The 56,016-nt window shown below is 64.4% G+C and carries 55 protein-coding genes and 1 pseudogene (1 of these 56 only partly in view); 34 read left to right on the top strand and 22 right to left on the bottom strand.

What is annotated here, in order from left to right:
- Window positions 1–284, bottom strand: partial view of a DUF3016 domain-containing protein gene (locus tag LN450_RS15195; RefSeq protein ID WP_011348685.1) — the beginning only. It extends 292 nt beyond the left edge of the window; the window shows 284 of its 576 coding nt (coding positions 1–284); the start codon lies at window positions 282–284; the stop codon falls past the left edge of the window.
- 249 nt (window positions 285–533) lie between these two features.
- Between LN450_RS15195 and LN450_RS15190 the strand changes: the two genes are divergently transcribed.
- The 5 genes from LN450_RS15190 to LN450_RS15170 all read left to right on the top strand — a co-directional run bounded on the left by LN450_RS15190 (window position 534) and on the right by LN450_RS15170 (window position 5,465).
- On the top strand, window positions 534–980 hold the full coding sequence (locus LN450_RS15190) for a hypothetical protein (RefSeq protein ID WP_029820354.1): 447 nt from the start codon (window positions 534–536) through the stop codon (window positions 978–980).
- Window positions 967–1,257: a hypothetical protein gene (locus LN450_RS15185; protein ID WP_008578030.1), complete on the top strand. Its 291-nt coding sequence runs from the start codon at window positions 967–969 to the stop codon at window positions 1,255–1,257. The genes LN450_RS15190 and LN450_RS15185 overlap by 14 nt, the downstream gene beginning before the upstream one ends.
- Before the next feature lie 105 nt (window positions 1,258–1,362).
- Window positions 1,363–3,399, top strand: coding sequence for a PAS domain-containing hybrid sensor histidine kinase/response regulator (locus LN450_RS15180; RefSeq protein ID WP_005911255.1), 2,037 nt, complete (start codon window positions 1,363–1,365; stop codon window positions 3,397–3,399).
- A gap of 331 nt (window positions 3,400–3,730) precedes the next feature.
- The gene (locus LN450_RS15175) at window positions 3,731–4,039 is read left to right on the top strand and encodes a DUF3247 family protein (protein WP_011348683.1); all 309 of its coding nucleotides are present in this window, start codon (window positions 3,731–3,733) and stop codon (window positions 4,037–4,039) included.
- 88 nt (window positions 4,040–4,127) lie between these two features.
- Window positions 4,128–5,465: a PQQ-dependent sugar dehydrogenase gene (locus LN450_RS15170; protein WP_057680366.1), complete on the top strand. Its 1,338-nt coding sequence runs from the start codon at window positions 4,128–4,130 to the stop codon at window positions 5,463–5,465.
- A gap of 38 nt (window positions 5,466–5,503) precedes the next feature.
- On the opposite strand, the gene LN450_RS15165 is transcribed toward LN450_RS15170, so the two are convergent.
- Window positions 5,504–5,767: a hypothetical protein gene (locus LN450_RS15165; RefSeq protein WP_011348681.1), complete on the bottom strand. Its 264-nt coding sequence runs from the start codon at window positions 5,765–5,767 to the stop codon at window positions 5,504–5,506.
- 284 nt (window positions 5,768–6,051) lie between these two features.
- Window positions 6,052–6,525, bottom strand: coding sequence for a hypothetical protein (locus tag LN450_RS15160; RefSeq protein ID WP_005911251.1), 474 nt, complete (start codon window positions 6,523–6,525; stop codon window positions 6,052–6,054).
- Window positions 6,526–6,855: 330 nt separating this feature from the next.
- Here LN450_RS15160 and LN450_RS15155 point away from each other — a divergent pair, with 330 nt between their 5' ends.
- Genes LN450_RS15155 through LN450_RS15145 form a run of 3 tightly spaced genes read left to right on the top strand, consistent with a single transcriptional unit; the run spans window position 6,856 to window position 9,310 of the window.
- On the top strand, window positions 6,856–7,923 hold the full coding sequence (locus LN450_RS15155) for a class I SAM-dependent methyltransferase (RefSeq protein WP_039418450.1): 1,068 nt from the start codon (window positions 6,856–6,858) through the stop codon (window positions 7,921–7,923).
- Window positions 7,920–8,633, top strand: coding sequence for a pseudouridine synthase (locus LN450_RS15150; protein WP_011348679.1), 714 nt, complete (start codon window positions 7,920–7,922; stop codon window positions 8,631–8,633). The genes LN450_RS15155 and LN450_RS15150 overlap by 4 nt, the downstream gene beginning before the upstream one ends.
- The gene (locus LN450_RS15145) at window positions 8,630–9,310 is read left to right on the top strand and encodes an HAD family hydrolase (protein ID WP_011348678.1); all 681 of its coding nucleotides are present in this window, start codon (window positions 8,630–8,632) and stop codon (window positions 9,308–9,310) included. Before LN450_RS15150 ends, LN450_RS15145 begins: the two co-directional genes overlap by 4 nt.
- Before the next feature lie 248 nt (window positions 9,311–9,558).
- On the opposite strand, the gene LN450_RS15140 is transcribed toward LN450_RS15145, so the two are convergent.
- From LN450_RS15140 to LN450_RS15115, 6 genes are all read right to left on the bottom strand, one after another.
- Entirely contained in the window at window positions 9,559–10,365 is an 807-nt protein-coding gene (locus tag LN450_RS15140) for an SDR family oxidoreductase (protein ID WP_011348677.1), read from the bottom strand.
- Between the two features lie 408 nt (window positions 10,366–10,773).
- Window positions 10,774–11,334 (bottom strand): DUF1415 domain-containing protein, encoded by a 561-nt coding sequence (locus LN450_RS15135; RefSeq protein WP_008578017.1) that lies wholly within the window; start codon window positions 11,332–11,334, stop codon window positions 10,774–10,776.
- Between the two features lie 156 nt (window positions 11,335–11,490).
- On the bottom strand, window positions 11,491–12,318 hold the full coding sequence (locus LN450_RS15130) for an alpha/beta hydrolase (RefSeq protein ID WP_039418448.1): 828 nt from the start codon (window positions 12,316–12,318) through the stop codon (window positions 11,491–11,493).
- A complete protein-coding gene (locus LN450_RS15125) occupies window positions 12,305–14,041 on the bottom strand; it encodes an ATP-binding response regulator (protein ID WP_039418446.1) in 1,737 nt (578 codons plus the stop codon). Before LN450_RS15125 ends, LN450_RS15130 begins: the two co-directional genes overlap by 14 nt.
- Window positions 14,034–14,495 (bottom strand): hypothetical protein, encoded by a 462-nt coding sequence (locus tag LN450_RS15120; protein WP_011348673.1) that lies wholly within the window; start codon window positions 14,493–14,495, stop codon window positions 14,034–14,036. The genes LN450_RS15125 and LN450_RS15120 overlap by 8 nt, the downstream gene beginning before the upstream one ends.
- 138 nt (window positions 14,496–14,633) lie before the next feature.
- A complete protein-coding gene (locus LN450_RS15115; RefSeq protein ID WP_008578012.1) occupies window positions 14,634–15,119 on the bottom strand; it encodes a YajQ family cyclic di-GMP-binding protein in 486 nt (161 codons plus the stop codon).
- Between the two features lie 107 nt (window positions 15,120–15,226).
- Between LN450_RS15115 and LN450_RS15110 the strand changes: the two genes are divergently transcribed.
- From LN450_RS15110 to LN450_RS15095, 4 genes are all read left to right on the top strand, one after another.
- Window positions 15,227–16,123: a DMT family transporter gene (locus LN450_RS15110; RefSeq protein WP_011348672.1), complete on the top strand. Its 897-nt coding sequence runs from the start codon at window positions 15,227–15,229 to the stop codon at window positions 16,121–16,123.
- Window positions 16,124–16,362: 239 nt separating this feature from the next.
- The gene (locus tag LN450_RS15105) at window positions 16,363–17,370 is read left to right on the top strand and encodes a methionine ABC transporter ATP-binding protein (protein ID WP_008578010.1); all 1,008 of its coding nucleotides are present in this window, start codon (window positions 16,363–16,365) and stop codon (window positions 17,368–17,370) included.
- Window positions 17,367–18,062, top strand: coding sequence for a methionine ABC transporter permease (locus tag LN450_RS15100; protein WP_011348671.1), 696 nt, complete (start codon window positions 17,367–17,369; stop codon window positions 18,060–18,062). Before LN450_RS15105 ends, LN450_RS15100 begins: the two co-directional genes overlap by 4 nt.
- Window positions 18,063–18,208: 146 nt before the next feature.
- Window positions 18,209–19,009 carry a MetQ/NlpA family ABC transporter substrate-binding protein gene (locus LN450_RS15095; protein ID WP_011348670.1) on the top strand — a complete coding sequence of 267 codons (801 nt, stop codon included), beginning with the start codon at window positions 18,209–18,211 and terminating at the stop codon, window positions 19,007–19,009.
- Window positions 19,010–19,043: 34 nt separating this feature from the next.
- On the opposite strand, the gene xopAK is transcribed toward LN450_RS15095, so the two are convergent.
- Complete coding sequence (xopAK, locus tag LN450_RS23290) at window positions 19,044–19,832, bottom strand: XopAK family type III secretion system effector (RefSeq protein ID WP_269466020.1); 789 nt, start codon at window positions 19,830–19,832, stop codon at window positions 19,044–19,046.
- Window positions 19,833–20,441: 609 nt separating this feature from the next.
- Between xopAK and LN450_RS15080 the strand changes: the two are divergent.
- The 3 genes and pseudogenes from LN450_RS15080 to LN450_RS15070 all read left to right on the top strand — a co-directional run.
- Window positions 20,442–20,662: pseudogene (locus tag LN450_RS15080) on the top strand (transposase); the annotation flags it as partial.
- A 558-nt stretch (window positions 20,663–21,220) separates the two neighbouring features.
- Window positions 21,221–23,287, top strand: coding sequence for a type III secretion system effector XopAA (gene xopAA, locus LN450_RS15075; RefSeq protein ID WP_041855088.1), 2,067 nt, complete (start codon window positions 21,221–21,223; stop codon window positions 23,285–23,287).
- A gap of 342 nt (window positions 23,288–23,629) precedes the next feature.
- Window positions 23,630–24,187 carry a CcdC protein domain-containing protein gene (locus LN450_RS15070; protein ID WP_011348667.1) on the top strand — a complete coding sequence of 186 codons (558 nt, stop codon included), beginning with the start codon at window positions 23,630–23,632 and terminating at the stop codon, window positions 24,185–24,187.
- Window positions 24,188–24,242: 55 nt separating this feature from the next.
- On the opposite strand, the gene LN450_RS15065 is transcribed toward LN450_RS15070, so the two are convergent.
- From LN450_RS15065 to LN450_RS15055, 3 genes are all read right to left on the bottom strand, one after another.
- On the bottom strand, window positions 24,243–24,818 hold the full coding sequence (locus LN450_RS15065; RefSeq protein ID WP_074038455.1) for a hypothetical protein: 576 nt from the start codon (window positions 24,816–24,818) through the stop codon (window positions 24,243–24,245).
- A complete protein-coding gene (locus LN450_RS15060; protein ID WP_011348666.1) occupies window positions 24,802–25,410 on the bottom strand; it encodes a hypothetical protein in 609 nt (202 codons plus the stop codon). The genes LN450_RS15065 and LN450_RS15060 overlap by 17 nt, the downstream gene beginning before the upstream one ends.
- A 162-nt stretch (window positions 25,411–25,572) precedes the next feature.
- Entirely contained in the window at window positions 25,573–26,259 is a 687-nt protein-coding gene (locus LN450_RS15055) for an OmpW/AlkL family protein (RefSeq protein ID WP_011348665.1), read from the bottom strand.
- Between the two features lie 140 nt (window positions 26,260–26,399).
- On the opposite strand from LN450_RS15055, the gene LN450_RS15050 reads away from it, so the two are divergent.
- The 6 genes from LN450_RS15050 (at window position 26,400) to LN450_RS15025 (ending at window position 32,642) form a co-directional block, all read left to right on the top strand.
- A complete protein-coding gene (locus tag LN450_RS15050) occupies window positions 26,400–26,960 on the top strand; it encodes a DNA-deoxyinosine glycosylase (RefSeq protein WP_011348664.1) in 561 nt (186 codons plus the stop codon).
- 223 nt (window positions 26,961–27,183) lie between these two features.
- Window positions 27,184–27,948, top strand: coding sequence for a DUF2884 family protein (locus LN450_RS15045; RefSeq protein WP_011348663.1), 765 nt, complete (start codon window positions 27,184–27,186; stop codon window positions 27,946–27,948).
- A 129-nt stretch (window positions 27,949–28,077) separates the two neighbouring features.
- A complete protein-coding gene (locus LN450_RS15040; protein ID WP_011348662.1) occupies window positions 28,078–29,841 on the top strand; it encodes a dihydrolipoyllysine-residue acetyltransferase in 1,764 nt (587 codons plus the stop codon).
- Window positions 29,838–30,485, top strand: a complete 648-nt coding sequence (locus LN450_RS15035) for a hypothetical protein (protein ID WP_011348661.1) — start codon at window positions 29,838–29,840, stop codon at window positions 30,483–30,485. Before LN450_RS15040 ends, LN450_RS15035 begins: the two co-directional genes overlap by 4 nt.
- Window positions 30,486–30,501: 16 nt before the next feature.
- A complete protein-coding gene (gene lpdA / locus LN450_RS15030) occupies window positions 30,502–32,325 on the top strand; it encodes a dihydrolipoyl dehydrogenase (RefSeq protein ID WP_011348660.1) in 1,824 nt (607 codons plus the stop codon).
- A 17-nt stretch (window positions 32,326–32,342) separates the two neighbouring features.
- Window positions 32,343–32,642, top strand: a complete 300-nt coding sequence (locus LN450_RS15025) for a hypothetical protein (RefSeq protein ID WP_039417656.1) — start codon at window positions 32,343–32,345, stop codon at window positions 32,640–32,642.
- Between the two features lie 138 nt (window positions 32,643–32,780).
- Here LN450_RS15025 and LN450_RS15020 read toward each other — a convergent pair whose 3' ends face one another.
- A complete protein-coding gene (locus LN450_RS15020; RefSeq protein ID WP_008571043.1) occupies window positions 32,781–33,593 on the bottom strand; it encodes a hypothetical protein in 813 nt (270 codons plus the stop codon).
- A 522-nt stretch (window positions 33,594–34,115) separates the two neighbouring features.
- On the opposite strand from LN450_RS15020, the gene LN450_RS15015 reads away from it, so the two are divergent.
- The 10 genes from LN450_RS15015 (at window position 34,116) to LN450_RS14970 (ending at window position 42,378) form a co-directional block, all read left to right on the top strand.
- A complete protein-coding gene (locus LN450_RS15015; RefSeq protein WP_005920882.1) occupies window positions 34,116–34,481 on the top strand; it encodes a hypothetical protein in 366 nt (121 codons plus the stop codon).
- A 25-nt stretch (window positions 34,482–34,506) separates the two neighbouring features.
- Window positions 34,507–35,307, top strand: coding sequence for a F0F1 ATP synthase subunit A (atpB, locus tag LN450_RS15010; RefSeq protein WP_005914709.1), 801 nt, complete (start codon window positions 34,507–34,509; stop codon window positions 35,305–35,307).
- Between the two features lie 72 nt (window positions 35,308–35,379).
- Window positions 35,380–35,682 (top strand): F0F1 ATP synthase subunit C, encoded by a 303-nt coding sequence (atpE, locus tag LN450_RS15005; protein ID WP_002814105.1) that lies wholly within the window; start codon window positions 35,380–35,382, stop codon window positions 35,680–35,682.
- A 114-nt stretch (window positions 35,683–35,796) separates the two neighbouring features.
- Window positions 35,797–36,267: a F0F1 ATP synthase subunit B gene (locus LN450_RS15000; protein ID WP_003483999.1), complete on the top strand. Its 471-nt coding sequence runs from the start codon at window positions 35,797–35,799 to the stop codon at window positions 36,265–36,267.
- 3 nt (window positions 36,268–36,270) lie between these two features.
- A complete protein-coding gene (locus LN450_RS14995) occupies window positions 36,271–36,798 on the top strand; it encodes a F0F1 ATP synthase subunit delta (protein ID WP_008571041.1) in 528 nt (175 codons plus the stop codon).
- 47 nt (window positions 36,799–36,845) lie between these two features.
- Window positions 36,846–38,393 (top strand): F0F1 ATP synthase subunit alpha, encoded by a 1,548-nt coding sequence (gene atpA / locus LN450_RS14990; RefSeq protein WP_003484004.1) that lies wholly within the window; start codon window positions 36,846–36,848, stop codon window positions 38,391–38,393.
- 197 nt (window positions 38,394–38,590) lie between these two features.
- Window positions 38,591–39,454 carry a F0F1 ATP synthase subunit gamma gene (gene atpG, locus LN450_RS14985; RefSeq protein WP_008571039.1) on the top strand — a complete coding sequence of 288 codons (864 nt, stop codon included), beginning with the start codon at window positions 38,591–38,593 and terminating at the stop codon, window positions 39,452–39,454.
- Window positions 39,455–39,596: 142 nt separating this feature from the next.
- The gene (gene atpD, locus LN450_RS14980; protein ID WP_011348658.1) at window positions 39,597–41,003 is read left to right on the top strand and encodes a F0F1 ATP synthase subunit beta; all 1,407 of its coding nucleotides are present in this window, start codon (window positions 39,597–39,599) and stop codon (window positions 41,001–41,003) included.
- A gap of 143 nt (window positions 41,004–41,146) precedes the next feature.
- Window positions 41,147–41,569 carry a F0F1 ATP synthase subunit epsilon gene (locus tag LN450_RS14975; protein ID WP_003484011.1) on the top strand — a complete coding sequence of 141 codons (423 nt, stop codon included), beginning with the start codon at window positions 41,147–41,149 and terminating at the stop codon, window positions 41,567–41,569.
- 239 nt (window positions 41,570–41,808) lie between these two features.
- A complete protein-coding gene (locus tag LN450_RS14970; RefSeq protein WP_011348657.1) occupies window positions 41,809–42,378 on the top strand; it encodes a chorismate mutase in 570 nt (189 codons plus the stop codon).
- Between the two features lie 516 nt (window positions 42,379–42,894).
- On the opposite strand, the gene LN450_RS14965 is transcribed toward LN450_RS14970, so the two are convergent.
- Window positions 42,895–43,278, bottom strand: coding sequence for a GtrA family protein (locus LN450_RS14965; RefSeq protein ID WP_008571035.1), 384 nt, complete (start codon window positions 43,276–43,278; stop codon window positions 42,895–42,897).
- Window positions 43,279–43,422: 144 nt separating this feature from the next.
- Here LN450_RS14965 and glmU point away from each other — a divergent pair, with 144 nt between their 5' ends.
- Window positions 43,423–44,787, top strand: coding sequence for a bifunctional UDP-N-acetylglucosamine diphosphorylase/glucosamine-1-phosphate N-acetyltransferase GlmU (glmU, locus tag LN450_RS14960; protein ID WP_011348654.1), 1,365 nt, complete (start codon window positions 43,423–43,425; stop codon window positions 44,785–44,787).
- A 301-nt stretch (window positions 44,788–45,088) separates the two neighbouring features.
- Here the strand turns inward: glmU and LN450_RS14955 are convergent, their stop codons facing one another.
- The 7 genes from LN450_RS14955 to LN450_RS14925 all read right to left on the bottom strand — a co-directional run bounded on the left by LN450_RS14955 (window position 45,089) and on the right by LN450_RS14925 (window position 53,113).
- Window positions 45,089–46,435: a sensor histidine kinase gene (locus tag LN450_RS14955; RefSeq protein ID WP_039417654.1), complete on the bottom strand. Its 1,347-nt coding sequence runs from the start codon at window positions 46,433–46,435 to the stop codon at window positions 45,089–45,091.
- A gap of 8 nt (window positions 46,436–46,443) precedes the next feature.
- Window positions 46,444–47,787 carry a sigma-54-dependent transcriptional regulator gene (locus LN450_RS14950; protein ID WP_011348652.1) on the bottom strand — a complete coding sequence of 448 codons (1,344 nt, stop codon included), beginning with the start codon at window positions 47,785–47,787 and terminating at the stop codon, window positions 46,444–46,446.
- A gap of 160 nt (window positions 47,788–47,947) precedes the next feature.
- Window positions 47,948–48,253, bottom strand: coding sequence for a hypothetical protein (locus tag LN450_RS14945; RefSeq protein WP_039417653.1), 306 nt, complete (start codon window positions 48,251–48,253; stop codon window positions 47,948–47,950).
- Window positions 48,254–48,478: 225 nt separating this feature from the next.
- Entirely contained in the window at window positions 48,479–49,705 is a 1,227-nt protein-coding gene (locus LN450_RS14940) for an ABC transporter permease (protein ID WP_011348650.1), read from the bottom strand.
- A 55-nt stretch (window positions 49,706–49,760) separates the two neighbouring features.
- Window positions 49,761–51,062 (bottom strand): ABC transporter permease, encoded by a 1,302-nt coding sequence (locus tag LN450_RS14935; RefSeq protein ID WP_011348649.1) that lies wholly within the window; start codon window positions 51,060–51,062, stop codon window positions 49,761–49,763.
- Between the two features lie 11 nt (window positions 51,063–51,073).
- Window positions 51,074–51,793, bottom strand: a complete 720-nt coding sequence (locus LN450_RS14930) for an ABC transporter ATP-binding protein (protein WP_011348648.1) — start codon at window positions 51,791–51,793, stop codon at window positions 51,074–51,076.
- Between the two features lie 48 nt (window positions 51,794–51,841).
- On the bottom strand, window positions 51,842–53,113 hold the full coding sequence (locus tag LN450_RS14925; RefSeq protein WP_011348647.1) for an efflux RND transporter periplasmic adaptor subunit: 1,272 nt from the start codon (window positions 53,111–53,113) through the stop codon (window positions 51,842–51,844).
- Between the two features lie 205 nt (window positions 53,114–53,318).
- On the opposite strand from LN450_RS14925, the gene glmS reads away from it, so the two are divergent.
- Together glmS and LN450_RS14915 are read left to right on the top strand one after the other, a co-directional pair.
- Window positions 53,319–55,148 (top strand): glutamine--fructose-6-phosphate transaminase (isomerizing), encoded by a 1,830-nt coding sequence (gene glmS / locus LN450_RS14920; RefSeq protein ID WP_011348646.1) that lies wholly within the window; start codon window positions 53,319–53,321, stop codon window positions 55,146–55,148.
- A gap of 350 nt (window positions 55,149–55,498) precedes the next feature.
- On the top strand, window positions 55,499–55,972 hold the full coding sequence (locus tag LN450_RS14915; protein WP_005914723.1) for a hypothetical protein: 474 nt from the start codon (window positions 55,499–55,501) through the stop codon (window positions 55,970–55,972).
- Window positions 55,973–56,016 lie beyond the last annotated feature (44 nt).

Below are 56,016 nucleotides of genomic sequence, written 5' to 3'. Positions count from 1 at the left end.
ACGCTCAGATGCTGGCCATCGGGCAACTGGCGCGCTGCGCTCTTCTGGAAGTGGGTGGCCAGCTGGGTCACCCAATCGCCGCGTTGCGCCTCCCAACGGTTGCCGCTGAAGCGCATCTCGGAGAACTGCGCAGGGTCGGTCCAGCGCACGTCTACCTTGCCGTCGCTGCCAAGCGCGCGCGGCGCATCGGGGTCGGTGACGTTGCGCACCCCGGCCTGCGCACCGGTCGCGGCAAGCACACCGGCCAGCAGCAGGCTGGCGCCGGAAAGATTGGAAAGTTTCATCGAAAGCCTCCAAGCGGAAGGTACGGTGTGTACCGGCTGTTTTCGCAGTGTGGGGGCGCCTCAGAACGCCCGCAACGCGCTGCACGCCTGGGTTCGTCACCACGTTGCCGCGCGGTTAATCCGCTTGCGGAACACCATGACGGCGGGTTCACTGCGCCTGCGCCCGCGCTTCACGGCACAGCCCGGAAGATCGCCAGCATGGACACCCACACTTTCCGCACAAAATCAGCGTCTTTGGCGCCGGCTCACATGCCGTCGGATGTGCGTTTGCAATTCATCGACTGGGCCAAGCAGCACGGGCACAACCCCGCCTCCGGCGCGGCCGCTTTCGTGGCACTGCAGAGCGAGGTCGACCTGGATCTGGCCACGCGCGCGCTGCAGCTGGAGCCCGGTGCCGATCCGCGCGCGGCGCTTCGCGAGCATCTGGCTGCACTGGCGCGCCAGGTGGATGTGGCCGTGCAGTTCCCGCCGGTCTACACCTATACCGCGGCCAATGGCCTGGATTACCGCTACTCGCTGATGCTGGTCATTGCCGAAGATTGCGTGGAGTGGACGGGCCGGGTCTGGCACGACCTGGACTACCAGGGAATGCTCACCGGCCGTGGACAGGGTCCGCGTGCTAACTACACCCAGCTGGCGCGCATGGCGCTGGAACATGAGCTTGATCAGGAGCGTCCCCGTTATGTCCAGGCATGAACTCGAACTGCAATTGCCGGTGGGCGCGCAGATTGCCGGTGGGGAAGACGGCTTCAGCCAGCGCTGCCGCGAGGAATGCGCGCAGATGGGGGTGGCCCGGGTCCGCCTGTTGCTGCTTGACTCCGATTACGCACGGTCCACCGCCTGGCGCGAGGAAGCGCAACGCTGGATGGACGAACAGCTGCGTCGCGAGGGCGAATGGGTGTTTCGCGGCGTGATCGCCGGCATCGTGGTGCTGGCAACCTGCATCGGATTCGCCGCCACCACCTTGTGGTGAACACGTGGCTGGGCGAGGAAAGCGTGAACTTGCCCAGCCCCACGTGCACCCGCTGACGACATCAGGCATGGTTTCATCTGCCCGTCATCCGCTCCGGCAGCATCCGTGGTTTCCGATTTGAGCACTCCTTCTTCCAGCCCTACGCTGGCTGCCGCACTGCCGGCCGCCATCGCCGAGCCGTTTCTGGACCCGGCGATGTATCACGAGATTTTCCACAACATCGATGCCGGGTTTTGCGTCATCGACATGGTATTCGACGGCGAGCAGGCGGTGGACTATGTGATCCGCACCACCAATGGTGCCTTCGAGCGCTACACCGGCCTGTCGCCCAACGCACTGAACGTCTCCATCCGCAACCTGCTCCCCGAGCACGAGCAGGAATGGTTCGACCGCTACGGCCACGTCGCGCGCACCGGCAACCGCATCCACTTCGAAATGCAGGCCAAGGCGCTCAAGCGCTGGTATTCGGTGGATGCGTTCCGGGTCGGGCAGCCGGAGCAGGCACGGGTGGCGATCCTGTTCATGGACATCACCGAGCGCAAACGCGTCGAGCGCGAGCTGGCCGAGAGCGAGGCGCGCTTCAGTGCGCTGGCCGACGGCTTGCCGATGCCGGTCTGGGTGCTGGACGCGCAAGGCGTGGTGCGCTTCGTCAACAGCGCGTATGGCGAATTTTTTGGCCTGGATATTTCCAGCGGTACGGTGTCGGCGTGGAGCGAACTGCTGCATCCGGACGACTTGCCGACGTTCCAGTTCGAGCTGGCCGCATCGCTGCAGGAACAGCGCGGCCTGCGCGCGCTGGTGCGCGCGCGCCGCCATGATGGGCAGTGGCGCTGGATCGAAATGACCGCAACGCCGCGCTATTCGGCCGACGGCCGCTTCATCGGGCTGGCCGGCAGCAGCCCGGACGTGACCGAGCAGCGCGAGATCGAACTGGCGCGCGAGCAATTGCTGGAATCCGAGCGCAGCGCGCGCAACGAGGCCGAAAGCATGGCGCGGTTGAAGGACGAGTTCCTGGCCACGCTGTCGCACGAATTGCGTACCCCGCTGACCACCATCCTGGGCTGGAGCGAGTTGCTGCTGCAGCGGGTCGAAGAAGGCCAGCCGTATTACAAGGGGCTGTCGGTGATCGCCAGCAGCGCACGTGCGCAGAAGCGGCTGATTTCCGACATGCTCGATCTCAGCAGCATGTTGCTGGGCAAGGTGCAGCTGGAAGTCGAATCGCTGGATCTGGTCGAGCAGGTGCGCGAAGCCTTGAACACCCAGGAACTGGCTGCCGAAGGCAAGGACCAGGTCCTGGAGCTGCACGTGCCGCCCACGCCCTGCCTGGTGCTTGGCGATGCCACGCGCCTTCAGCAGGTGTTGTGGAACCTGCTGTCCAACGCAATCAAGTTCACCCCGGCACATGGTCGTATCGACGTCAAAATCGAGCGCGACGATGGGCATCTGGTGGTCTCGGTCTGCGATTCCGGCGATGGCATTGCAGCCGAATTCCTGCCGCACCTGTTCGGTCGTTTCCGCCAGGCCGACGGCACCACCACGCGCCAGCATGGCGGGCTGGGTCTGGGCCTGGCGATCGTGCAGCAGCTGGTGGAAATGCACGGCGGACAGGTCGGCGCCACCAGTGGCGGCCGTGGCAAGGGCGCGACCTTCACCGTGCGGCTGCCGGAACATATTCCCGACCAGGCCAAGCGCCCACGCCGCGAGCTGCGGCGGCGTCTGATGTCCGAACAGATCGTCGAAGCGCGCGCGCTCAATGGCTTGCGCCTGCTGGCGGTCGAAGATCAACCGGACATGCTCGATTATCTGCGGCGTCTGCTCGAAGAGCAGGGCGCCGAAGTGGTGGTCGCCGGCAGCGCCACCGATGCGCTGGCATTGATCGATCATCGTGGCCACGCTCGCTTCGATCTGATGCTGACCGATATCGGCATGCCGGGCATGGACGGTTACGGCTTGATCCGTACCGTGCGCGAAAACCTCGGGCTGGATGCCACCGCGTTGCCGGCCGTGGCAGTCACCGCGCTGGCCCGCGAAGACGACCGCAAGCGCGCGCTGGAGTCCGGGTTTCAGGAACATCTGGCCAAGCCCTACAGCGTGGCGCAACTGGTCACGGCCGTGCGTGCCGCGCGCCAGGCGGTGGAGTAACCGGCGCGCAGCGCACAGCCGCGCAGCGGGTCACCGCAAGGTGGTGAGGCGACGCGTTGGATGCGCAGTAGCGTGTGTGTGGCTTGCGTACCTGGCGTCTTTCCATGAGGCGCCGATCTACCCCAGAACAACCGATCGTCATGCGACGCACAGGTGGTTTCGTGGATGAGCCTTTCACCACCGTTGCAGCGTGGCCGCGCTGGAAGACGGATGCGTGCGCATGCGTGGCGCCAATGCCGCGCCAATGCCGAGCACCGGCACACGACACGTTTTCTGCCTCTTTCACGCATGCTGGCCTAGCGTGGTGCGCTCAGCTCACGGAGATCGCGCAATGCCCAAGCATGCCCCGCACGTGTATTCCGAACAGGTCCAGATCGCCACGCTCGAACATTGGGTGTCCCTGCTCGATGGTCAGGAGCGTGTGCGCATCGAGCTCGACGACGGCAGCATGATCAGCGGCACGGTTGCCGTGCGCCCAAGCCTGCAGACCTATCTGGACGACCACGACAACGAGGGATTGAACGGTCAGCTGCGGCTGGACCAGCTGGATGCATCGCAAGAGCCGCAATGGATCTGGATGGACCGGATCGTGGCGGTGCACCCGTTGTTGCTGGGCGCCGATCCGCAAGTCATGCCGTGACGGTGGTGTGTTGACGGTGTGTTTACTTCTCGCCGTCGCGTTGGCGGCATGATCGCTGGCTGACGCAACCGTCCAGGATTTGCCCGCAATGAATGCATCCCGATTGAAGTTCGCTCGCTGGCCGCTGTCGTTGATGGCGCTGGCCGTCCTCGCCGCGTGCGGCGACACGGCAACATTGGCGATCGAACAGGGAACCGGGCCGGACCCGCAATTGCCCGAGCCGGTGAAGCGTCTGATTCCCACCGTCAAGGTGGCGCCGGTCAAACGCTGGGCAGCCAATGCCAAGCCCATCGCGGCCGACGATCTGCAGGTTGCTGCGTTTGCGCGCGATCTGGATCACCCGCGCTGGGTCTACGTGCTGCCCAATGGCGATGTGTTGGTGGCCGAAACGGCCGAGCCGCCCAAGCCCGAGGATGCCGAAGCGGGCGGTGGGCTGCGCAAGAAAGTGCAGGGCGCGATGATGAAAAAGGCCGGCGCGGCGGTGGCGAGCGCCAATCGCATCACCTTGCTGCGCGAGGCCGACGGCGACGGCGTGGCAGAAGTGCGCACGCAGTTCGTCAGCGGGCTGTTTTCGCCGTTCGGCATGGCGCTGATCGGCGACCGCTTCTATGTCGCCAACGCCGATGCGCTGGTGAGTTTTCCGTACAAGCCCGGCGACACGCATCTCACCGCCAAGCCGACTTTCGTGGCCAATCTGCCCGGCGGCATCAACCATCACTGGACCAAGTCGCTGCTGGCCAGCCCGGACGGCAGCAAGCTCTATGTCGGCGTCGGTTCCAACAGCAACGTGGCCGAAAACGGCATGGAAGCCGAGCTCAATCGTGCGGCGATCCTGGAAATCGACCCGGCCACCGGCAGCAGCCGCGTCTTCGCCGGCTGCTTGCGCAACCCGGTGGGCACCGCATGGGAGCCGCAGAGCAAATCGCTGTGGGTGGTGGTCAACGAGCGCGACGAGATCGGCAGCGACCTGGTGCCGGACTACCTCACCTCGGTGCGCGACGGCGGTTTCTACGGCTGGCCGTACAGCTACTACGGCCAGCATGTGGACGAGCGGGTCAAACCGCAGAATGCCGAACTGGTGGCCAAGGCGATCAAGCCCGATTACGCGCTCGGCCCGCATACCGCATCGCTCGGCCTGAGCTTCGCCAGCGGTACCTTGTTGCCCGAGCGTTTCCGCCAGGGCGCCTTCATCGGCCAGCACGGCTCGTGGAATCGCGACCCGCCCAGCGGCTACAAGGTGTTGTTTGTCCCGTTCGCCGATGGCAAGCCCAACGGCCCGCCGATCACGGTGCTGGATGGATTCCTGGATGCCGAAGGCAATGCGCAGGGCCGCCCGGTGGGTGTGGCATCTGACAGTCGCGGCGCACTGCTGGTGGCCGACGATGTGGGCAATGTGATCTGGCAGGTGACGCCGAAGGCGCGTTGAGCCGACAGCGGGCCGCGTGGCCAAGTGGACTAGCCCCTTCAGCGAGGCACCTCCGGCGAGGCGCAGAAGCGACGCGCATATCCCCTTTCTTCGGCAACGCGCTGGATTTCCTCGTCGGCCAATTCTGGTGCGCCATAGACTGCGTAGGCCACGCTGCCATCGGCGCGCTCGCCGATCTGGTGCAGGCGGTATCGGGGGCGACCTGCGCCGGTATTGGCGGGGTAGTGCATGGGCGGGGGCATGTCGTCCAAGTCCATTTCGCTGTTATCGACCACTCCACCTACGAATAAGGCGCGCGTCATAATGCTTTCTCCGGTGTGTGCCTGACCTCAGCCTAGGTGGAGGAATGTTGCGTGCGCATCAATGGCCTGTGCAGGCGCGGCAACACAGTGGGCGGTGTAACTCCATCGATCCCCTGCAATAGCCGGCCCGCAAGACGGTCTATTGCCAAGTGCTGCGCAAAGTTGACTGAAAGCGCTGACTCTGACGCGATGCTGGGCCTCGCCGGAACTTCTGCAAATATCCCATGCTCCTCTTCCCAAACAAGCGAGAGGAGCTGGCCGACAATTATGCGGAGGAAAAGAAATCAGAAAGGCTGACGCGGGTTGTCGTTGTCGCCTTTACTTGTCGGGGCACTGAATTGATAGCCTGTCAGTTGCCATGATCCACCTGACTGACCAGCCCATTCGTAATCCCATTGTTCAAATGCCCCGCCAGGAAATTCGTTACGGATTGTAATTTTCTCGCCAGGGACGCCGCTGGCGGGCAAAGGAACCGGTGGACCATCCGGCCCGGACTGAATACTAATCAATCCGGTCGAGACTATGCTGCGGGAGACACTCAGGCTACTCGTCGGTAACAGCGGCGGATACTTTGGTGAGTGCTGCTTGATCCAAGCGACGATGGATTGCGATTCGTTAGATCCGGCGCGATATAAACTTTTCTGCGTTGTTACCAGCGAGCTGGATGGCGTCGTCGCCGCACGATAATTCTGACCATATGCGGACGTCGCCAAAAATAGTGTTGCGGAAAACAGTCCGAAATATTTCCTATATCTCATATCCAGTATTCCTATTGATGATCGGCAGGTCTTCCTGCGAGCTCAAGCGTGGGCCTTTGCTCTGCCGCTGTCAATGCGCTCATTAAAGAAGCCATCCAAGCCTCGGTAAGCCATTCGAAGGCAGCCTGTGGATGAGATTGAATCACGTGATCGCTATCGCATTATCACTTTGCGCTCAACACCATATTTGTTACTTATCAGTCAAATGGAATCATCTGGATGCCACGCAAGCCTCCCCCTTCTGTTCCGGACAGTCAGTATGCAACCGCAGCGGGCGTCACACCGCCACCGCTCCCTTACAATGGCCGCCCATTTCCGCTCCGACGACCAATGGCTGGCCCGCACGACGCCCCGCTTCAAGCCCTGTTCCTGCCTTTTGCCCAAGGCGCGCTGCCATGGCCGGAAGGACCGGTGTTGTTCCTGCGCGCGCGCGACGGTTTTCCGCTGCGCGAGCAGGCAAGCCCCCAGACGCTGACCTGCGAGCAGAGCTTCCGTCCGTTCGCCGAAGCGCTGGAGCGCAATGGGTGGAACGTGCGCGAAGAAAGCGAGATTGAGGCCGACAGTACGCGCTATGCCCTGGTGCTGGTGCTGCCTCCGCGGCAGCGCGAGGAGGCGCGCGCGCTGTTCGCACGTGCGGTGGCGCTGACTGCGCCCGGTGGCCGTGTGGTGGCCTGCCAGTCCAACAACGAAGGCGCGCGCTCGGGAGAAGCCGATCTGCGCCAGCTCACCGGGCTGGCCGGCAGCCTGACCAAGTACCACTGCCGCACCTATTGGAGCGCGCCGCTGCCGGCCGACACCGATGCCGCGCTGCAGGCGCGCTGGGCCGCGCTGGATGCGCCACGCAAGATTCTGGACGGCCGCTTTGTCAGCCGTCCCGGCGTCTTCGCCTGGGATCGCATCGACCCGGCGTCCGCGCTGCTGGTCGAGCATCTGCCGACCACGCTGGCCGGCCATGGCGCCGATCTGGGCGCGGGTTTTGGTTATCTGTCGGCCGAAGTGCTGGCGCGTTGTCCCAAGGTCACCGCGCTGGATCTGTACGAAGCCGAGGCGCGCGCATTGACGCTGGCGCGGCGCAACCTGCAGGACATCGCGCATCCGGCGCAGCTGCACTACCACTGGCGCGATGTCACCGCCGGGCTGGTGGCGCAATACGATTTCATCGTCAGCAACCCGCCGTTCCATACGCCGTCGCGTGCCGACCGCCCGGACATCGGACAGCGCTTCATTGCGGTGGCCGCACAGGCACTGCGCCCGGGCGGGCAATTGATACTGGTCGCCAACCGGCACCTACCTTACGAACAGGTGCTCAACGACAGTTTCGGACAGGTCCGCGTGGCTGCCGAACGCGATGGGTTCAAGCTGATCGCGGCGATCCGCGGCCGCGGAGCGCGCCCATGAAGCTGGTCAAACACATCGCCAATCTCGGCTACGGCAGCCGCAAGCAGGTCACCCAGCTGTTCCGGCAGGGCGCGATCACCGATGCGCAAGGCGAGGTGCTGTATGCCGACGACCAGGTGGAGCACGACGCCATCCGCATCGATGGCGAACCGCTCGACCCGCCAGCGGGCTTGAGCCTGTTGCTGCATAAACCCAGCGGCTACACCTGCTCGACCAAGGACACCGGCCGGCTGATCTACGAATTGCTGCCGCCACGTTTCCGCCTGCGCGCGCCGGTGTTGGCGCCAGTGGGTCGGTTGGACCGCGAGACCAGCGGCATGCTGTTGATGACCGACGACGGCGCGCTGCTGCACCGGATCATTTCGCCCAAATCGGCCCTGGACAAGGTGTATGACATCACCCTGGCCGAGGACCTGCGTGGCGAGGAGGCCGCGCTGTTCGCCAGCGGCAGCTTGCTGTTGGACGGCGAAACCAAGCCGCTGCTGCCGGCCGAGCTGGAGGTGCTTGGCCCACGCCAGGCGCGGCTGACCTTGCACGAAGGCCGCTATCACCAGGTGCGGCGCATGTTCGCTGCCGCCGGTAACCACGTGGTCGCGCTGCACCGCAGCCGCATCGGCGGCCTGTCGCTGGATGGATTGTCGTCGGGGCAATGGCGTGCGCTGGAAGCGAACGATCTTGAGGTGTTGTTCAGCCGCGGCGCTCCGGCATGACCCACAGTGCAGCGCTGCCGTTTCGCCCGCAGGCGGTGATCTTCGACATGGATGGCTTGATGCTCGATAGCGAGCGCGCCATCACGGCCTGTCTGGCGCAGGCCGCCGACGACCAGGGTCTGCAGATCGAACCGGCCTTCTGGTTGCGCATGGTGGGCACCGGCGATGCGGCCTGCCGCCGGCTGCTCGGCGAACGGATCGGCGAGGCCGCGGCCGACACCATGCTGGCGCATGCGCAACGGCTGTATGCCGCTGCGGTCGAGCGCGGCATCCCGCATCGGCCCGGCATCGTTGCGCTGTTGGACTATCTGGCAGCCCAGCGCATGCCGCGCGCGGTGGCCACCTCCACCCAGCGCCCGCTGGCGCTGCGCAAGCTGGAAGCGGCCGATCTGTTGTGGCGCTTCGATGCCGTGTGCACGGCCAGCGACGTGGTCCATCCGAAACCTGCGCCGGATATCTACCTGCTGGCTGCGCGCACCTTGGCGGTAGACCCTGCGCACTGCCTGGTGCTGGAAGACTCGCCCACCGGCGTGCGTGCAGCATTGGCGGCCGGCATGACACCGATCCAGATTCCGGACCTGCTCGAGCCCGACGCCACCGTGCGCGCGCTCGGCCACCGCATCCTGCCCTCGCTGAGTGATGCACAACGCTTGCTGGAAGCACGCTTGTCGGGGTGACGGGTTCGAGTGGATACGTCGCGGGGCCAGTTCATGCGCCAGCCCGGCTGATCATGCAGGTGCTGCCGACCGCCTCGCTGCGCTGCTCTTAGAGCGTGTTATGCACTTTGAGATGAGATGCGCTGGCCGCCAGCGGTGCGGAGCGGGTGCTGCGTGGCGCCGGCTTGGCTGGCGCCAAGGCAAGCCGCACGCCTTGTCTCGACGCGCCACAGCACGCTTCGCACTCACCTCAACGTACATCACACGCTCTACGCGTAGTGCATCTTGCGCGACATGCCACCGTCGACGATGAAATCCTGCCCGGTGACGAAACCGGACAGCTGCGGCGCAAGCAGATACACCGCCAGCTGCGCAATGTCTTCGGGCGTGCCCACGCGCCCGGCCGGGTGCTGTGCATGGTCGCGACGCGACAATTTCGGCGCCCGCCGGCGCTGCGGCGCGCGCCACGCGTCGGTGCTGATCCACCCCGGGCTGATGCTGTTGACGCGCACATGCGGTCCTTCGCTCAGCGCCAGCGCGTGGGTAAAGGCCACCAGGCCGCCCTTGGCTGCGGCGTACGCTTCGCTGTGCGGCTCCGATTGCCAGGCGCGGGTGGAGGCGATGTTGACGATCGCCCCACCGGCTGGCGCCTGCCTGAGCGCGGGCAGCGCCTGCTTGCTGCACAGGAAGGCGCCGTGCAGGCTGGACAGCCGGCTGTTCCAGGTGTCCCAGTCCAGTTGCGGCAGTGCTGCGATATGCGGATCGGGCACGCCGGCATTGTTGACCAGCCCATCGATGCGCCCGAAGCGCTTGAGCGCTGTGGCGACCAGGCGCGTGGCCTGCGCCTGGCGCGCGGCATCGCAGCGGACGAAAGCGCTACGGCGCGGCAGTGCCCACTCCTGCAGGCAGGCCTTGCCGGCATCGGCATCCAGATCGCCAATCACCACGCTGCCGCCCGCGCCCAGCACCGCCTGGGCAATGCCGCGGCCGATACCTTGCGCCCCACCGGTGACCACCACCACGCGGTCCTGTAGCGGCGACGGGTTCCATGCGGAAACTGCGGGGATCAAGGCCATGGCATGCGGCACGTGGGTGAGGGTGGCGGCACTGTAGCGCGCGGGCTGTCGTCGTCGCAGCAACGTGGAGCGCGGATGAGGATTGGGGCGCACGTGCCACGCGTGCGCTCGATGTCATCCGCATTGAACCTGACGGATGCAGGCTGATCCGGGCAGCTGCCCGGGCCGCGTGCGTTCCGCAATGTCCCGGTGCCGCCAGTGCTGCTGCGCTTGCACTCGATCACACGATTGCCCGGTGCCACGCGTGTGCAGCGTGCCCGGCGGCATGCGGCGCTCGACCGGTTCGACACCGAGCACGTGATCCGCATGCGGCTGATGAACTTCCGCCCTGTTTTTTATGCCGACGACCTGCGGGCGCAGGTGGCGAAAATCGCACTCGCCTGCCGTCCCGGACGGCAGGTGCAGCACTCAGTGCTCTGCACCGTTGAGCACGCGCTCCCAGCCATCGCTGCCCAGGCGTTGGAGCGTCTGGATATTGCGTTCCACAATCACATCCGGATCCGGGAACGCCGCCACCGCACGCTCCACGCTGTCTTCGCGCAACAGGTGCAAGGTTGGGAAGGGCGAGCGGTTGGTGAAGTTGGCCACATCGTCCAGCGCCGCGCCTGCGAACTGGTAATCCGGATGGAAGCTGGCCACCTGCAACACGCCTTGCAGGTCCAGCGCTTCCACTGCCGCATCGGCGTTGTCGAGAAAGTCGTTGTAGTCCAGGAAGTCGGTGAGAACGTCCGGATGCACGATCAGCGTGGTGTCGATCTGTTCGGCCGGCGTATCGCGCAGCAGCACCAGTTCCTCGGCCAGTTGTTCCAGCAAGGCTTCGGGCGTGCTGGCATCGCTGAGCACCAGCCGCACCTGTTCCTTGACGTACACCGCCTTGGCGAACGGGCACAGGTTCAATCCGATCACTGCACGTTCGATCCATTTGCGGGTGTCGGCGATCGGATCGGAGGTTGCGGGCGTGGTGGTCATCGTGGCGGCAGCGGGCTGGCGCGCCAGTGTATGCGATCGCCATGCAGCGGACCGCGCGCGTGGTTGCGGGTGGCAGCGGGCGCTAGCGGGGCACCATCGCGACACTGCCAGTGAGGCGGCAGGTTTCTTCCGCCGCGCGCGCAGACCAGCTTGCGCTCACGCATTTAGGCCGTGCGGCGCAGCACGGAGCTGCGCCTGCAAGAACGCGATGGACGCCTGCGCGACGGCGCCGGCCAGCGGGGTCTTGTGCGGCGACCCGATCGCATGCGCGCCGGTGTCGAAGGCCAGCGCATGCCTGTGTGCCGGCGCAGTGCCCAACGCTGCAAACATCTGCAGCATCGCCGGCACCGAGGCCACGCCGTCTTCGCGGCCGTCGGCAGCGCGGTAATAGCCTAGAAACACCGGGCAGCGCACGCGTGGCCACGGCGGGTCGGCGGCGATGAGCGCAAACAGGTCACGCAAGGCGCGAAATCCGTCCGGATGGATCGTCTCCGACCAGAACGCACGCGCGGCAGGCGTGCGCGTGCGCGGGTCGATCAACGGCGCCTGCGCGGCGCAGACCTGTTCGAGCAATGCCGGGTCGGCAGGCCGGATGCCGGGCGACCAGGCAACCACGCCGGCCACCACGTCCGGGTACTGCGCGGCCAGCCACAAACCCAGTGTCGCGCCCATCGACGAGCCGACAATCGCAACCCGCTCGCCCATGCGTTGGCCCTGGGCCAGTGCCTCCAGCGCCGAGGCCTGCAACACCGCCGGTGTAAGCCCCTGCATTGCATCGGCGGCGGTGAGCCCGTGCCCGGGCCAGCGATGCACGTAGCCGTTGGCGGCCAGCGCATCGGCCATCTGTTCGGGTAGCGCGCCTGCTTCGCCCGGGCTGGCGCTGAAGCCGTGCAGGTACAGCACCACCAGCGGCGTGCCGGCATGCGCGGCATGATGCCAGTAGGCACGTGCGGCGTTGCCCGGCTTGAGCTCAGGGGCGTGCATGGCTGGCGTGCCGGGCGAGCAGTGCCAGCAACTCGTGCGCATTGATCGGCTTGGGCAGATAGCCGGCCACGCCCGCCGCGCTGGCGTCGCGCATCGAATCGGTCCGCGTGTCGGCGGTCAGCACGATGATCGGCGGCAGCGCCGACATCGCATCGCGCGCCTGCCGCAGCGCATCCCAGCCGGACGTGCCCGGCATGTGCAGATCCAGGAACACCAGGTCCGGCGCTGCCTCGCGGATGCGCTGCACCGCGTCGGTGCCATCGACCTGGAAGCTCACCCGATGCCCGGCGCGGGTCAGCAGATTGCCGATCACCAGACGATTGGTATCCATGTCTTCAAAGACCAGGCAATGCAGGGAGGGCACGTTTTCTGCGTGCTGGGCCAGCGCATCGCGCAGCGCGAGCGTATGGCTGCCGGCCGCGGCGCCGGGCAGTTCGAACATCCAGCGGAAGATGCTGCCACCGGCGGGGTTGTCGCTCACGGTCAGGCTGCCGCCCATCGCATCGGAAACGGAAAGCGCGATGTACAGCCCCAGGCCCACGCCGCCTTCGACGCGACTGAAGCCGGTACTGAGCTGAGTGAACGGAGTGAAGATGTAGGCCTTCTGATCGTCCGGTACGCCGATACCGGTGTCGGTGACGGTCACCGCGATGCTCCAGCGCTCCTGCACCTGGGTCGCGTCGATCAGCAGATCCACCGTGCCGCCGGCCGGGGTGAACTTGATCGCGTTGATCACTAGGTTGCTGATCACCTGTTCGATGCGGCCTTCGTCGCCCATCACGTGCGGCGCTTGCGGGCTATCGACACGCACATCGAGCGTGACGCCCTTGCTGGACGCCGCGGTGGCGCAGACCGCTTTCACTGTGGTGACCACGTCCAGCAGGTTCAAGGGCTTGCGATGCAGCTGCAGGCGTCCGCCATCGATGCTGGCCACATCCAGCACCTCGTTGACACGATGGCGCAGCGCGGTCGCATTGACGGTCACCGAGTGCAGCAACTCGCGTTGCTGTGCCGGCATTTGCTCGGTTTCGATCAATTGGGCGCAGTTGATCACCGCATTCAGCGGCGTGCGCAATTCGTGACTCATGGTGCTGATGAAACGGCTTTGCGCATCGCGCGAGGCCAGTGCCTGCAGTGCCACTTCCTGCATCGCAAGCACGATCCGCGCCACCAGCAACGGCAGCACGATGATCAGCGCCACGGCATAGACGAAATACGCCGGACGCGACAGCCAATAGCCTGACGGTGCGGTCAACAGCATCAGCACGAAGGTGCTGAGCAACACCGGAAATATCGCGCGTTGCCCGTAACGCGCCACCGCCGCGATGGTGATGAACGGCAAAAATGCATTCAACGACATCAACAGGATGAAGGCCAGGTAGGTCTGGATGCCGATGAACAGCAGGTTCATCGCAAAGCCCATCGCATCGAGCCATTCGCTGGGCGCAATGACACGGCGACGTACCAGCAGCATCCACACCACCGACAGCACCCACAGGCCGACCGCGGTGGGAAAGACATGGTGCGCGTCGGCCACCAGCACCGGTTGCGGCCCGTACAGCCAGCCCAGGCACCACGCGGTGACGATGCTCTGCACGATCACGCGGCCGACGCAGGCGCGATATTCCAGGAACGACTCGAACAGCCGCACCAGTCTGTCGTTGCGCAACTGCCTGGCGGCCAGGATCAGGCCGGGCGCTGCGCGGTTGGGAGTGCTACGCATGAGGGTCCGCATCGTCGGAGGGAAGGGTACGCCGGTACTGCTTGACCAGCAGGCCAGCCGCGTTCGCCACCGCAGTGAAACGCTGCGCAAGCGTTTCGCCCAGCGCGCCATGGCTTGCGGCATCGCGCAACTGGTCGCAGGCCTTCAGCAGTTGCTGCGAGCCGGTCAGCGAGATGGTGTTTTTCAACGATTGGATCTGCTGCAGCGCCTGCGCCTGCGGCGTGCCGGCATCGCCGAGCGTGCAGGTGGCGATGGCATGTTCGATCTCCACCAGGAAGGCATCGGCAAACGCCGCTGCCGCCACCGGATCCAGGTCGGCCATGGTGTGCAGCGTCGAGCCGGTCTCGATGCGTGGTTGCGCATGGGCGGCGGCGTGCCGGGCATGTTCGCCCGCTGCGTTGGCCGGCCCGTGCATGCGCAGGCGTTGCAACAGGCTGGCGAACAGGTCGCGCATGCTCGCAGGCTAGGCCAGTGCGGCGAGGTGACGGGCGCCACCGCGCCGCGCGCAGGCCGCAGGCGCCACTCCGGCTCACCCGGCCGCACGGCGCGCACGCGCAGCGCCGTCCCGATCGTTGCGGTCACCCCGCCGCACTCAATCGCGGAAGTTGTCGAACTGCAGCGGCAGTTCGAAGTCGGCCTTTTTGAGCAGCGCGATCGCGTCCTGCAGATCGTCGCGCTTCTTGCCGGTGACGCGCAGCTTGTCGCCATTGATCTGCGCTTCGACCTTGAGCTTGGCTTCCTTCAACTTGGCCACCAGCTGCTTGGCCTGCTTCTGCTCGATGCCTTGCTTGACGGTCACTTTCTGCCGCGCGCCGGCCAGGTTGGTTTCCACCTCGCCAAACTCCAGGCAGCGGATGTCGATGCCGCGCGCCAGCAACCGCGCGCGCAGGATGTCGGTCATCTGCTTGATCTGGAAATCGCTGGGCGCGGACTGGTTGATCACCTTGCCGTCTTCCAGCTCGAACTTGGCCTGGACTCCCTTGAAGTCGAAACGTGTGTCCAGCTCGCGGTTGGCCTGATCCACCGCATTGGTCAGTTCGTGCTTGTCCACTTCGGACACAACGTCGAAGGAAGGCATGCAAAGCTCCTGCAATTGAAAAACAGCCGCCATTCTAGGCCATCGTGCCGGCCCGGCCGTCATGCGGGCATTGGCGGGCGTGCCAGTGCCGCGGCGATAATGCGTGCATGCCCACCACCCGCTCCCCGCTTCCCGCCATCGCCTGGATGGTGGCCGCCGTGGCCTGTTTCTCGCTGATGGACGCGGGAATGAAGCTGCTCTCGGCGCATTACCCGCCGCTGCAGGTCACCTTGTTGCGCGGCGCCGCCTCGTTGCCGTTCGTGCTGGTGTGGGTGTTCGCCACTGCCGGGCCGCGCGCGATCGTGCCGGTGCGCTGGGGCCTGCATCTGCTGCGCGGGGTGCTGGGCATGGTGATGATCGGCTGCTTCGTCTTCGGCATCAAACGCATGCCGTTGTCCACCGCCTACACCCTGTATTTCGTGGCGCCGCTACTGGTGGCCGCGCTGTCGGTGCCGCTGCTGGGCGAGCACGTCGGCCCGCGCCGTTGGACCGCGATCGGCATTGGCCTGGTCGGGGTGATCGTGGTGCTGCGCCCGGGCGTGGACGGGCTGATCTCGCTGCCCGGGCTGATGGTGCTGCTGGCCGCCACCGCCTATGCCGTCGCGGCGATCACCGCGAGCCTGCTGACCCGCACCGACACCCCGCAGGCCATGGTGGTGTGGTTCTTGCTGTTCATGGCGATCGGCGCCGGGTTGCTGGCCATCCCCGGCTGGGTGCCCCTACAGGCCGGGCACGCCGGGCTGATTGCCGGCATGGGCCTGGCCGGTGCGCTCGGCCAGGTTGCGCTGACCCAGGCCTTCATGCGCGGCGAGGCCTCGATGATCGCCCCGCTGGAATACACCGGTCTGGTCTGGGTGATCGGCTGGGACTGGGTGCTGTGGCAGACCCTGCCCGGCAGTTGGACCTGGACCGGCGCCGGCATCATCGTCGCCAGCGGGCTGTATTTGTTGCGCCGGGAGCGGATACGCCAGGCGGACAGGCCGTTGCCGCTTGAGAGGCCGTGAGGACGGGATTCGGGATTCGGGATTCGGGATTTGGGATTTGGGATTCGGGATTCGGGATTCGGGATTCGGGATTCGGGATTCGCAACAGCCGAAGCGCCGTGGCCTTTGCGAATCCCTGGCGGCCGTGATTCGGGATTCGCGATTCGGGATTGGCAACAGCGGGGCCGCCGTGGCCTTTGCCAATCCCCAATCCCCAATCCCGATGGTAGGCTTCACGACCCCCCAACCGGCCACGCGCGGTGATCCAGTTTCAGCGCCTGCACAAGTCCTATTCCGTCGACGGTCGCCAGATCGTGGCGCTGCATCCGCTCGATCTGCGGATCGGCCCGGGTGAGGTGTTCGGCATCATCGGCCATTCCGGTGCCGGCAAATCCACGCTGATCCGGCTGATCAACCGGCTGGAAGAGCCCAGCGGCGGTCGTCTGCTGATCGGCGACGAGGACGTGACCGCGCTGGACGGCCAGGGCCTGCGCGCCTTGCGCCGCCGCATCGGCATGATTTTCCAGCACTTCAACCTGCTGTCCTCGCGCACCGTGGCCGGCAATGTCGCCTTCCCGCTGGAACTGGCCGGCACGCCGCGTGCCGAGATCGATGCGCGCGTGGCCGAGCTGCTGGCCCGGGTCGGGCTGCAGGAGCACGCCAACAAGTATCCGGCGCAACTATCGGGCGGGCAGAAGCAGCGCGTGGGCATTGCGCGCGCGCTGGCCACCCGCCCGCAGATCCTGCTGTGCGACGAGGCCACCAGCGCGCTGGACCCGCAGACCACCGCCTCGGTGCTGCAGCTGCTGGCGCAGATCAATCGCGAGCTCGGCCTGACCATCGTGCTGATCACCCACGAGATGGATGTGATCCGCCGTGTCTGCGACCGCGTCGCGGTGCTGGACGCCGGCAAGCTGGTGGAAACCGGCCCGGTGACCGAGGTGTTCCTGCATCCCAAACACGCCACCACCCGGCGCTTCGTTTCCGAAGCCGAACATGTGGACGAAGCCGAGCTGCATCGCGATTTCGCCGCAGTCGGCGGACGCATCGTGCGGCTGACCTTCCTGGGCAACGGTACCTACGAACCGGTTCTGGGCCGCATCGCCCGCGAAACCGGGGTGGACTACAACATTCTGTCCGGGCGGGTGGATCGCATCAAGGACACGCCCTACGGCCAGCTCATCGTCGCCCTGACCGGCGGCGACCAGAACGCTGCACGCGCCGGTTTCGTCGCCGCCGGCGTGCAGGTGGAGGATCTGCGCGTATGACCCCGATCGTTGCTGCCGCCGGCGGTTTCTTCCGCAATCTCGATGCCGCCAAGTGGAGCGACATCGGCCAGGCCACCCTCGATACCTTGCTGATGCTGGCCGGTGCGTTGCCGCTGACATTGCTGATCGGCCTGCCGCTGGGCGTTGCGCTGTTCCTGTGCGGCGCGCCGCAGTTGCGCCGGCGCCCGGTGCTGTACGGCGCGCTCGCGGCGCTGATCAACCTGCTGCGCTCGGTGCCCTTCATCATTTTGATGATCGCGATGATCCCGCTCACGCTGATGCTGATGGGCACTTCGCTGGGCGTGCGCGGCGCGATCCTGCCGCTGGTGGTCGGCGCCGCGCCGTTTTACGCACGCCTGGTGGAAACCGCGCTGCGCGAAGTCGACCGCGGGATCATCGAAGCCAGCCAGGCAATGGGCGCCACTACCCGGCAACTGGTGCTGCGGGTGCTGTTGCCCGAAGCGCGCCCCGGCCTGATCGCCGGCGCCACAGTGACCACCATCGCGCTGATCGGCTTCACCGCGATGGGCGGTGCGATCGGTTCCGGCGGCCTGGGCGATGTGGCCTATCGCGAGGGCTACCTGCGCTCGCACTCGGACGTGGCACTGATCACCGTCATCGCCTTGCTGGTACTGGTGCAGGTGCTGCAGATGCTGGGCGACCGCCTGGTGGCGCATTACAGCCGGCGCTGAGCCGGTGCGCGGCCGTTGGGGCGCACGTGACCCAACAGCTGCATCGCCGCCCCGTCCGCACCGCGCGGTGCATCGCTGCCACACGCCGTGTCTGGTAGGTTGAGCGCCTGCGGCAGGTCCGCATTCCTCCTCCCACGGATCCCTACATGAGCACATTCGCGTTTCGTTCCCTCCTGGCGGCAGCCACGCTGGCATTGGCGTCCTGTGGTGGCGGTGGCGGCAGCGGCGGCGACACCCTGACCGTGGCCGCCACGGCCGTGCCGCATGCCGAAATCCTGGAAGTGGTCGAACCGCTGCTGGCCAAGCAGGGCGTCAAGCTCGATGTACGGGTGTTCAACGACTACGTGCAGCCCAACGACCAGGTCGTGCAGAAGCAGATCGACGTCAACTACTTCCAGACCGAGCCCTATCTGGATGCGTACAACCGCGACCGCAAGAGCCAGCTGGTCACCGTCGTCGGCGTGCATATCGAGCCCTTCGGTGCCTATTCGCGCCGCTTCAAGGCGCTGGCCGAGCTACCTACCGGCGCCGATGTGGTGATCCCTAACGACCCGAGCAACAACAGCCGCGCGCTGATCCTGCTCGACAAGGCCGGGGTGATCAAACTCAAGGACCCGAGCAACGCCCTGTCCAGCCAGCGCGACATCGTCGAAAACCCCAAGCAACTCAAATTTCGCGAACTCGATTCGGCCATGCTGCCGCGCGTCCTGGACCAGGTCGATCTGGCGCTGATCAACACCAATTACGCGCTCGACGCCGGGCTTAATCCCACCCGCGATGCGCTGGCGATCGAAAGCAAGGACTCGCCGTACGTCAACTTCCTGGTGGCGCGCGCCGACAATAAGGACGATGCGCGCGTGCAGAAACTGGCCAAAGCGCTGACCAGCCCGGAAGTGAAAGCCTTTATCGAGCAGAAGTACAAGGGCGCGGTGCTGCCGGCGTTTTGAGTGCGGGCAGCGGCGCTTTTACACCCAGGCGTCTTCACCACGACTTGTAGTAATAGATGCCATCGGCCGTCATGCCCAGGTTGATGGCATTCTCCTCGCCGTTGCGATCGCTCATGCTGGGGTGCAGCTTGGCGCCTACGATATTGAAGTCGTGCCCGAGCGCCAGCAGGTCTCTCTCGATTTCGAAGCTGCCCAGCTCGTCTTGGTTGGAGATCATGCCGCCTACCAGGAATATGTCGGGCTTACGCACGCCTTCTTCGCGCATATCGTCGCGGATTTCGGAAAGTGCGTCTTGTGCATCCTGTATCCCCGAATAATGCAGCAGGCCCAGGATGTCGTGGCCGCGAGGATTCTTTCCTTTTGCACAAATGCAGACGCATGAAGACAAACCGTGCGTGCCGATCGAATCAAATCCATCTTGCGCAAGATTGATGACGACACATGCGTCCATATCCACATCCATTGTCCGGCTGGCTTGGATATCGCGTGCAGACCGGACGGCGCGGATGTGGGACGTGCAAAAGAGTGCGGCGTATTGTCGTTCCAGATCGTGAAATGGTTGGATCTGCTCCCGGGTAAAGCCGTCCGGGATGGCGAATGCGTCGCTGCCGCATGGGCGCGCACGGCTGCCGGCCCGTGCGCCATCGCCATCGCCCGCGGTGTCGGCAACACGCTTTCTGGGTCGTTGGCGTGGCAACCCCTGGCAGTCGGGATGGGGCGCAGGCCACTGCGCAATCCCGTCGGCTGGATCGGCCGAAGGCGGCGGCTCCGCGGTGTAAGCGGTGCTGGTGGATGTGTCGGGTCTGATGGAAGCCGGCTTCATGGAGTCAGGACCGCCCGCGATACACGTCTGGATCCTCGCATCGCTCCTGCACGAGGGCACGCCCCCTGCCGAACCGATGGGACTGGAAAACGAAGTGTTCTGCTTGGACGAAAACGGATGCGCGAGGCCTGCTTCTTCGAACATCGCGTCTTGATCGCCTGGAAGCGCGCCGGTACCGGGATCAACAGCCCAACGATCCAGTTGCAGCTCGCCCGGCGGGTGTCCCGTTCTTGCCAAACGGGGCGCCCAGCTCGCAGCTCTGCGGCAACATTGCCGACGATGTCTCCGTGGTCGCTGCCGAGCTTCGGCAGGACGCGCTCGATCGTTCCCGATGCGTATCACGTTGGCGCGTTCGCCCCGAGCCGAGCGCGTTCGCCGTGCTGCAGATGTGCGCAATTGGCACCGAACACGCGCTGCTGCATGTATATGTAGTAGTCGCCCCTGAAAAACCTCCAAACCGCATCCATTGCGCGGTATCACCTGCTTGTTCGGCGTGCTGGAATTGCCAGTCTTCGTTACTCCACGTACTGGTTTCTGCAGTTTTCGCCCATGCGTATACGCCGTCCTGCCGCCGAGCAGTTGCCTGCCGATGAACTGTTTCGTTCGCGTCTGGTTGCCCCAGATGCTCGAACAGCCATCACGTTCGGATTGAGGCCTGGCAACGCACATGGCGCACCAGCAGGCTGTGCATTGCTTGAACACTAGGGCAAGTGGAGCGGCCGATTCATCCGCTAATGGATCGCGCTTACTAAGGCAATGAAACCCGCCAGTTGGCGCTCGATCCTGGTTTCGTGCCAGTGGTCCCATCCAAGTTCAATCGGGTCGATCCTTTGCTTTGGAGTCCTCAGCTTGTGCTCACCGTTGATGGGCTTCGAATGTGTTAACAGGCCTAGCTAGCTGTCAGCAAAAGTTTTTACACGAATTCCTGCCAGCCCTCGGGAACAGCCGCGGCCACCGCACTCCGTGGCGAATAGAAAAAGACCATTGCAGCAGTGCAACGCCAGGAGGCTGATGCTCAGCCTGTTGGGGAAGGTATGGGTCATCCTCCGCGTCAATGCCTTCGTCGTCCCAGCCAGGACTTCGGTAAAGCAAAGCGCTCCCCTCAAACTTGCTTCTACAGTCACCGCAAGAAATCGACAAGATACCAAGGCGACTGTCATGGCTCGGTCCCTGATCGGCATGGCGCGCTGATTTGTGGGTCCTGGCCGCTCTAGTCGAGACGTGGTCGCCCCAGTCGAGCGTGAGCAGGCTTTTTTTTGTAACCGGATTTTGGTTACAGCGGGGGGATCCGCCCCTCGAACTGGATCGTAAAGCGGTTCAATGCGGCCTTCCAATCGCGGATCAGCTGCGGGCGCGCTCGACGTCTTCTTCCTCGCAAGGACTACATCATGCAGATCAAAACCGCAGGCCTTGGCCCTAACGCGCATCCGCACGGCCCGGTTTCGGGCGACGGATCGTCACCCGCAGACCGCAGCATCGAGATCGAAGCGGGACACGGCAGCGACACTCTGTCACGCGCGTGCCCGCAACCGGCTTCGGAAACCACGATGGGCCTCGCGGACCTGTTGTCGATCTCCAGTCAGCGGCCTTCGAGGCCCGAAGTCATGCCGGCCATTACGCCAGCCGGGGACGATGAAGGCGTCCCGGATTTGCGTTCGCAACCGGCCCGTTCCGGGGCGAGCCAGCCGTGCCCGGCCAATCCCGGCGAAGCGAGGGACGTCGAGAGCGGGTTGCTCATGCGTGATTGCTCGTCGCGGATCGCCGCCTTCCTGGGCAACCTGTCGGTCGTCCAGGAGCTTCGGCAGTTCGATGACAGCGAATTCGTGGACAAGCTGCGTAACGAGCTGGTCACCGAGCCCGGATGTCGAGAGCCGAAGACGCTGCTGGCCGCCATGGGCGAGAGGGTCAATGAACTGCGGTCGCACCTGAACAAGCAGGCGTCGACGCGAGAGGAGGCGGAGTTCCTGGCCGAGGCCCGGCGCTATCTCGAGCCGGTCATGACCAGCTTCGAGACCGACATCCACACTTTGCAGCACGACGCGAGTGCCGCGAAGCGGATATATCAGGGAGCGATGACGCTTCTGCTGTATCCCTTGCCGCTCGCCACACTGTTCACCCAGAAGACTGGCACCTACGCTGCGTTCAACATTGCTTCCTACACCTACACGGCGATACAGCTGGTCTCGCTTATGCGACGCCCGACAACCGACGCCAAGCTGTTCATGAAGCACGCCATCAACCGGCACAGCCTCGTCTTCTTCATCTCGCTGATCTATGCCGTACCCACCTTCTACGCCAAGGCCGCGCCGCTGCAGCGCAATGCCGGCTTCGTCGCCGGCGCGGCGATGGCGCAAGGGATGATGATGTTCGGCCTGCGGCTGGGGCAGGACCTGATGGACTCGATGCGGCTGCGCTTCAACGGCGCATTCAACCGCAGGCGTGATCTTCCCGATGGCTTCAGGGACGCCATTGAGGGAGTCGTGGGCGATCTGCGCGCGGGTCTGAGCAACGTCAACCGCTCCGTCGGCGAATTCCAGCAGGACCGGCGGATCACGCCGCACATGGATCGGCAGCTCACCTTCTTCAAGCAGGACCTGTCCAGAATCGTGACGGGCCTTGAGCGGCTCGTTGCGACCGGGACGCGGCAGGAGAGCCCGCTCGCCGCAAGCGATGACCCACCAGGACCCCTAGAGGCGGTGCGCCGGACCCTGGAAGCATCGTTCGCAAACAACCCCGACCTGAAGGGAAAGCTCGCGCTGGCGACCGTAGCCTTCGCCGTCCTCGGGTCAAACATCGCCCTGATGCGCAACAACGGGCTGGCCCTACCTGACTTCATCGCCGATGCGGTCGTCTCGTCGACGTTCCTGCTCCGTGAAGCGCTAAGCCCGCATGTCACGCATGCGGGGATGAACGATAGCGTGAGCGATACGGTCGGCGGTATGACGATCGGCCTGCCTTTCTCCGTCGCCACTGTGATGAGCGGCTACATGGACGACCCCAGGGCCAACCCATCGGGCTTCATCGCCGGCACCGTCGGCTACACGGCGGCCTACCTGCTTTTCGGCCGGGTGGCCGGCGACGTCCTGTCCAAGGGCCTCATGGCTACGAGCGGAGCGCTCGGCTGGGGCCAACAACAGGCGATCCGACTCGGCCGGAGCGCAATGGCCTTGGGTTTCGAATTGGTCGCCGGGCACCGCTCGCCGGCTGCAGCGGATGTGCACGACTTAGCCGGGATCGAGATGGCGGATGTGCCGCTTGAGCCGCTTTGCTTCAGCCCATCACAGCGGGCGTCCGCCGAACGTACCCTGGTCGGCACGCTTGAGCAGATCGGTGACGAGTGGTACGACGCGCGCGACGAATGGGAAGGCGAATCGGAGGGGACGGCGGGTAGGGACGCCCCCTGGGTCGATGCACCGGCGGAGCTGCCCGTGCAGCCAGTGCCTCAGTCGGAATAAACAGCCCTGCACGCGTATGGGGTCGGCCGGGATTCCTGAGCGGGAGGGCCGGTAGGGATTCATGTAAGCAACCTTTACTCACAGCGAGTTAGCTCACTTTTGGCTGTTTTTTACACGAATCCCTACCCAACTCCAGTGTCCCTCCATTCCACCATGCGTCGATTATGAGATCAGCGCTTGCGCTGGATCGTCTTTTTGTTTGCCTGGTTGCAGGTGATGCGGGCGTGCCCTCACCGTCCTCAAGCATCATGCGGTCAGCAAATATCGCGCTTTGTGCTTGAGAGAGGTTCTTCAGGGGCGATGTAGTAGTGTCATCGGCGATCTTTCTACGGCAGTCTCCCGATGCCTTTGCTGCTTGCCATTCCGCTGGCTGTGATCATTGCCCTGGCAGTGTTCGTGGTGGTGTTCCCGTTGTCGCTGCTGCAGCGCTTCCGCATGGGTCCTGCACGTCGTCAGGCGCGTGGATGGCTGCTGCTGATCAACCTGGTGTCGGCGGGCATCTCCAGCGTGCTGTTTGTGATCTTCAGCTTGATCGCGGCGGCGTTCTGGCCCGGCGCGATCAGCCATGCCGCATTCGGCTGGGCCTGCGGGTTGGCGCTGGGCGCGTTGGCGTTGCGCCTGACACGCTTCGAACGCACCACGCAAGGCCTGTTTTACCGGCCCAATCTGTGGCTGGTGCTGGGCTTGACCGCGTTGGTCGTGGTCCGGGTGATCGCCGGGATGGTGCAGGGCTGGCGTAGCGCCTGGCAGGGGGTGGCCTGGCCAACCGACGGGTGGCTCAGTCATGCCAGCCTGCTCGGCGCTGCCGGCGTCTTGCTCGGTTATGCGCTCGCCTATGCCACCTTGCTGTGGTGGCGCTGGCGCAGCGCACGTTTGCGCGGCAGCGTTTATTGGCGGTGATCCTGTTACTGCCAGCCCTCTCGGTGCTGGCAGTAACAATTTAAAGTGCTCCTAATTAATTAATTGCTTCCGCAGCTTTAAGCGTTTGCGGGTCTGCTGGTGCTAGGCGAATGGAGCTTAGGCAATCTGGAGAGGTCTCCGGGAAGGAAAACTCCATCTTCTCCTGATTTTTAACAACGGCCAAAGTCAATGTCTCTGAGCTACTCTGTCCCCTCGGAATATTTGAAATCAGATAATTCGGATATCGACTCTTGAAATCCTGACGAGAGACGCAGGAGCCTTCCAGATTCAGTGAGACTGATTCGATATTTTTTTTATCTGCTGATATTGATATGGAAGAGTTCTTGGCAGTCAGATGGTCGCCTATTTTTAATATTCCTCCGCTAACCTTATACGTTCCTTCGTTTTTCAGATTCGGCGTCGAAATTCTGGCCCCAGGCCATGAATTAATAAATTCAGAGGGTGATTTTTTGAGATTTCTCGAAATTTCTTCGGCTAGTTCAAACGTACGGGCAGCATCCGCTGCTGTCGCTGCTGAAATTTTATTTGCATATACTGAAGGTGCAATCAGGGCAGCAAGTAGCGTTATTGCAAGGCGGAAATATGATGATCTGTTAAGGAAGTTTGTCATACTGCTCTCCGTAATATACGTTATAGTTCTGTCCTGTGGTTGAGGTTACGTTATTCGCGCAAAAGGATTTTCCAACGTTTGAGGCAACATTGGGTCCTCCAGCATAGTAAATCCCGAAAAGCTGATCGGGATTTGATGCTGCAAGGTTAATGTCTATGCTATTTTGAGTGGAACTCCATATTTCATTCCTTGCAACTATGTTATTTGTTACGGCAAGTCCTTCCATCTTGCATGCTTCATCTATATATGCTTGTCGAGTCGTTTTGGCAAACGAATAGTTGAATTTCACATGACCAAACTCATGGGCTAGGGCTGAGACTGTAAAATACATGCCCGGCATATCTTGACTCTCGCAGCTATAATTTTGGATATACACAGCTTTATTTGGCATGTCCGTATAGCTGGCCGAGCCGTAAGCGATTGTAAAATTAGGGCTGCTGTTTATCTGTTCAGTAAGTGTCGTTGACTGGGAAGTTATGAAGTCAATGCAGGTTCCAAGTCCTGTGGTAGGGACAGTTGTCTGAGCCTGAGTTCCAAAGGAAACGAACGAGAGAAGAAATATCGCGGCGGCTACATGGCATCTTATGCTCATGGTATCTCCATATTTAATTGAAGAAGTCGTGCTGATTTCTACACGATCTATCCCCCCTTCCGCGAAATCCTAAACGTAAAATTCCCTTTAAACTGAGGTTTTGATCAAAAAAGCAGGCCCTTGCGGGCCTGTTTGGTGGAAGTGCTTAGTCAATCGCTCTGCTTAGAATCGCGCACCAATGCCGAAGCCAACGGTCCACGGATCCAGTTCCAGCTCGCTGCCGGTACCCTGGCCACCCACGCGCAGTTCCGGACGCGAACGCATGTAGCGGGCGTCGGCGCGTGCGAACCAGGTGGAGTTGATGTTCATGTCCACACCAACGGTGCCGATGACGCCCTTGGCGGTGCTCAGGCCCACGTGGTCGCCGGTGGTCGACGCCGCGTCGATCTTTTCGTTGCTGAAGTTCGACTCGTAGTAGCCCACGCCCACGAACGGACGGAACACGTTGTCCGCTTCGCCGAAGTGATACTGACCGCTGATGGCGATCGGCTGCTGCTCGACGGTACCGACCTTGCCCACGCCATCGGCGTTGACGCGGTGGTTGAACTTGTCGGCGGCGCCCCACAGTTCAACGGCCCAGTTGTCGTTGATGTAGTAGCTGGCGCTCAGCGTCGGTGCCGGGCCGCCATCGACGTCCAGGCCCGGCGCCGCGTTGTTCTTGGGGTTCAGCAGCGCCACGCCACCGACCACGGCCCAATGCTTGCCAGAAGCGGTATCGCCGCTGGTGGACATCGTGCTGGAAGAAGTCGAGGAGGTGTCGCCGGTATAGGTGGTGTCCTGCGCGAACGCGGACGGTGCAATCGCAAGTGCAGATACAGCAGCCAGGCTCAGGATGGAAATGGAACGCATGAGGGTCTCCTCGTCTTGTTGTTGGGCCCGTGGAGTGGGCCGCGCCAAAACTATTCCTAAAAATCTGAATCCACGCCCACCTGCGGCCCGCTAAAATTTCGTTTGTTCAGGAATTCCCCCAAGAAGGCCGTCGTTACGTCATGCAGTCTGAAAAAGACATTCACGCAGATGCGATTGCCGTGACGAAAAAACACCTCAGCCAAGGCTTGCCAGCGCACGTTCGCAGCGATTGCAGGGTGTTGCTGCTTGGTTCGATGCCCGGTGTCGCGTCACTGGAAGCCGCGCGTTACTACGCGCATCCACGCAATCGTTTCTGGCCGCTGATGCATGCCCTATTGGGCATTGATGCGGCCGCAAGCTATGCATTGCGCTTGCAAGCATTGCTCGACCATCGCGTGGGCCTGTGGGACGTCATCGGCCAATGCGAGCGGCGCGGCAGTCTGGATACGTCCATTGTGGCGGCGAGCATCGTGGTCAATCCGCTGCCCGCGTTGCTGGCCACGCTGCCGCAGCTGCGCATGGTGGCCTGCAATGGCGCTGCGGCAGCACAGGCCTGGCGCCGGCATGTACAGCCGCGGCTATCGGCGCAGCTTTGCGCGCTGCCAGTCGTCGCGTTGCCATCCACCAGCCCGGCCAATGCGGCCTGGTCGCTGCCGCGGCTGGCCGCGGCCTGGCAGCCGCTGTGCGATGCGCTGCGCTAGCCAAGGTGAGATGCCGCGAGGTCGATATGGAATGCCAGCGTCGCAGTGACCGCGCCGCCGTCGCGGTGCCCCCGCACTGATCGTTGACGCACGCTGCCTGCCTGCGGTCGACACCGCGCTGCGCGCGTGGCGGCCATTGGCCAGAAGTCATGCCAGCCTCCGGCACAGGTCTGCGTGCCACAGGCGCAGGCATGCTGCAACCGGTCCGCAACGGAGTGGCGAGATGGCGATCAAACACGCAATCACGGTGGCAGCAGCTGCGCTGTTCGCGCTGTTGAGCGGCGCAGGGGTGGCCGCTGCCAAGGACCAGGACCTGCACTGCGAGGTCAGCAGCGATTACGACCTCACGCTCAACGCCCGCAGCCTGATCCTGATCCGCGAATCCGGCACGCCGCAGCGGCTGGTGATGCGCCAGGGCGCCCTGTTCGTCGACGACCGCTGGGTGGCATTGAGCGCAGACGATCGCGCCCGCCTGGTCCAGTTCGAGCGCCAGACCCGCGAGGTGGTGCCGCTGGCGCAGGCAGTCGGGCGCGAAGCGGCCGATATCGCAGTCACTGCATTGGGCGAGGTGGCCGCCGGCTTCAGTCGCAGCCCCGACGCCACGCGCGCGCAGTTGGCAAACGTGCGCGAGAAGATCGATGTGCGCTTGAAGCAGAGCTTCGGCAAGAGCCAGCTGACCCCGATCGATATCGACGACGACATCGGCGCGCTGGTGGCCGAGTTGCTGCCGCAGCTGATCGGCGATGTGGTGGCCGGTGCGGTGCAGTCCGCGATCACCGGGAATGACGTGCAGCTGCGTTCGCTCGATGGCATGGAGGCGCGCATCGAGCGCCTGGTCGAGCCGCAGGCGCGTGCATTGCGGCCACGCGCGCACCAGTTGTGCCAGCGCCTGGAAGCGCTCGATGCGCTGGACAATGCGCTGGCGTATCGTTTGCCGTCGGGCGAGCCGCTGCAACTGTTGCGGGTCGATCGGCGCGCGGCGAAATGATCGGCGTACGCACGCATGCGGACGCTGCATCCCGCCGGGCGCGCGATTTTTTGCACGGCAATGGTTGGCGCTGCGGCCCGCAGCCGGCCACAATAGCGGTTTCCCCATTCTGTTGCCGGAGTTCCCCGTATGGCCGAAATCAAGGAAGCACTTGTCCCCGATATCGGTGACTACAGCGACGTCCCGGTAATCGAGGTGCTGGTGTCCGTCGGCGATACGGTCAGCAAGGACCAGAGCCTGGTCACGCTGGAATCTGACAAGGCCACCATGGAAGTGCCTTCGTCGGTGGCGGGCGTGGTCAAGGAACTCAAGGTCAAGGTCGGCGATTCGCTCTCGCAGGGCGCGCTGGTGGCGTTGATCGAAGTGGCCGATGCCGGCGCCGAGACCGCCAAGCCCGCCGCCGCCGCACCGGCCAAGGCGGCGCCCGCCGCCGCCCCGGCACCGGCCGCCAAGGCCGAATCTGCTGCGCCAGCGGCTTCCTCGGACGGCGGCCTGATCGAAGCGCGCGTGCCCGATATCGGCGACTACACCGACATCCCGGTGATCGAGGTGCTGGTGGCCGTGGGCGATACCGTCGCCAAGGACCAGAGCCTGGTCACGCTGGAATCGGACAAGGCCACGATGGAAGTCCCGTCCTCGGCCGCCGGCGTGGTCAAGGAACTCAAGGTCAAGGTCGGCGACACGCTCTCGCAGGGCAATGTGGTGGCGATCATCGCGGCCAGCGATGGCGGCACCGGTGCGGCGCAGTCGCCGGCCAAGCCCACCACCGACACCGCCGAAACCGCGGGCAAGGTCGAGCCGGTTGCCGTCCCGGCCGAGCCGGACAAGCTGGCCCAGCGCGAAATCGCGCAGGTGCAGGGCGCGCGTTCCGGCGCCGGCACGCAGGCAGCGCAAGGCGGCCAGCCGTCCGCGGGCAACCCGAGCAGCCCGCCGGTGACCTTCGATGCCGACAGCGTGCTGCCGTCCAAGGTGCCGTACGCCAGCCCGGTGGTGCGCGTGTTCGCACGCGAACTGGGCGTGGACCTGAACCAGCTCAAGGGCAGCGAAAAGGGCGGCCGCATCACCCGTGAAGACGTGCAGCGGTATGTGAAGGCTGCACTCAGCGGTGGCGCACCGGCCGCAGCCGGCGCTGCGCCTGCCGGTGGCGGCAACGGCCTGAACCTGCTGGCCTGGCCGAAGGTGGACTTCAGCAAGTTCGGCGAGACCGAAACCCAGCCGCTGTCGCGCATCAAGAAGATTTCCGGTGCCAACCTGGCACGCAACTGGGCAATGATTCCGCACGTCACCCAGTTCGAGTCGGCCGACATCACCGACCTGGAAGCCCTGCGCGTGGCCCTCAACAAGGAAAACGAGAAGGCCGGCATCAAGCTGACCATGCTCGCCTTCCTGATCAAGGCCAGCGCCGCGGCGCTGAAGAAGTTCCCCGAGTTCAACGCCTCGCTGGATGCGGCCGGCGAGAACCTCACCCTGAAGAAGTACTTCCACATCGGGTTTGCGGCCGATACGCCCAACGGCCTGGTGGTGCCGGTGATTCGCGATGTCGACAAGAAGGGCGTGCTGCAGATCGCGCAGGAAAGCGGCGAGCTGGCCAAGAAGGCGCGCGACGGCAAGCTGGGCCCGGCCGACATGAGCGGCGGCTGCTTCTCGATCAGCTCGCTCGGCGGTATCGGCGGCATCGCGTTCACGCCGATCATCAATGCGCCGGAAGTGGCGATCCTGGGCGTGTCCAAGTCGGCGATGCAGCCGGTGTGGAACGGCAAGGAGTTCGCGCCGAAGCTGATGCTGCCGTTGTCGCTGAGCTACGACCACCGCGTCATCGACGGCGCATTGGCAGCCCGTTTCACCACCTACCTCAGCCAGGTGCTGGCCGACATGCGTCGCGTCCTGCTGTGAGGGCCGCGCTGCTGACCATTGCCGTGCTCGGCGTGCTGCCGTGGGCAAACGCGGCCGCACGCGAATGCGAGAGCACGCTCGGCCGCGGCTGGCCGCCGGCCGTGGGCAACTACGGCACTGCCGTGACCACGTTGCTGGATGGCGGCACCAAGCCGGCCTTGTCGTTGCTGACGCTGCCCACACGTGGGGTAGAGAGCGCGGTGTCGCTGGTGCCGGGCAAGGAAGGCGCCGACTGGACCCTGCGGCATAGCCGCGCCGACGAGCGCGTCTACAGCTGGGTCAGCCAGACCGACCGCGGCAGCGTGCAGTTCCGCACCGAGCAGACCCCGGAAACGGTCGAGGTCCCGATCCCGGCGCCGTTGGCCAAGCGCCTGGTCAGCAACTGGACCAACACGCTGACCCAGCTCGCACCGAACGGACGCACCGCGCCGGTGAGCGAGGGCGAAGTGCTCTCGTTCCAGGTCGATGGCGTGCGCTACAGCGGCGCGCGCCCCAGCTGCGGTGCCGGCGAGTTGCTGCTGAAACAGGCCGCGCTGCTGATCGAAGCCAGCGAAGGCAAGGAAAAGAAGCGCGACAAGCGCTGGACCCAAATCGAATCGTCGCTGGATGAACTCCAGCAGACGCTTGCCGGCACGGCCGGTTGAGCTACAGGAGAAGCAAATGGCGGTCATTGAAATCAAGGTTCCCGACATCGGCGATTACAGCGATGTCCCCGTCATCGAAGTGCTGGTCGCCGTCGGCGACAGCGTGGCCAAGGACCAGGGCCTGGTAACGCTGGAATCGGACAAGGCCACGCTGGAAGTGCCGTCCTCGGCGGCCGGTGTGGTCAAGGAACTCAAGGTCAAGGTCGGCGACACCCTGTCCGAAGGCGCGCTCGTGCTGCTGCTCGAAACCGAAGGCGAGGCTGCCGCGCCGGCCAAGGCCGAACCCAAGGCTGCCCCGGCCGCTGCAGCGCCTGCCGCCGCACCGGGCAGCAAGCCGCCGGTGACGCCGTCGCACCGTGCCCCGGCCGAGCCGGCCGCGCCCAAGCCGGCGCTGGCCAGCGGCAAGCCGGCCGACATCGAATGCAAGATGGTGGTGCTCGGCGCCGGCCCCGGCGGCTACACCGCTGCCTTCCGCGCGGCCGATCTGGGCCTGGAGACGGTGCTGATCGAGCGCTACGCCAGCCTGGGCGGTGTCTGTCTCAACGTCGGCTGCATCCCGTCCAAGGCGCTGCTGCATGCCGCCGCGGTGATCGATGAAGTGGCCCATGCCGGCGACTTCGGCGTGGACTTCGGCCAGCCCAAGATCGCCCTGGACAAGCTGCGCGAGTACAAGGAAAAAGTGGTCGGCAAGCTCACCGGCGGCCTGGCCAGCATGGCCAAGCAGCGCAAGGTGCGCACCGTCACCGGCGTGGCCAGCTTCGTCTCGCCCAACGAGCTGGAAATCGTCGGCGACGACGGCAAGACCCAACTGCTGCGCTTTGAGCACTGCATCATCGCCGCCGGCTCGCAGGCGGTGAAGCTGCCCAACTTCCCATGGGACGACAAGCGCGTGATGGACTCCACCGACGCGCTGGAGTTGCACGACATTCCCAAGACCCTGCTGGTGGTCGGCGGCGGCATCATCGGCCTGGAAATGGCCACGGTGTACAGCGCGCTCGGCAGCAAGGTCACCGTGGTGGAGTTCATGGACCAGCTGATGCCGGGCGCCGACAAGGACCTGGTCAAGCCGCTGGCCGATCGCCTGAAAAAGCAGGGCGTCGAGGTTCATCTCAAGACCAAGGCCACCGACGTCAAGGCCGACAAGGCCGGCATCACCGTGTCCTTCGAAGCGGCTGTGGAAGGCGAAAAGCCCGGCCTGCAGGCCACCACGTACGACCGCGTGCTGGTTGCCGTGGGCCGTAGCCCGAACGGCAAGAAGATCGGTGCGGAAAAGGCCGGCGTCACCGTCACCGAGCGCGGCTTCATTCCGGTCGATCGGCAGATGCGCACCAACGTGCCGCACATCTTCGCCATCGGCGACATCGTCGGTAACCCGATGCTGGCGCACAAGGCCACCCACGAAGGCAAGCTGGCTGCCGAAGTGGCTGCCGGCGAGAAGAAGGAATGGGTGGCGCGGGTGATCCCGTCGGTGGCCTACACCAACCCGGAAATCGCCTGGGTCGGCGTCACCGAGACCGAAGCCAAGGCCAAGGGCCTGAAGGTGGGCGTGGCCAAGTTCCCGTGGGCCGCCAGCGGCCGCGCGATCGGCATCGGCCGTACCGAAGGTTTCACCAAGTTGATCTTCGATGAACAGACGCATCGCGTGATCGGTGGCGCCATCGTCGGCGTGCATGCCGGCGACCTGCTGGCTGAAATTGGCCTGGCGATCGAAATGGGTGCCGAGGCCGAAGACATCGGCCACACCATCCACGCGCACCCGACCCTGAGCGAGTCGGTCGGCATGGCCGCCGAGGTCTACGACGGCACCATCACCGATCTGTACATTCCCAAGAAGAAGTGACGCCGCTCCGCACGACCGTGCCGCCACGCACGGAGGTCGCCGTGGGGCAGGGCAATCTGTGTCCCGAACTGCAGGCGCTGCTGCAGCGCGAATTGGCCGGAGGCAACCGTATCGCCGAGCCGCCGCGGAGGACCGACTGGCCCCATCCGGGCTCGGTGTTCGTCTCGCTGAAGCGCGACTTGCGCAGCGACGTGGCGTCGCTGCCGGCGACGGTGCAGCATGCGATCTGCACCGATCCGCACTACGGGTGGCACGACGAGTGCTACTGCGTCACGCACCAGCATCTGTTGGTAGCGGGTGCGACCAAGCCGCCCTGAGCCTGTGTCCGCTGCTGCCCTGCGGCCGGCGCCGTGTCGGTGACGTGCCACGCACCCGTCAAACAACAAAACCCCGCATCGCTGCGGGGTTCTGCATGAAGCTGCTTTTCGGGTCCCGGGTCCCGGGGCCCGAGAAGATCAGAACGCGAACGTCACGCCTGCCACCGGGCCCTTGAACTCCTGCTTCAGGCCGACCAGGCCGTCGCTGCCCTCGCGGTCCACGTCCAGCTTGAACCAGTCATAGCCGGCGAAAATGCCGAAGTTCTTGGTGAAGCGGTATTCGGCAATCGCGTTGGCGCGGCTCAGGTCGCCGTCGTAGTCGCCGAAGTCGCCCCAACTGGTGTTGAGGTACTGGCCCTGCACATTGAACAGCCAGTGTTCGCTGGGACGCGCGGTGAAGCGGATACCGACGACCGGCGCAACGCCGTCTTCGCTTTCGTCCAAGACGTCGCCACTGAACAGCGTGCCCAGATCGGCGTAGGCATTGGCCTCGACCTTGGCGTACTCGGCGCCAATCTGCAGGCCCAGGCTGAATTCCGGAGAATCGATCACCGAGTAGTCGTACACGAAAGTGGCGACCTGGTACTTCAGCTCGCCCTTGATGAAGCTGCCGGACGGCACGGTCACGCCGCCGGCGCTCAGATCTTGGCTCAGGGTCTCGCGGCGATCCTTGTCGTACTTGAAGTAGTCGAAGATCAGGCGCTGGCGCGTGCTGATGCGGAACACGCCATCCACGCGCGGCTCCCATTCCTTGCCGCCCAACTTGAAATCTTCGTTGACCGAAACATTGTTGCCGGCCAGCAGGGTGTTGCCGCGCAGCGTGTTGTCGTTGTCGACATTCATCGCGCCAAGGCGGAGCTGGAAGCGATCATCGGTGTCTTCGGCGTGTGCGGGCGCGACATAGGCGACGGCCAGGACGCACGGGATCGCCAGTGCGAGGAGGTGTTTCATGGGGGCTCCGAATTCTTGGAATGGTCAGGCGGTTCGGCCTGTGCAGCGCATAGTCGATAAGCGCGCGTCTTTCAAAAGTGAAGGGGCCGTCCAGTGGGCGTGAAGGCGGCCGTAGCAATCGGACAAAACGGTCCGCTCTGCGAATTCTTTGGTGGAGTCACGGAACGTGTGCAGCGGCGCTGCCAAGGGTCGTTCGGAGGCAACGCAAGCCGGGAAATCGATTGGACCGCCGATGGGAAGGTCGCAGGTGCGACAAAATGCGTACAAAAGCAGGAGCCCCGGTCTCCCAGGGCTCCCAGACGCGGCCTGCGGCGCTACCTTTCGACGAGGATGTGCAGGCCTCGCAAGTTCTGACCGCCGGTTTGTGGCAAAGTTCCCACCCGCGACGGGGGCAGCCATGTGGTGCGTTGCAGCAAGCGATGACCTCTGCCGGTTGTCTCGCAATTTGTCCCATTGCTATACTTTCGCGGCTCGACGAGGCGCAACTGCGCTTCCCACTCATTCACACGTAAGGTAACCGTAGTGCTGAACTCCGTTGACGCGGGTCGGCGGTTGATGCTGCGCGCTGCGGTATATCCGCTCGCCGCCGTAGCTATAACCAGTCTGGGGTTGCTGTTGGTCGGTCCCCGTTACGCTGCCGGTCTGGCATTGACCGGATTTGCGACGGTGCTGGGCGGTTGGGTTGCGGCACGTACCGCGCTAGGTGGCGGTATCCAGGCAGCGGGCATCGCCATGGTGCGGCTGATCCTGGCGATGGTGCTGAAGTGGGTGTTGGTTTTCGTGGCGCTGGCGCTGGGCTTCGGCCTGTGGCGGCTGCCTCCTCTGGCTTTGTTGGCGGGTATCGCCATCGGGCTGATTTTTCAGGTTCTGGCTCTGGCCAGGCGTTGATTCGAACTTAAAGGGCTCCGGACACATGGCGGGCGAGGCAGCAACACCTACCTCCTATATCCAGCATCACTTGCAGAACCTGATCGTTCCGGTTCGCGATGGTGGCGGCACGTTTTGGACCATCCACCTCGACACCCTGATCATGGCGGTGTTGATGGGCCTGGTCATGGTCCTGGCGTTCTGGACGGCGACCCGCAATGCCACGGCCGGCGTGCCGGGCAAGTGGCAGGCATTTGTGGAAATCTGCCTGGAGTTCGTCGACCGCCAGGCCAAGGACACCTACCACGGCAGCAGCAAGCTGGTGACGCCGATCGCGATCACCATCTTCTTCTGGATCCTGTTGATGAACCTCATCAAGATGATCCCGGCCGATTTCATCGCCATTCCGCTGGGTTGGGCCGGCGTGCACGCCTGGAAGCCGGTGCCGACCGCCGACGTCAACGCCACCTTGGGCATGTCGATCAGCGTGTTCTTCCTGATGATCGTGTTCTCGCTGCGCTCCAAGGGCGTGGGCGGCATGACCAAGGAATTCCTGACGGCGCCGTTTGGCAAGTGGATGATGCCGTTCAACCTGCTTTTGAACATCGTCGAGTGGCTAAGCAAGCCGATTTCGTTGGCGATGCGACTGTTCGGCAACATGTTCGGCGGCGAGATCGTCTTCCTGCTGATCTGGGTGCTGGGCGGTGCAGGCATCGCCGGCATGGTTGCTGGCGGCGCATTCGGCCTGGGCTGGATGCTGTTCCACCTGCTGGTGATTCCGCTGCAGGCCTTCATTTTCATGATGCTGTCGATCGTGTACCTGAGCCTGGCTGAAGACAGTCACTGAGTTTGCGTCACCCTTCATCTGCTTTATTCCGCTTCATCCATCACCCTTAGAAACTTTCGTTCGGAGATCACCATGTACCTCGCCGTCCTGACCAACCTCGCTCAAGTCCAGAGCTCCACCGTCCTCGCCGTCGGCATCATGATCGGCCTGGCCGCGCTGGGTGCCGGCCTCGGTCTGGCCATCATGGCTGGCAAGTTCCTGGAATCGGCTGCGCGCCAGCCGGAACTGATCCCGGTGCTGCAGGTTCGTATGTTCATCACCGCCGGCCTGATCGACGCCGCGTTCATCATCAGCGTCGCCGTCGGCCTGCTGTTCGCCTTCGCCAACCCGCTGGCCCAGGTGTTCATCGAGCGTCTGTCGCAGGCTGCCGGCTGATCCAGCGGTAGCAGGATGTGGATGCGGCCCTTGGCGGTTGCATCCGCGGATGAAGGTCGGAAAGCGCCGCCCGCGCGGTGGCGCTTTCACCCCTAAACAGCGATTGAGCGACCCATGGATATCACCCTTACCATCTTTGCCCAGGCGCTGGCCTTCGCCGGTCTGATCTGGATCGTCGCGACCAAGATCTGGCCGCCGCTGCTGCAGGCGATCGAAGAGCGTCAGCAAAAGATTGCTGAAGGTCTGGCTGCGGCCGACCGGAGTCAGAAGGACCTGGCGCAGGCGCAGGAAAAGGTCAACGAAGCACTGAAGGACGCACGCACCAAGGCCAACGAGATCATCGATCAGGCCCATGCGCGCGCCAACCAGATCATCGAAGCGGCCAAGCTGGAGGCAATTGCCGAAGCCAACCGTCAGAAGGATCTGGCGCAGACCGAAATCGACGCATCCGCCACGCGTGCCCGCGAGGAGCTGCGCAAGCAGGTCTCGGTGCTGGCCGTCAGCGGTGCAGAAAAGCTGCTCAAGCGCGAAATCGATGCCAACGCCCACAAGGCGCTGCTCGACGAGCTGGCGGCGGAGATTTAAGCGATGAGTCAGGCCCTCACCCTTGCCCGTCCCTACGGCCGTGCCGCGTTTGCGATCGCGCGTGAGGGCGGCAACTTCGCGCCCTGGTCCGATGCGCTGGCGTTTTCGGCGCAGGTGGCCGGCGACCCGCGCGTGGCCGCATTGCTGCTCAACCCGGCCCTTGGCCAGGAACAGGCAGTGACGCTGCTGGCCCCGCCGCAGGCGGGCGAGGACTATCTGCGTTTCCTCGGCGTGCTTGCCGATGCGCAGCGGCTGTCGCTGCTGCCGGAAGTGGCAGGCTTGTACGAACAACTGCGTGCCGAGGCCGAACATGTCGTCAAGGCGACGGTGACCTCGGCCGCTGCAATGAGCCAGACCGAACTCGACACGATCGCTGCTGCGCTGAAGAAGCGCTTCGGCCGCGATGTGGACATCACCACCGCAGTCGATGCGTCGCTGATCGGCGGCGCGGTGATCGACACCGGCGACGTGGTCATCGACGGCTCGCTGAAGGGCAAGCTTGCGCGTCTGCAAAGCTCGCTCGCCCACTGAATTCACATAAACGCACGGCCCTCGCGGCCGGCACCTAGGACTGAACGATGGCAACCACGCTCAACCCCTCCGAAATCAGCGACCTGATCAAGACCCGCATCGAAGCGGTCAAGCTGTCCGCAGAGTCGCGCAACGAAGGCTCCGTGACCAGCGTGTCCGACGGCATCGTGCGCATCTTCGGCCTGGCCGACGTGATGCAGGGCGAAATGATCGAACTGCCGAACAACACCTTCGCGCTGGCACTGAACCTGGAGCGCGATTCGGTCGGCGCCGTGGTGCTGGGCGACTACGAAAGCCTGCGCGAAGGCGACGTGGCCAAGACCACCGGCCGCATCCTGGAAGTGCCGGTGGGTCCGGAACTGCTGGGTCGCGTGGTCAACGCACTGGGCGAGCCGATCGACGGCAAGGGCCCGCTGGGCGCCACCCAGACCGCACCGGTGGAGCGCGTTGCGCCCGGCGTGATCTGGCGCAAGTCGGTCGACCAGCCGGTGCAGACCGGTTACAAGTCGGTCGATGCGATGATTCCGATCGGCCGTGGCCAGCGCGAGCTGGTCATCGGTGACCGTCAGACCGGCAAGACCGCGCTGGCGATCGACGCGGTGATCAACCAGAAGGGCACCGGCATCAAGTGCGTGTACGTGGCGATCGGCCAGAAGGCCTCGACCGTTGCCAACATCGTGCGCAAGCTGGAAGAAAACGGCGCGCTGGCGCACACCGTGGTGGTGGCTGCCACCGCGTCCGAATCGGCCGCGATGCAATACATCAGCCCCTACGCCGGTTGCACCATGGGCGAGTACTTCATGGACCGCGGCGAAGACGCGCTGATCGTGTACGACGATCTGTCCAAGCAGGCCGTGGCCTACCGCCAGATCTCGCTGCTGCTCAAGCGCCCGCCGGGTCGCGAAGCCTATCCGGGCGACGTGTTCTATCTGCACTCCCGCTTGCTCGAGCGCGCCGCACGCGTGTCCGAGGAATACGTGGAGAAGTTCACCAACGGTGCGGTGACCGGCAAGACCGGCTCGCTGACCGCGCTGCCGATCATCGAAACGCAGGCCGGCGACGTGTCCGCGTTCGTGCCGACCAACGTGATCTCGATCACCGACGGCCAGATCTTTCTGGAAACCGACCTGTTCAACGCCGGTATCCGTCCGGCCGTCAACGCCGGTATCTCGGTGTCGCGCGTCGGTGGCGCCGCCCAGACCAAGATCATCAAGAAGCTGTCCGGCGGCATCCGTATCTCGCTGGCGCAGTACCGCGAGCTGGCGGCGTTCGCGCAGTTCGCCTCGGACCTGGACGAAGCTACCCGCAAGCAGCTCGAGCGCGGTCAGCGCGTCACCGAGCTGATGAAGCAGAAGCAGTACGCGCCGATGTCCATCGCCAACCAGGCGCTGTCGATCTACGCCGTCAACGAGGGCTACCTCGACGACGTGCCGGTCAACAAGCTGCTGGCGTTCGAGGAAGGCCTGCACGCGCACTTCGCCAACACCCAGGGCGAGCTGGTCTCCAAGATCAACAGCACCGGCGGTTGGGACAACGACATCGAAGCCAGCTTCAAGAAGGGCATCGAAGAGTTCAAGACCACGGGCAGCTGGTAAGCCAGTCGCCGGGATTTGGGATTGGGCATTCGGGATTCGTAGGAGCGATGGTTCGGGGCGTTGGCCGATTTCGAATCGTTGTTCCCATATCCCAGAAGTTAGGCATCCGGGGTTCGCGGAAGCGGTGAGGTAGGGAGGCTGTTGCCAATCCCCAATCCCGATTCCCGAATCTCACTAAGCGAGCGAAGCGAGCGAGTATGGCAGGCGGACGCGAAATCAAAACCAAGATCAAGAGCGTGCAGAACACCCGCAAGGTGACGCGCGCGCTCGAAATGGTCTCGGCCTCCAAGATCCGCAAGGCGCAGGAGCGCATGAAGACCTCGCGTCCGTATGCGCAGGCGATGAAGCAGGTGATCGGGCATCTGGCGCAGGCCAGCACCGATTTCCAGCATCCGTTCCTGGTCGAGCGCGAACAGGTCAAGCGGGTCGGCTATATCGTGATCTCGTCCGACCGCGGCCTGGCCGGCGGTCTGAACAACAACCTGTTCCGCAAGATGCTGGGCGAAGTACGCCCGTGGCAGGACACCGGTGCCGAGATCGACGTGGTGACCATCGGCCAGAAGGCCTCGGCGTTCTTCCGTCGCATCAAGGTCAACATGGTCGGCAGCGTGACCCACCTGGGCGACAGCCCGCAGGTGGAGCAGCTGATCGGCGTGATCAAGGTGATGATCGATGCCTTCATCGAAGGCAAGGTGGACCGCGTCTACCTGGTCTACAACCGCTTCGTGAACACCATGACGCAGAAGGCCAGCTTCGATCAGCTGCTGCCGCTGCCGGCCGCCGAACACAAGGTGGCGCACCACGATTGGGACTACCTGTACGAACCCGATGCCGCCACCGTGCTGGAGCACGTGATGACGCGCTACATCGAGTCGCTGGTGTACCAGGCCGTGCTGGAAAACGTTGCGTCCGAACATGCCGCGCGCATGGTGGCGATGAAGGCCGCCAGCGACAACGCCAACAAGATGATCGGCACCTTGCAACTGGTCTACAACAAGGCACGTCAGGCGGCGATTACCCAGGAAATTTCGGAAATCGTCAGCGGCGCAGCGGCTGTATAAGTACGCCGGGATTGGGGATTCGGGATTGGTTGGAGCGCAGCGAAGTGCGCCCTTGCGAATCCCCAATCACGAATCCCAAATCACAAATTCCACGAGATGGCATCGGCCACTCGGACAGAACAAAGCTAACCGGAGCAGCAAAATGAGTCAGGGCAAGATCGTTCAGATCATCGGCGCGGTCGTCGACGTCGAGTTCCAGCGCAATGAAGTGCCGAAGGTGTACGACGCGCTGAAGGTCGAAGGCACCGCCATCACCCTGGAAGTGCAGCAGCAGCTGGGCGACGGCGTCGTGCGCACCATTGCGCTCGGTTCCACCGACGGCCTCAAGCGCAACCTGGTCGCCACCAACACCGAACGCGCCATCTCGGTGCCGGTCGGCGCCGGTACCCTGGGCCGCATCATGGACGTGCTGGGTCGCCCGATCGACGAGGCCGGCGACGTGCAGGCGTCCGATCATTGGGAAATCCACCGTAGCGCCCCGTCCTACGAGGACCAGGCGTCGACCACCGAACTGCTGGAAACCGGCATCAAGGTGATCGACCTGATGTGCCCGTTCGCCAAGGGCGGCAAGGTCGGCCTGTTCGGCGGCGCCGGCGTCGGCAAGACCGTCAACATGATGGAACTGATCAACAACATCGCCAAGGCGCACTCGGGTCTGTCGGTGTTCGCCGGCGTGGGCGAGCGTACCCGCGAGGGCAACGACTTCTACCACGAGATGAAGGACTCCAACGTCCTGGACAAGGTGGCGATGGTGTACGGCCAGATGAACGAGCCGCCGGGCAACCGTCTGCGCGTGGCGTTGACCGGCCTGACCATGGCCGAGTACTTCCGCGACGAGAAGGATGCCAGCGGCAAGGGCAAGGACGTGCTGCTGTTCGTGGACAACATCTACCGCTACACGCTGGCCGGTACCGAAGTGTCGGCGCTGCTCGGCCGCATGCCGTCGGCGGTGGGCTACCAGCCGACCCTGGCCGAGGAAATGGGCGTGCTGCAGGAGCGCATCACCTCGACCAAGAGCGGTTCGATCACCTCGATCCAGGCCGTGTACGTGCCTGCGGACGACCTGACCGACCCGTCGCCGGCGACCACCTTCGCCCACCTGGATTCCACCGTCACGCTGAGCCGTAACATCGCCTCGCTGGGTATCTACCCGGCGGTGGATCCGCTGGACTCGACCAGCCGCCAGATGGATCCGCTGGTGATCGGCCACGAGCATTACGACACCGCCCAGCGCGTCCAGCAGACCTTGCAGAAGTACAAGGAACTGAAGGACATCATCGCCATCCTGGGCATGGACGAGCTGAGCGAAGAAGACAAGCAGTCGGTGTCGCGCGCGCGCAAGATCGAGCGCTTCTTCAGCCAGCCTTTCCACGTGGCCGAAGTGTTCACCGGTTCGCCGGGCAAGTACGTGTCGCTGAAGGACACCATCCGCGGCTTCAAGGCGATCTGCGACGGCGAATACGACCACCTGCCGGAGCAGGCGTTCTACATGGTCGGCAGCATCGAAGAAGCGGTCGAGAAAGCCAACAAGATGAGCGCCAAGGCGTAAGAGCCGGGATTTGGCATTCGGGATTCGGGATTTGGTACGGCGGTAATTGGGGAGCGGAAACGAGGTGAGTGACCACAGTGAAAGCTGCGGTTGCCAATCCCGAATCCCGCATCCCCAATCCCCGCCTCACAAAGTGAGGCAGCATGAGCACTATCCGTTGCGACATCGTCAGCGCCGAGAAGGAAATCTTCCACGGTGAGGCGACGCTGGTCGTGGCTACCGGCGAGTTGGGCGAGCTGGGCATTGCGCCCAAGCACGCGCCGCTGATCACACGCCTGAAGCCGGGCAAGGTGGTGGTGACCACCGCCAATGGCGAACAGCTGGATTTCGCCATTTCCGGCGGCATCCTGGAAGTGCAGCCGCAGGTGGTGACCATCCTGGTCGACACCGCGGTGCGTGCGCAGGACATCGACGAGGCGGCCGTGCGCAAGGTCAAGGAAGAGGCCGAGCGGCTGCTGGCCAACCGTGGCAACACGGTGGACGTGGCCGAGGCACAGCGTCAGCTGGCCGAAGCGACAGTACAGCTGCAGGCGCTGGAGCGCTTGCGTCGCAACCTCAAGCACTAAGCGGTGGGCTGCCCACCTCCAGGGTGGGCGTGCACGTCCGACTGCTGCAAGTTCGTCTGCAGATATGAAGTTCGAAACGCCGACCATCGTGTCGGCGTTTTCGTTTTTGGAGCGCCGCGTGCGGGTGCGTGAATCCGCGGTGGCGCGCGGCAGGCACACTGCGTGCCTTGGCGCACCGCTGCACCGCTGCACCGCAGCGCTGCATGGCAAGCTTATCCCGGCACGTTGAGGAAGATGGCATGACCCGTTCGATCGATGGCATTCGCGCTTACATGGTGAGCGGCCTGTTGGCCGCCGGACTGCTGGGGTGCGCATGGCCGGCGCGCAGCCAGCCGCCGTTGGATCTGCTGATGGATCGCATCGTGCAGCGCAATGCCATTGGCGATGCGGTAGCGCTAAGCAAGTGGGACAGCGGCAAGCCGGTGCTGGATCAGGCGCGCGAGGCGGCGGTGCTGCAGAGCGTGCGCGATCAGGCGCCGGCGCATGGGCTGGATGCCGACGACGCGGCGCGTTTCTTCGGCGCGCAAATCGAGGCCAACAAGTCGGTGCAGTACGCGCTGCTCAGCCATTGGCACGAGCGCGGACATGCGCCGAACACCGCACGTCCGGATCTCACCGCGCTGCGCGCTCGCCTGGATCAACTGCAGGGCGAACTGCTCGATGCGCTGGCCGATGTGGCCTCGACGCGCAGCGCGCCCGACTGCCCGGCCAGCACCGCGCGCGCCGCTGCGCATTACGCAGAGCAGTGGCAGCTGGATGCGCTGCATCGTGCGGCACTGGTGCGCGGCCTGGGCGATTTTTGCCACTGATCCATAGCGGCAAGGTGTCTGCGAGACCAACTCGCTGTCATGCGGTTGGAGCGGCCGACAACACGTGTGCGCGTTCGCTTGGTGGCGATTGCAGCGTTTTGTCGGCCGCATCCTGGTGGATGCAGTCAGGCGTTCAGATCGAACGCTGAGCGTGTCCAAGGCGCGGTGCACTCGCGCTCGCCAGGCGCGCCCTCAACCCGTCCTGGAGAGGCGATGACGGCATCCATGCCGTCAACTGTCATGCAATCGGCGAGGACGCTGCACGAGAAAGGTCGCTGGCAGCCTGGCTGAATGCCACGCACACCGGCCGACGCGACTGGTTTTTGTTCCCCGACCGGGTGTGGACCCGATGCAGCATGGATGCCGCATAAGAGCGACAAGGACATCCGCGCGATCGATCAGCACTGGAACAGATGCCGCGCCTGTGCTGCGCGATGTCTGCGCGCAAGCGGTGTCCCCTTTTGCGTCGTATCGCCACACGATCGAGCAATCGCTCGGCGCCTGCGCATGCCTCGATCAGCGATACACCACATGCCGGCCCAGGAAGAACGACACGACCGCCAGCCCGCCTTCGACCAGCGGTTTCGCCAGCCATGCCTGACGCAGGCCGAGTAGGTCTACCGTGGTCGAGAGCAGCCAGGTGCTGATCAGCGTGAGCGTCAGCCACATCACCGCAAAGCGGCCGAAGCGTCGCCAACCCAGTCGCGCATCGCCTTGCTGGGCGAAGGTGTAGCGGCCGTTGAGCCAGAAGCCGAGCATGGCGCCGCCGATGCGTCCGAGCAGATTGGCGGGCACCGCGGGCATGCCTGCGGCGGTTGCGGCGATGAAGATGCCGCAATCGACGACGAGCTGCAGGGCGCCAATGATCATGAACTGGCTGCCTTGGCGGAACAGACTCATGCGTGCGGGGCAAAGGAAAGGGGCGCCCATCCTAGCGGCAGCGAGGCGCAAACGTTGTTAGTGCGGGCGAACGCTGCATCCGGGCAACGACGCGAGGGGGCGCAGCGACTAGAATTTGGACATCCCTATGCCTGGAATGTCTTGATGACCCTGCCCCTGCACGTTGTGATCCTGGCCGCAGGCGAAGGCAAGCGCATGCGCTCGTCCCTGCCCAAGGTGCTGCAGCCGCTGGCGGGCCAGCCGATGCTGGCGCATGTGATCGCCACTGCGCGGCAGCTGCAGCCGGCGGCGATCCATATCGTGTACGGGCATGGTGGCGATCAGGTGCAGGCAGCCTTCGCCGATCAAGGCGATCTGCAGTGGGCCGAACAGTGCGAGCAGTTGGGCACCGGACATGCCGTGCAGCAGGCAATGCCTGCGATTCCCGATGCGGCAACGGTGCTGGTGTTGTATGGCGATGTGCCGCTGATCCGCAGCGAAAGCCTGTTGCAGTTGCTGCATGCACCGGGCCGCATGGCGGTGCTGGTTGCCGAACTGGCCAATCCCACCGGCTATGGGCGCATCCTGCGCGATGCCGAGGGCAAGGTGGCCGCGATCGTCGAGCAGAAGGACGCCAATGACGAGCAGCGCCGCATTCGTACCATCAATACCGGCATCCTCACCGCTGAATCCACTGCGCTGCGCCGTTGGCTGGCTGGTTTGTCCAAAGACAATGCGCAGGGCGAGTTCTATCTCACCGACGTGTTCGCCAGCGCCGCAGCCGATTTCACGCCGGCCGACATGGTGCACGTGGCCGACCCGCAGCACGTGGAGGGTGCCAACGACCCGTGGCAACTCGCCCAGCTCGAACGTGCCTGGCAACTGCGCGCCGCGCGCACGCTTTGCCTGCAGGGCGTGCGCATGGCCGACCCGGCGCGTGTGGAGCAGCGCGGCAGCGTGCAGGTGGGGCGCGATGTGCAGCTGGATATCGATGTGATCCTGGAAGGCAATGTGACGCTGGGCGATGATGTGGTGATCGGCCCGTTCGTGCGCTTGCGCGACGTCACGCTCGGTGCCGGCACGCACGTGCGTGCGCACAGCGATCTGGAAGGCGTGGTCACCGAAGGCGCGGTGCAGATCGGCCCGTTCGCGCGTTTGCGCCCCGGCACCGTGTTGGCCGATGGCGTGCATATCGGCAATTTCGTGGAGACCAAAAAGGTCACCATGGGCGTCGGCAGCAAGGCCAACCATCTGACCTATCTGGGCGATGCGGTGATCGGCAGCAAGGTCAACATCGGCGCCGGCACCATCACCTGCAACTACGACGGGGTGAACAAGTCGCAGACCACCATCGGCGATGGTGCGTTTGTCGGCTCCAACAGCGCGTTGGTGGCACCGATCGAGATTGGCGCCAATTCCACCATCGGTGCCGGTTCGGTGATCACGAGCGATGCGCCGGCGGGCCAGCTCAGTGTGACGCGTGCGCGGCAGACCGTGATCGAAGGCTGGAAGCGGCCGACCAAGAAATAGGCTGCGGTGCACGCTGGATCGCAGGGAACAGCGCCGCATCGGCGCTGATTGCGCTTGGTGGCCCGATGCATCGGAAGCGCGCAACAGCTCCGCCGTTCTCGGCGCGACGCGTCAAGGCTGCTTGCGGGCCCAGGCGGCTGGGCCGCTGGCGGAGCGCTGAACGTGCGGGAGCGCCCCTGGGCGCGACCGGCCGTCCATCGCGCCCAGGGGCGCTGCCATGACATGCGCGGGGCGCGTGCGCTGACGGAAGGCGTGATGCAACGCATGGATGGCATCGCAAGTCCTGCAAGCCTTGCTGCGTTCAAGCCGCCAATGGCAACAGCAAGGTCACGCACAGTCCGCCGTGTTCGCGGTTGTGCAGCGAGATGCGGCCGCCATGCGCTTCGGCGATTTCGCGGGTGAGGGCAAGCCCAAGACCTGTGCCATTGCGCTTGGTCGAATAGAACGGCATCAGTGCGTTGTGCAGCACCGCTTCGTTCATGCCGTTGCCGCGGTCGAGCACTTCGATGCGTAGCCACTGCGGCACGCGCGTGACGCGCAGGGCGACATCGCTATTGGGCGGCTGTGCTTCGCTGCAGGCCTCGTGGGCATTTTTCAGCAGATTGAGCAGCGCCTGCTCGATCTGCGCTGCATCGATCCGGCTTGAGACATCGGTCAGCGTGCCCTGTACCTGGAACGGAATCTGCTGCTGCAAGCGCTGCAAAAACGGCGCCCATTCGATGGTCTGCAGCTGCGGTTGCGGCAATTTGGCAAAGCGCGCATAGCCGCGGATAAAGCCTTCCAGGTGACGCGCGCGCTCTTCGATGGTCTCGAACACCGTACCCAGGCGATCGGTGCGTTCGCGGCGCAGCAGCTCGGCGCCCGAATGCGCCAGCGAGGCGATCGGTGCCAGCGAATTGTTCAATTCGTGGCTGATCACGCGGATGACTTTTTTCCAGGTCTGCACTTCCTGGCGGCGTAACTCGGTGGTCAAGGTGCGGATCAACAACAGCTCGTGCCCGCGCCCGTTGATGTGAAAGCTACGCCGCGACAGGTGATAGATCTGCTCGTCTTCTTCGTCGTCGCCATCTTCGCGTACCGCGAACAGGTAATCCCCGCCACGTGCCAGGGCGTCGCGCAATTCGGCCGGCATGCGGCCGAGCACATCGTCCAGATGCTGGCCTTCCAGCTTGCGTCCTTCGTACAGCAGCTTGCGTGCGGCATTGTTGGAAAACCCGATCCGCCGCAGGCCATCGCCGCCGGCGACCACCAGCAGCATGGCCACCGGTGTGTTCTGCAGCATGGTGTCGAGCATCAGCTCGCGCTGTACCAGATGGCTACGCTGCGCACGCAGCACATCGCCAAGCTCGGCATGCGCCTGCACCAGTTGCGCCAGTTCGTCGTTGCCGCGCCAATACACACCGAAGTTGTATTCGCCATCGCGGTAGCTGCTGGTGGTGCCGGCCAGCGCACGAAACAGCGAGCGCATCGGTGCGGTGGCGCGGTTGAGGCTGAACCACATCGCTGCCAGCAGGACGAGGACCGAAATCGCCGCCACCTGCCAGCCGTGGTCCAGCCAGTACGCCATGAACCATGGCAATGCAGCCGCCAGCGCAAGCACTGGCAGCAAGCGTAAAAACAGCGAAAACGTGAAAGAGCGGTTCCGCATGCGAAGGTTCATTCCGAGCTGATGCCGTAGCGGTCCATGCGCCGATACAGCGCCTGGCGGCTCAACCCCAGCTCGGCGGCTGCTTGTGCGATCACGCCTTGCGCGCGTGCCAGCGCCTGTTCGATACGCACGCGATCCGGCTCGCCTGCAGCCGGCGTCGCCGGCCGTGGCGCGGCTGCACGCGGCAGGTTCAGATCGCCCGCTTCGATGCGCGCGCCCTGCGCGAGCAAGGCGGCGCGTTGCAGCACGTTGCGTAGCTCGCGCACGTTGCCGGGCCAGGCATGCCGTTGCAAGGCATCGCGCGCCTGCGCGGATAGCGGCTTTTCACCGGCAAGGAAGTGCTCGGCCAGCGGGCCGATATCGCCGGGGCGTTCGGCTAGTGCGGGCAGTGCGATTTCCACCGTGTTGAGCCGGTAATACAGATCCTCGCGAAAACTGCCGTCGCGGATCATCGCCGGCAGATCTGAATTGGTGGCGCTGATCACGCGCACCTTGGCGTGGCGTTCGCGGTTGGAACCCAGCCGCTCGTAACGGCCGGTTTCCAGCACGCGCAGCAACTTCATTTGACCCGCCAGCGGCAGGTTGCCGATCTCGTCGAGAAACAGCGTGCCGCCATCGGCCGCTTCGAACTTGCCCTCGCGCGCTTTGTTGGCGCCGGTGTAGGCGCCGGCTTCGGCCCCGAATAATTCGGCTTCGATCAATTCACCTGGCAAGGCGCCGCAGTTGAGTGCAATGAACGGGCCATGTTTGGTGGCCGAATTGGCCTGGATAATCTCGGCAATCTTTTCCTTGCCGCTGCCATTGGGGCCGGTGATCAGCACCGGCAAGTCCGAGCGTGCGACCTGGCAGGCCAGGGCGATTGCGCGCTCGCTGGCCGGATCGGCGAACACCGCGCCGCGCAGGTCGTAGCGCTGGGTCAGCTGCTCGCGGCCGCGGCGTTCGCGTTCGCGACGACGTTCCAGTTCGCGGCGTGCTTCGGACAGTTCCAGCAGGTTGTTGACCGTGGTCAGCAGCTTGGTGTCGTCCCAGGGCTTGGCGATGTAATCGGCCGCACCGGCCTTGACCAGGCCCACCGCGCTGCCCAGGTGTGTCCAGGCGGTGAGCAGGATCACCGGCAGGTCCGGATGACGTTGACGCAGTTGCGTAAACAGCGCCTCGCCTTCTTCGCCGGAGGTGGTGTCGGCGGTGAAATTCATGTCCTGGATCACCAGATCGAACGCCTGCTCGTCCAGCAGCGCCAGCCCGGCCTGCGGCGAATGCGCGTGCCGCGCCTCGATGTCGTGCAACGAAAACAGCACTTCCAATGCAGTGGCCACGGCCGTGTTGTCGTCGATGATCAGGATGTGCGGCATCGCATTGCTCAAGAAGGCGCGGGATGGGATCGGCACAGAATACTGGCAACACGCAGCGACAACGCGCCGCTCGGCGGGGGCGGCAGATCGCCGGGCGGCAAGGTCGGCGGACTCAAGCGGCCGATGCAGGGTGCATCGGCTGTTGCCGGCACGGCGCTGGTTATGGAGCCGCGGGCGGCAACAGCGGTGTGTACGTGGCCGCTGTCCAGATCAGGTGCACCTGCACACCATCGCGCATGACATCCACGGCGATGGGGTTGCCTGCAGCAGCCTGCAGTGCGGCCAGCAATGTTGCGATTGTGGTGATCTGGGTTCGGCCCGCCGTGCGCACGCGGTCGCCGCGTTGCAACTGCAGGCTGAGCGACGCGCTGGCCTGGGTCACCAGCAATCCGTCGCTACTGGCGACGAGTTCCAGAACTTGATCGTCATGGCGCCAGTTCAGCCGGGTGTCGTCGATGGCGAGCACCTCTTGCGTCGAAGTGCTGGACGAGGCCGACGCCGCGTGCGCCCGCGTTGCCGCATCGGCCTGGCCGGGGTGAAGGAGGCAGCAGGCGGTCAGGGCGATCAATGCCGATGATGCAAGAGAGCAAGGCATGAGGGAATCCGGTTCGTAACGATGGTGGAAACGCGCGGTGGATGGCGAGCCGGGTTGCTTCCCCACTGCCAAGCGACGGGGAAGCAACGCCTGCCATCATGCACTGCGGGTGGCAACAGCCGGGGGCACTGCGGCTGCGCGGCGGGCCGGCCAGAACACCGCCAGCTGGCCGAGCATCCATAGCAGCAGCGCGCCAATCGGCAGGTAGATTGCCGGCAGTCGCGGCAATTCATAGCGTGCCATCAGCCAGACGTTGATCGAGTAGGCCATCAGCATGCCGAGCACGATGCCGACCGAGGCGAGCAGGAAATTCTCGATCTGGAAGTAGCGCAGGATCTGGCTGCGCGTTGCACCCAGCGCACGGCGGATACCGATCTGCTTGGTGCGTTGCTGCACCCAGAAACTCGCTAGGCCGACGATGCCCAAGGCGGTCACAATCAGCAGGGCGACGCACACTGCTCCAAGCAGCCAGATCATGGCGCGATCATTGCGGAAATACTTTTCGCGGATTTCGGTGTAGGTCTCTTGTTTCAGCACCAACCGGCTGTTGTCCACTTTCATCAAGGCCGCCACTGCCGCCTTCAGCACTTCCGCCCGACGCAAGGGATCGGTGACACGTACGATGTATTGCCCGTTGTTATACGGTGGACGGATGGGCAGCAGCATCGAATAGTCCTTTGCCGACAGTCCATTGACATTGTTCGGCCGCGCCAGGGTGCGCACGATTCCGACGATACGCAGCGGGACATCGCCAGAGTAGATGGTCTTGCCGAGCGCGCTGTGGTTAGGGAACATCTTGTCCGCCGCCCCCTGCGTCAGAATGACCGCCGCACCCTTCTTGCGGACTTCATCGTCGTTATCAGCCTTTTCCTGGCTGATGTATTCGTCGGGGCTGAAGTCGCGGCCGGCATTCAATTGCAGGCCAAGTGCATCCAGGCTGCCTTCGCTGACCAGATACTGCGCGGCATTGAGCGTGGGGCGTTCCTGCTCCGGGGTCAGGGTCAGCCCCGTGTTGGACGAGTAATTGACGAAGGGGATCTGATTGGTGATGACTGCATTGCGCACGCCGGGTACCGCGCGCAGCGCTGCCAGATCCTCCCGGGTACGTGCATCGGCATTGGCCTGTGGGCCGATGCCGTCCAGCTGGATACTGAGCAACTCCTGTTCGGCGATGCCGCTTGGAGTCCGGAGCGTGTCCAGGCGATTGCCGATCAAAAACAGCGAATTGCAGATGATGGCGCAAGCCAGTGCGATCTCGAGCACGATCAGTGCGGCGGCCGTCTTACGGCGGCGCAAGGTGGAGATGATGGGTCGGATGTCCATGGGCTGACCTTGAAGATAGGAAGCGTGGCTCGCCGCGATGCGGCGGGCAGGAGGTTCAGGACGACTTCAACTGCAGTGCCGGTGCGACCTGGATGGCGCGCCAGGACGGCAGGATGCCGGCGAGCAGGCTCGCGGCGATCGCAATGGCGAATGTCAGCAGCAGCATCGTGATATCCAGGTGCGCCAGCGCGGCGTAATCCACCGGTTGCTGACGCACGGCCCACAGCCCCAGCCACGCCAGCCCAAGTCCGCCGATGCCGCCGGCCAGGCCGATGGTCCCTGCCTCCACCAGGCACTGCGCAAAGATTGCGCCGCGCGACGCGCCAAGCGCACGCCGCACGCCAATCTCTCCGCTGCGGCGCAGGAATTTCGCCAGCAACAGGCCGACCGTGTTGAGCAGGCACACCAGCAGAAAGCCCATGGCCAGCCACAACTGCAGACGGACGTCGCTGGGAACCACCTTGTTGTAGTCCAGCCACTGCATCACGTTGCGCAGGCGCACATTGTTGGGCCGGGTAAAGCGCCCGGCGGCACGTTGTTGATCGGAATAGTTTTCGAGGTAGGCCTTGTAGTCGCCCGCCTGCTTGGCATTTTCCAGCTCCACCCAGTACTGCACCCAGGTGCAGGGCGCATTCAGCGCGGTGGTGTCGCCTGCCTCGACCTTGCCGGAGCAGTTGGTCCCGCCGGCGTGGGTCAATTTCAGATCCATCGCCGTACTGAACGGCACATACAGCTGTTCGTTCGAGCCGTAGGTGTCTGTGATGTCGTAGAAGCGTGGGTCGATCTTCCAGGTATCCAGGACGCCGACGATACGGAAGGTGTTCTTGTCCACGCGCACTTCGCGCCCGACGCTGTTGCCACCGTCGAACAGCTTTTCGTTCAGCGACTTGCTGATCACCGCGACACGTTCGTGCCGCTCGTCGCTTGTGCCGGACCACGCTTGGCCGTAGAGCAAGGGCACGTCGAACATCGCAAAGAAATCGGCCGAAGTGAAACGAGCGTTTAGCTTGAAAGGGCTCAATCCACTGCGCTGTGGCTCGATCGCGACACTTCCGCCTGACATCATCGCCTGACGCATGGCGCGCTTCTCACGCAGCAGCGCCTCGGCGTCGAAGCGGGTGGACTGGTAATCGGGCTCGTCTCCCGGCTGATAGCCGGACTTCGGTTCCGCATCCACCTGCACATAGAACAACCGATCGCTCTTTTGCGGAATCGGGTCGCCCGACAACACATGGAACACCGTCAGCGTGGTCATGCTGGCGCCGATACCCAGCGCGATGGCCAGCACCATCAGTGCGGTCAGCACCTTGTTGCGGCGGAAGCTGCGTACCGCGAGATTGAAGTAGTAGCCGAACATGGGTGGGCTCCTCAGTCGGCCAGGGTTGCAACGGCGGCAGGCGTGCGCATCAGGCTGGGATTGCGTTCCAGGTCGGTGGCCTGCCCGTCGACGATGTGCACGTTGCGCTGCGCGCGTGCGGCCAGTTCCGGGTCGTGGGTGACCATGACGATGGTGGTGCCCTGGCTGTTGATCTCTTCCAGCAGTTCCATCACCCCGCGCGCCATTTGCGAATCGAGGTTGCCGGTGGGTTCGTCGGCCAGCAGCAAGCGTGGACTGCCGGCCAGTGCGCGCGCAATCGCAGCGCGCTGCTGTTGCCCACCGGAGAGTTCGGTGGGGTAGTGACGCAGGCGCGAGCCCAGGCCGACCTTGGTCAATGCCTCTTCGATGCGCTGCTTGCGCTCGGCTGCCGCCATGCCGCGATACCGCAGCGGCACATCGACGTTGTCGAACAGGTTGAGGTCGGGAATCAGATTGAAGCCCTGGAAGATGAAGCCGATCTTGCGGTTGCGCAGGCGCGAACGTGCATCGTCGGACAGATGGCTGACGTCTTCGCCATCGAGCAAATACTGCCCGCTGGTGAAGGTTTCCAGCAGCCCGGCCAGGTTGAGGAAGGTGGTCTTGCCCGAGCCGGAGGGGCCGGTGACCGCGACGAACTCGCCTTCGCGCACATGCAGGTCCAGCGACCGCAGCGCATGCGTTTCCACCTGTTCGGTGCGGAAGACCTTGGAGACCGCTTGCATCTTGAGCATTGCCGATTCCTTTGCGAAGAGAGTGTGCGACGAGTGGGAATGAGTGAATCAGTGGACGGTGACGCGCGGTGCGTCGCCAAAGTTGTCTGCACCGGAGACCACCACGCGGTCGCCGACCTGTAGCCCGGAGAGCACCTGCACTTCGCCCAGGCTGCTGACACCGAGCGTGACCGGGCGCCGCGCGGCGGTGTTGCCATCCATCACATAGGCATAGCTGCCGCCAGATTGTTCGACAAACGGGCCGCGTTCGACCTTGAGCACGTTGCGGCGCGTGTCCATCAGCACGCGTGCGCTCATGCGCTGGCTCTGGCGCAGGCCTGGCGGCTGCTTGTCGGTGAAGCGGATGCGCGCGGTGACTTCGCCATTGACCACTTCCGGCGACACCGCCGAGATGGCGCCGGCGAACGGTTGGCCGCTGCCGCTGGTGAGCTGGGCCGGCATGCCGATCGCCAGATCGCGGGCGAAACTCTCCGGCACCTTGATCTCCACTTCGAACTTGGACAGATCCACCACGCCCAGAATCGGCGCGTTCGCCGCCACCTGGGTGTGCTGCACCGCCTGCACCTGGCCGACCTGGCCATCGAAGGGCGAGCGCAGCGTGAGCGCGTCCACCTGGCGCTGCACTTCGGCCACCACGGCGCGTTGGCGGTCTGCCAGCAGGCGCTTGTTGCGCGAATCCAGGTCCGCACCCTGGCTCTTCAACGCGGCATCGCGCTGGGCGTGCTGCAGGTCGATATCGGTCTTCTTCAAGGTGTCCTGCGCCTTGGCCAGTTCCACCTGCGGCACGGCGCCACCGTCGTAGCCGCGTTGGTAGCGCTCCAGGTCGCGCGCGGCAGCCTGCTTGTCGATCTGGGCCTGGTCGGTGAGCTTGCTGGCGTTGGCACGCGCCAGGGTGGCATCCAGGGCCGCGCGGCTGGATTCGGCCTCCAGGCCGGCCAGGGTGGCCTGCTCCTGCGCCAGCTTGCTGCGCAGCTCGGGGCTGTCGATGCGCGCCAGTTCCTGGCCCTGCTTGACGACGTCGCCAGCCACCACGCTCAGCGTCACCGTGCCGGCAGAGATGGCGTACAGCACCGGGCTGTTGGCGGCGATCACGCGGCCGTCGGCGGCGATGTCGCGTACCAGGTCGCCTCGGGTGACGGTGGCAATGCGCACGCGGCTGGCGTCGAACGAGCGGCTGCCGGCGCTCCACGCAGTCACGGCCCAGCCGATCCCGGCCAGCACCGTCACCGCGGCGACGCCAGGCCACAGCCAGCGGCGCCACGGCGCGCGCTGGGCGGGTGTGCGGAGAACCTGGTCCTGGGCAGAGGTATCGCGAATCATGGTCGGCTGGCTCGGTGGCGTCACTGCGATAAAGCAGGACCCGTGCCAACGTTCAAGTCATTGAAATGGATGGTTTTGTTGGCGTGGCGACCGGTGTCCGCAGTGTCCGCGGACACTGGGGGCGGACACGCTGTCCGGGCACGGTCATGCAGCGGACAAGAGCGGACACGCTAAAATGTCCGACTTCTTTTGCGAGAGCTGTCCTATGTGCGGCATTGTCGGAGCGATCGCCGGGCGCGATGTGGTCCCGGTCCTGATCGAAGGACTCAAGCGCCTGGAATACCGCGGCTACGATTCCTCCGGCATTGCGGTGCTCGACGGCGTGCAGGTGCGCCGGGTGCGTCGCACCGGGCGTGTGGCCGAGATGGCGCAGGCCGCGCAGGCCGAACAGTTCGGCGCCACGCTGGGGATCGGGCACACCCGCTGGGCCACCCATGGCGGCGTCACCGAAGCCAACGCGCACCCGCACATTAGCGCCGGCGTGGCGCTGGTGCATAACGGCATCATCGAAAACCACGAGGAGCAGCGCGAAAAATTGCGCGCGCTTGGCTATACCTTCGAGTCGCAGACCGACACCGAGGTTATCGCGCATCTGATCCATCATCATCTGGGCAGCGCCGGCGACCTGCTCACCGCGCTGCAGCGCACCGTCAAGGAACTCACCGGTGCCTATGCGCTGGCGGTGATGAGCCAGGCCGAACCGGAACGCTTCGTCTGCGCGCGCATGGGCTGCCCCTTGCTGATCGGGGTGGGTGAGGGGGAAAACTTCGTCGCTTCCGACGTGTCGGCGATCGTGCAGGCCACGCGCCAGGTGATCTTCCTCGAAGAAGGCGACACCGCCGAATTGCACCGCGATGGCGTGCGCATCTTCGACGGCAATGATGCACCGGTGGAGCGCCCGCTGCACCTGTCGGACGTGTCGCTGGCCTCGCTGGAACTGGGCCCGTTCCGGCATTTCATGCAGAAGGAAATCCACGAGCAGCCGCGCGCCTTGGCCGACACCATCGAGGCGGCGATCGATGCCAAGGGTTTCCCGGCATCGCTGTTCGGCGCCAACGCAGAAGCGGTGTTGCGCGACATCGAAGGCGTGCAGATCCTGGCCTGCGGCACCAGCTACTACGCCGGCATGACCGCCCGTTACTGGATCGAAGCCATTGCGGGGCTGCCGTGCAGCGTGGAGATCGCCAGCGAATACCGCTACCGCGCCGCGTATGCCAACCCGAAGCATCTGATCGTGACCATCTCCCAGTCCGGCGAAACGCTGGACACGATGGAAGCGCTGAAATACGCCAAATCGCTGGGGCATTTGCACACGCTGTCGATCTGCAATGTGCCGGAAAGTGCGATCCCGCGCGCTAGCGAGCTGGTCTGCTACACGCGTGCCGGCGCCGAGATCGGCGTGGCCTCGACCAAGGCCTTCACCACCCAGCTGGCGGTGTTGTTCCAGCTCACCATGGTGCTGGGGAAGTTGCAGGGCCGCATCAGTGACGCCGAAGAAGCCGAGTATCTGGAGCAGCTGCGCTTTTTGCCCGGCAGCGTGCAGCATGCATTGAATCTTGAACCGCAGATCATGGCCTGGGCCGAACGATTTTCGCCGAAGGAGAATGCGCTGTTCCTCGGTCGCGGCCTGCATTATCCGATTGCATTGGAAGGCGCGCTCAAGCTCAAGGAAATCTCCTATATCCACGCCGAAGCGTATCCGGCCGGCGAGTTGAAGCATGGGCCGCTGGCACTGGTGGATGCGGCGATGCCGGTGGTGGTGATCGCACCGAACGACCGCCTGCTGGAGAAGGTCAAATCCAACATGCAGGAAGTGCGCGCACGCGGCGGCGAGCTGTTCGTGTTCGCCGACCAGGACAGCCACTTCAGCGACTCCGAAGGCGTGCATGTCATCCGCACCCCACGCCATGCCGGCGTGCTGTCGCCGGTGATCCACACCATCCCGGTGCAGCTGCTGGCTTACCACACCGCCCTGGCACGCGGCACCGATGTGGACAAGCCGCGCAATCTGGCCAAATCGGTGACGGTGGAGTAAGCGCTGCCGCGGTGTCGTCTGCGCGCACTGCCAGCTGCATGCAGTCGGTGCATGCACGCAGTGCATGTTCGGCTCTGTCGCTGTCATGTTCCAGGATGGCGATTGCGTGCAACGTCGTGCTGGTTGCGCTGACGCGCAACGCGCGAGATTCAGCTCCTCGCAAAGCAGTCGCCGACGTCCTGCCTATGCACGTGGCGATGCCGCTTCCAGGAGTGGCCGTATCCGTCTGGCGAAGGCGCGGTCGCACTGCCAGCGGCCGGTCCTTAGCGCTCCACCACAACCTCTGCCAACGCAGTGGCCCAAGTTATGCATAAGCTCCTGGCGAGGGTCCACACCACGCAGGAGGACGTATGCACGAGTCTTTCAAACAGGGGGCGCCGGCCGAGTTGTGGCAGGCGTTGGTGCGCGAGGCGGGGCAGCGGATTGCGCGTCCGCTGGACGAATCGCGCGAGCATTATCTGGTGTTCGTGTTGCTGCGCTTCCAGCGCGATGCGCATCTGCTTTCGCGCACGCAGGCGCTGGCATGGCTGCATGCGCAGGACCAGATCGGTAGCGTGCGGGCCGACGCATTGCGTGACGTGGGAGACGGTTGCCTGCTGATTGCAGGCCTGTTTCCGGGCGTGGCGCAACGCCGGCGCCTCAGTGTGGATTACTTCATCGATCTGGGCAGGGGCGCGTATTCCGAAGTGGCCGACACCCGCTGCAGCGATGCAGGTCTGTTCGCGCAACTGGCCCAGAGCTATCGCGAGCTGGTGCGTATATTGGCCGCATTGCGCACGCCACGCGATTGGCAACCAGGCCCAGGCGGAATCTTGCATGCCTAAGCAGTGAGCATCTGAGGGGCGGTCCCCACACATGCGTGGGGACC

Source organism: Xanthomonas euvesicatoria pv. euvesicatoria, assembly GCF_020880415.1.
Classification (GTDB): Bacteria; Pseudomonadota; Gammaproteobacteria; order Xanthomonadales; family Xanthomonadaceae; genus Xanthomonas; species Xanthomonas euvesicatoria.
This window is presented reverse-complemented; position numbering and strand designations above follow the sequence as displayed.

Bases quoted from the DNA above. Each gene is read 5' to 3' on its own strand.
- LN450_RS15190 (WP_029820354.1), top strand. From the start codon at position 534: ATGCCGTCGGATGTGCGTTTGCAATTCATCGACTGGGCCAAGCAGCAC.
- LN450_RS15185 (WP_008578030.1), top strand. From the start codon at position 967: ATGTCCAGGCATGAACTCGAACTGCAATTGCCGGTGGGCGCGCAGATT.
- LN450_RS15175 (WP_011348683.1), top strand. From the start codon at position 3,731: ATGCCCAAGCATGCCCCGCACGTGTATTCCGAACAGGTCCAGATCGCC.
- LN450_RS15170 (WP_057680366.1), top strand. From the start codon at position 4,128: ATGAATGCATCCCGATTGAAGTTCGCTCGCTGGCCGCTGTCGTTGATG.
- LN450_RS15165 (WP_011348681.1), bottom strand. From the start codon at position 5,767: ATGACGCGCGCCTTATTCGTAGGTGGAGTGGTCGATAACAGCGAAATG.
- LN450_RS15160 (WP_005911251.1), bottom strand. From the start codon at position 6,525: ATGAGATATAGGAAATATTTCGGACTGTTTTCCGCAACACTATTTTTG.
- LN450_RS15155 (WP_039418450.1), top strand. From the start codon at position 6,856: ATGGCTGGCCCGCACGACGCCCCGCTTCAAGCCCTGTTCCTGCCTTTT.
- LN450_RS15150 (WP_011348679.1), top strand. From the start codon at position 7,920: ATGAAGCTGGTCAAACACATCGCCAATCTCGGCTACGGCAGCCGCAAG.
- LN450_RS15145 (WP_011348678.1), top strand. From the start codon at position 8,630: ATGACCCACAGTGCAGCGCTGCCGTTTCGCCCGCAGGCGGTGATCTTC.
- LN450_RS15140 (WP_011348677.1), bottom strand. From the start codon at position 10,365: ATGGCCTTGATCCCCGCAGTTTCCGCATGGAACCCGTCGCCGCTACAG.
- LN450_RS15135 (WP_008578017.1), bottom strand. From the start codon at position 11,334: ATGACCACCACGCCCGCAACCTCCGATCCGATCGCCGACACCCGCAAA.
- LN450_RS15130 (WP_039418448.1), bottom strand. From the start codon at position 12,318: ATGCACGCCCCTGAGCTCAAGCCGGGCAACGCCGCACGTGCCTACTGG.
- LN450_RS15125 (WP_039418446.1), bottom strand. From the start codon at position 14,041: ATGCGTAGCACTCCCAACCGCGCAGCGCCCGGCCTGATCCTGGCCGCC.
- LN450_RS15120 (WP_011348673.1), bottom strand. From the start codon at position 14,495: ATGCGCGACCTGTTCGCCAGCCTGTTGCAACGCCTGCGCATGCACGGG.
- LN450_RS15115 (WP_008578012.1), bottom strand. From the start codon at position 15,119: ATGCCTTCCTTCGACGTTGTGTCCGAAGTGGACAAGCACGAACTGACC.
- LN450_RS15110 (WP_011348672.1), top strand. From the start codon at position 15,227: ATGCCCACCACCCGCTCCCCGCTTCCCGCCATCGCCTGGATGGTGGCC.
- LN450_RS15100 (WP_011348671.1), top strand. From the start codon at position 17,367: ATGACCCCGATCGTTGCTGCCGCCGGCGGTTTCTTCCGCAATCTCGAT.
- LN450_RS15095 (WP_011348670.1), top strand. From the start codon at position 18,209: ATGAGCACATTCGCGTTTCGTTCCCTCCTGGCGGCAGCCACGCTGGCA.
- xopAK (WP_269466020.1), bottom strand. From the start codon at position 19,832: ATGAAGCCGGCTTCCATCAGACCCGACACATCCACCAGCACCGCTTAC.
- xopAA (WP_041855088.1), top strand. From the start codon at position 21,221: ATGCAGATCAAAACCGCAGGCCTTGGCCCTAACGCGCATCCGCACGGC.
- LN450_RS15070 (WP_011348667.1), top strand. From the start codon at position 23,630: ATGCCTTTGCTGCTTGCCATTCCGCTGGCTGTGATCATTGCCCTGGCA.
- LN450_RS15065 (WP_074038455.1), bottom strand. From the start codon at position 24,818: ATGACAAACTTCCTTAACAGATCATCATATTTCCGCCTTGCAATAACG.
- LN450_RS15060 (WP_011348666.1), bottom strand. From the start codon at position 25,410: ATGAGCATAAGATGCCATGTAGCCGCCGCGATATTTCTTCTCTCGTTC.
- LN450_RS15055 (WP_011348665.1), bottom strand. From the start codon at position 26,259: ATGCGTTCCATTTCCATCCTGAGCCTGGCTGCTGTATCTGCACTTGCG.
- LN450_RS15050 (WP_011348664.1), top strand. From the start codon at position 26,400: ATGCAGTCTGAAAAAGACATTCACGCAGATGCGATTGCCGTGACGAAA.
- LN450_RS15045 (WP_011348663.1), top strand. From the start codon at position 27,184: ATGGCGATCAAACACGCAATCACGGTGGCAGCAGCTGCGCTGTTCGCG.
- LN450_RS15040 (WP_011348662.1), top strand. From the start codon at position 28,078: ATGGCCGAAATCAAGGAAGCACTTGTCCCCGATATCGGTGACTACAGC.
- lpdA (WP_011348660.1), top strand. From the start codon at position 30,502: ATGGCGGTCATTGAAATCAAGGTTCCCGACATCGGCGATTACAGCGAT.
- LN450_RS15020 (WP_008571043.1), bottom strand. From the start codon at position 33,593: ATGAAACACCTCCTCGCACTGGCGATCCCGTGCGTCCTGGCCGTCGCC.
- atpB (WP_005914709.1), top strand. From the start codon at position 34,507: ATGGCGGGCGAGGCAGCAACACCTACCTCCTATATCCAGCATCACTTG.
- atpE (WP_002814105.1), top strand. From the start codon at position 35,380: ATGTACCTCGCCGTCCTGACCAACCTCGCTCAAGTCCAGAGCTCCACC.
- LN450_RS15000 (WP_003483999.1), top strand. From the start codon at position 35,797: ATGGATATCACCCTTACCATCTTTGCCCAGGCGCTGGCCTTCGCCGGT.
- LN450_RS14995 (WP_008571041.1), top strand. From the start codon at position 36,271: ATGAGTCAGGCCCTCACCCTTGCCCGTCCCTACGGCCGTGCCGCGTTT.
- atpA (WP_003484004.1), top strand. From the start codon at position 36,846: ATGGCAACCACGCTCAACCCCTCCGAAATCAGCGACCTGATCAAGACC.
- atpG (WP_008571039.1), top strand. From the start codon at position 38,591: ATGGCAGGCGGACGCGAAATCAAAACCAAGATCAAGAGCGTGCAGAAC.
- atpD (WP_011348658.1), top strand. From the start codon at position 39,597: ATGAGTCAGGGCAAGATCGTTCAGATCATCGGCGCGGTCGTCGACGTC.
- LN450_RS14975 (WP_003484011.1), top strand. From the start codon at position 41,147: ATGAGCACTATCCGTTGCGACATCGTCAGCGCCGAGAAGGAAATCTTC.
- LN450_RS14970 (WP_011348657.1), top strand. From the start codon at position 41,809: ATGACCCGTTCGATCGATGGCATTCGCGCTTACATGGTGAGCGGCCTG.
- LN450_RS14965 (WP_008571035.1), bottom strand. From the start codon at position 43,278: ATGAGTCTGTTCCGCCAAGGCAGCCAGTTCATGATCATTGGCGCCCTG.
- glmU (WP_011348654.1), top strand. From the start codon at position 43,423: ATGACCCTGCCCCTGCACGTTGTGATCCTGGCCGCAGGCGAAGGCAAG.
- LN450_RS14955 (WP_039417654.1), bottom strand. From the start codon at position 46,435: ATGCGGAACCGCTCTTTCACGTTTTCGCTGTTTTTACGCTTGCTGCCA.
- LN450_RS14950 (WP_011348652.1), bottom strand. From the start codon at position 47,787: ATGCCGCACATCCTGATCATCGACGACAACACGGCCGTGGCCACTGCA.
- LN450_RS14940 (WP_011348650.1), bottom strand. From the start codon at position 49,705: ATGGACATCCGACCCATCATCTCCACCTTGCGCCGCCGTAAGACGGCC.
- LN450_RS14935 (WP_011348649.1), bottom strand. From the start codon at position 51,062: ATGTTCGGCTACTACTTCAATCTCGCGGTACGCAGCTTCCGCCGCAAC.
- LN450_RS14930 (WP_011348648.1), bottom strand. From the start codon at position 51,793: ATGCTCAAGATGCAAGCGGTCTCCAAGGTCTTCCGCACCGAACAGGTG.
- LN450_RS14925 (WP_011348647.1), bottom strand. From the start codon at position 53,113: ATGATTCGCGATACCTCTGCCCAGGACCAGGTTCTCCGCACACCCGCC.
- glmS (WP_011348646.1), top strand. From the start codon at position 53,319: ATGTGCGGCATTGTCGGAGCGATCGCCGGGCGCGATGTGGTCCCGGTC.
- LN450_RS14915 (WP_005914723.1), top strand. From the start codon at position 55,499: ATGCACGAGTCTTTCAAACAGGGGGCGCCGGCCGAGTTGTGGCAGGCG.